The organism is Glycomyces paridis, assembly GCF_004912155.1.
GTDB lineage: Bacteria > Actinomycetota > Actinomycetes > Mycobacteriales > Micromonosporaceae > Glycomyces > Glycomyces paridis.
Window position 1 is genome coordinate 35091 of sequence record NZ_STGX01000002.1, and the last position, 57391, is coordinate 92481.

The 57391-nt window shown below is 71.2% G+C and carries 54 protein-coding genes (1 of these 54 running past the window's edge); 22 read left to right on the forward strand and 32 right to left on the reverse strand.

The annotated features are described in order from the left end of the window. Together E9998_RS02270 and E9998_RS02275 are read left to right on the forward strand one after the other, a co-directional pair. The coding region (locus E9998_RS02270; protein WP_136528096.1) for a HelD family protein at window positions 1-1577 on the forward strand (1577 nt) is incomplete at its 5' end. 79 nt (window positions 1578-1656) lie between these two features. Then, window positions 1657-3456 (forward strand): Stk1 family PASTA domain-containing Ser/Thr kinase, encoded by a 1800-nt coding sequence (locus tag E9998_RS02275; RefSeq protein WP_136528097.1) that lies wholly within the window; start codon window positions 1657-1659, stop codon window positions 3454-3456. A gap of 53 nt (window positions 3457-3509) precedes the next feature. Here the strand turns inward: E9998_RS02275 and pyrE are convergent, their stop codons facing one another. The 6 genes from pyrE to E9998_RS02305 form a co-directional block, all read right to left on the reverse strand. Beyond that, window positions 3510-4052 carry an orotate phosphoribosyltransferase gene (gene pyrE, locus E9998_RS02280; protein ID WP_136528098.1) on the reverse strand — a complete coding sequence of 181 codons (543 nt, stop codon included), beginning with the start codon at window positions 4050-4052 and terminating at the stop codon, window positions 3510-3512. Window positions 4053-4078: 26 nt separating this feature from the next. Then, a complete protein-coding gene (locus tag E9998_RS02285) occupies window positions 4079-4957 on the reverse strand; it encodes a phytanoyl-CoA dioxygenase family protein (RefSeq protein ID WP_136528099.1) in 879 nt (292 codons plus the stop codon). A 216-nt stretch (window positions 4958-5173) separates the two neighbouring features. After that, window positions 5174-6826 carry a serine/threonine protein kinase gene (locus E9998_RS02290; RefSeq protein ID WP_136528100.1) on the reverse strand — a complete coding sequence of 551 codons (1653 nt, stop codon included), beginning with the start codon at window positions 6824-6826 and terminating at the stop codon, window positions 5174-5176. A 113-nt stretch (window positions 6827-6939) separates the two neighbouring features. Next, a complete protein-coding gene (locus E9998_RS02295; RefSeq protein ID WP_136528101.1) occupies window positions 6940-7392 on the reverse strand; it encodes a hypothetical protein in 453 nt (150 codons plus the stop codon). Between the two features lie 120 nt (window positions 7393-7512). Further along, window positions 7513-7983 (reverse strand): ribose-5-phosphate isomerase, encoded by a 471-nt coding sequence (locus tag E9998_RS02300; protein ID WP_136528102.1) that lies wholly within the window; start codon window positions 7981-7983, stop codon window positions 7513-7515. Between the two features lie 9 nt (window positions 7984-7992). After that, on the reverse strand, window positions 7993-9198 hold the full coding sequence (locus tag E9998_RS02305) for a DUF1015 family protein (protein WP_136528103.1): 1206 nt from the start codon (window positions 9196-9198) through the stop codon (window positions 7993-7995). Window positions 9199-9319: 121 nt separating this feature from the next. Here E9998_RS02305 and pepN point away from each other — a divergent pair, with 121 nt between their 5' ends. Next, window positions 9320-11860: an aminopeptidase N gene (pepN, locus tag E9998_RS02310; protein ID WP_136528104.1), complete on the forward strand. Its 2541-nt coding sequence runs from the start codon at window positions 9320-9322 to the stop codon at window positions 11858-11860. Window positions 11861-11995: 135 nt separating this feature from the next. Continuing rightward, on the forward strand, window positions 11996-12916 hold the full coding sequence (locus E9998_RS02315; protein ID WP_136528105.1) for a hypothetical protein: 921 nt from the start codon (window positions 11996-11998) through the stop codon (window positions 12914-12916). A 61-nt stretch (window positions 12917-12977) separates the two neighbouring features. Here the strand turns inward: E9998_RS02315 and E9998_RS02320 are convergent, their stop codons facing one another. From E9998_RS02320 to E9998_RS02330, 3 genes are all read right to left on the reverse strand, one after another. Continuing rightward, a complete protein-coding gene (locus tag E9998_RS02320) occupies window positions 12978-13412 on the reverse strand; it encodes a DUF5130 family protein (protein WP_136528106.1) in 435 nt (144 codons plus the stop codon). Then, entirely contained in the window at window positions 13399-13653 is a 255-nt protein-coding gene (gene ctaJ / locus E9998_RS02325) for an aa3-type cytochrome oxidase subunit CtaJ (protein ID WP_136528107.1), read from the reverse strand. Before ctaJ ends, E9998_RS02320 begins: the two co-directional genes overlap by 14 nt. 254 nt (window positions 13654-13907) lie before the next feature. Next, entirely contained in the window at window positions 13908-14429 is a 522-nt protein-coding gene (locus E9998_RS02330) for an HNH endonuclease (protein ID WP_136528437.1), read from the reverse strand. Window positions 14430-14731: 302 nt separating this feature from the next. Here E9998_RS02330 and E9998_RS02335 point away from each other — a divergent pair, with 302 nt between their 5' ends. Both E9998_RS02335 and E9998_RS02340 read left to right on the forward strand, forming a co-directional pair. Continuing rightward, window positions 14732-15754 carry a mechanosensitive ion channel family protein gene (locus E9998_RS02335; protein ID WP_136528108.1) on the forward strand — a complete coding sequence of 341 codons (1023 nt, stop codon included), beginning with the start codon at window positions 14732-14734 and terminating at the stop codon, window positions 15752-15754. Window positions 15755-15830: 76 nt separating this feature from the next. Further along, on the forward strand, window positions 15831-16259 hold the full coding sequence (locus tag E9998_RS02340; RefSeq protein WP_136528109.1) for a globin: 429 nt from the start codon (window positions 15831-15833) through the stop codon (window positions 16257-16259). 215 nt (window positions 16260-16474) lie between these two features. Here the strand turns inward: E9998_RS02340 and E9998_RS02345 are convergent, their stop codons facing one another. The 5 genes from E9998_RS02345 to ettA form a co-directional block, all read right to left on the reverse strand. Continuing rightward, window positions 16475-17239, reverse strand: coding sequence for a hypothetical protein (locus tag E9998_RS02345; RefSeq protein ID WP_136528110.1), 765 nt, complete (start codon window positions 17237-17239; stop codon window positions 16475-16477). Between the two features lie 135 nt (window positions 17240-17374). Then, window positions 17375-18166, reverse strand: coding sequence for a type III secretion system chaperone family protein (locus tag E9998_RS02350; protein WP_136528111.1), 792 nt, complete (start codon window positions 18164-18166; stop codon window positions 17375-17377). A gap of 342 nt (window positions 18167-18508) precedes the next feature. After that, window positions 18509-19081, reverse strand: a complete 573-nt coding sequence (locus E9998_RS02355) for a DUF8185 domain-containing protein (protein WP_136528112.1) — start codon at window positions 19079-19081, stop codon at window positions 18509-18511. After that, on the reverse strand, window positions 19069-19470 hold the full coding sequence (locus E9998_RS02360) for an acyl-CoA thioesterase (RefSeq protein WP_240037467.1): 402 nt from the start codon (window positions 19468-19470) through the stop codon (window positions 19069-19071). Before E9998_RS02360 ends, E9998_RS02355 begins: the two co-directional genes overlap by 13 nt. Before the next feature lie 2 nt (window positions 19471-19472). Continuing rightward, window positions 19473-21152: an energy-dependent translational throttle protein EttA gene (gene ettA, locus E9998_RS02365; protein ID WP_136528113.1), complete on the reverse strand. Its 1680-nt coding sequence runs from the start codon at window positions 21150-21152 to the stop codon at window positions 19473-19475. Window positions 21153-21344: 192 nt separating this feature from the next. Here ettA and E9998_RS02370 point away from each other — a divergent pair, with 192 nt between their 5' ends. The 3 genes from E9998_RS02370 to E9998_RS02380 all read left to right on the forward strand — a co-directional run bounded on the left by E9998_RS02370 (window position 21345) and on the right by E9998_RS02380 (window position 27356). After that, a complete protein-coding gene (locus E9998_RS02370) occupies window positions 21345-22775 on the forward strand; it encodes an alpha,alpha-trehalose-phosphate synthase (UDP-forming) (RefSeq protein ID WP_136528114.1) in 1431 nt (476 codons plus the stop codon). A 62-nt stretch (window positions 22776-22837) separates the two neighbouring features. Next, window positions 22838-25429, forward strand: coding sequence for a trehalose-phosphatase (gene otsB / locus E9998_RS02375; RefSeq protein ID WP_136528115.1), 2592 nt, complete (start codon window positions 22838-22840; stop codon window positions 25427-25429). A 91-nt stretch (window positions 25430-25520) separates the two neighbouring features. Continuing rightward, complete coding sequence (locus tag E9998_RS02380) at window positions 25521-27356, forward strand: protein kinase domain-containing protein (protein WP_136528116.1); 1836 nt, start codon at window positions 25521-25523, stop codon at window positions 27354-27356. 173 nt (window positions 27357-27529) lie between these two features. Here E9998_RS02380 and E9998_RS02385 read toward each other — a convergent pair whose 3' ends face one another. After that, a complete protein-coding gene (locus E9998_RS02385; protein ID WP_136528117.1) occupies window positions 27530-27877 on the reverse strand; it encodes a hypothetical protein in 348 nt (115 codons plus the stop codon). Window positions 27878-28271: 394 nt separating this feature from the next. Between E9998_RS02385 and E9998_RS02390 the strand changes: the two genes are divergently transcribed. Next, window positions 28272-28769 (forward strand): DUF3145 domain-containing protein, encoded by a 498-nt coding sequence (locus E9998_RS02390; RefSeq protein ID WP_136528118.1) that lies wholly within the window; start codon window positions 28272-28274, stop codon window positions 28767-28769. A 63-nt stretch (window positions 28770-28832) separates the two neighbouring features. Here E9998_RS02390 and E9998_RS02395 read toward each other — a convergent pair whose 3' ends face one another. After that, the gene (locus E9998_RS02395) at window positions 28833-29477 is read right to left on the reverse strand and encodes a mycothiol-dependent nitroreductase Rv2466c family protein (RefSeq protein WP_136528119.1); all 645 of its coding nucleotides are present in this window, start codon (window positions 29475-29477) and stop codon (window positions 28833-28835) included. 112 nt (window positions 29478-29589) lie between these two features. On the opposite strand from E9998_RS02395, the gene E9998_RS02400 reads away from it, so the two are divergent. Then, window positions 29590-30492: an AraC family transcriptional regulator gene (locus E9998_RS02400; RefSeq protein WP_136528120.1), complete on the forward strand. Its 903-nt coding sequence runs from the start codon at window positions 29590-29592 to the stop codon at window positions 30490-30492. Window positions 30493-30729: 237 nt separating this feature from the next. On the opposite strand, the gene truB is transcribed toward E9998_RS02400, so the two are convergent. The 4 genes from truB to E9998_RS02420 form a co-directional block, all read right to left on the reverse strand. Further along, complete coding sequence (gene truB, locus E9998_RS02405; protein WP_136528121.1) at window positions 30730-31698, reverse strand: tRNA pseudouridine(55) synthase TruB; 969 nt, start codon at window positions 31696-31698, stop codon at window positions 30730-30732. Window positions 31699-31927: 229 nt separating this feature from the next. Next, window positions 31928-33253, reverse strand: a complete 1326-nt coding sequence (locus E9998_RS02410) for an MATE family efflux transporter (protein ID WP_136528122.1) — start codon at window positions 33251-33253, stop codon at window positions 31928-31930. Continuing rightward, window positions 33250-33699, reverse strand: coding sequence for a 30S ribosome-binding factor RbfA (rbfA, locus tag E9998_RS02415; RefSeq protein ID WP_136528123.1), 450 nt, complete (start codon window positions 33697-33699; stop codon window positions 33250-33252). Before rbfA ends, E9998_RS02410 begins: the two co-directional genes overlap by 4 nt. 154 nt (window positions 33700-33853) lie before the next feature. Next, on the reverse strand, window positions 33854-34150 hold the full coding sequence (locus E9998_RS02420; protein WP_136528124.1) for a DUF503 domain-containing protein: 297 nt from the start codon (window positions 34148-34150) through the stop codon (window positions 33854-33856). A 190-nt stretch (window positions 34151-34340) separates the two neighbouring features. Here E9998_RS02420 and E9998_RS02425 point away from each other — a divergent pair, with 190 nt between their 5' ends. The 6 genes from E9998_RS02425 to E9998_RS02450 all read left to right on the forward strand — a co-directional run bounded on the left by E9998_RS02425 (window position 34341) and on the right by E9998_RS02450 (window position 38840). Continuing rightward, complete coding sequence (locus E9998_RS02425; RefSeq protein ID WP_136528125.1) at window positions 34341-34865, forward strand: DUF6069 family protein; 525 nt, start codon at window positions 34341-34343, stop codon at window positions 34863-34865. 70 nt (window positions 34866-34935) lie between these two features. After that, window positions 34936-36198 carry a sensor histidine kinase gene (locus E9998_RS02430; RefSeq protein ID WP_136528126.1) on the forward strand — a complete coding sequence of 421 codons (1263 nt, stop codon included), beginning with the start codon at window positions 34936-34938 and terminating at the stop codon, window positions 36196-36198. Then, a complete protein-coding gene (locus E9998_RS02435; RefSeq protein WP_136528127.1) occupies window positions 36189-36836 on the forward strand; it encodes a response regulator in 648 nt (215 codons plus the stop codon). Before E9998_RS02430 ends, E9998_RS02435 begins: the two co-directional genes overlap by 10 nt. Window positions 36837-36920: 84 nt before the next feature. Next, window positions 36921-38114: a sulfotransferase family protein gene (locus tag E9998_RS02440; protein WP_136528128.1), complete on the forward strand. Its 1194-nt coding sequence runs from the start codon at window positions 36921-36923 to the stop codon at window positions 38112-38114. Window positions 38115-38170: 56 nt separating this feature from the next. Further along, window positions 38171-38380, forward strand: coding sequence for a helix-turn-helix domain-containing protein (locus E9998_RS02445; protein WP_136528129.1), 210 nt, complete (start codon window positions 38171-38173; stop codon window positions 38378-38380). Between the two features lies 1 nt (window position 38381). Then, complete coding sequence (locus E9998_RS02450) at window positions 38382-38840, forward strand: Clp protease N-terminal domain-containing protein (RefSeq protein WP_136528130.1); 459 nt, start codon at window positions 38382-38384, stop codon at window positions 38838-38840. On the opposite strand, the gene E9998_RS02455 is transcribed toward E9998_RS02450, so the two are convergent. The 5 genes from E9998_RS02455 to rimP form a co-directional block, all read right to left on the reverse strand. After that, window positions 38837-40267, reverse strand: coding sequence for a DUF7782 domain-containing protein (locus tag E9998_RS02455; RefSeq protein ID WP_136528131.1), 1431 nt, complete (start codon window positions 40265-40267; stop codon window positions 38837-38839). The two genes, E9998_RS02450 and E9998_RS02455, sit on opposite strands and share 4 nt — an antisense overlap. Beyond that, complete coding sequence (gene infB, locus E9998_RS02460) at window positions 40268-43186, reverse strand: translation initiation factor IF-2 (RefSeq protein ID WP_136528132.1); 2919 nt, start codon at window positions 43184-43186, stop codon at window positions 40268-40270. It lies immediately after the preceding gene. Window positions 43187-43267: 81 nt separating this feature from the next. Then, entirely contained in the window at window positions 43268-43642 is a 375-nt protein-coding gene (locus E9998_RS26980; RefSeq protein WP_420842402.1) for a YlxR family protein, read from the reverse strand. After that, a complete protein-coding gene (gene nusA / locus E9998_RS02470) occupies window positions 43617-44651 on the reverse strand; it encodes a transcription termination factor NusA (protein WP_136528133.1) in 1035 nt (344 codons plus the stop codon). The genes E9998_RS26980 and nusA overlap by 26 nt, the downstream gene beginning before the upstream one ends. Before the next feature lie 74 nt (window positions 44652-44725). Continuing rightward, on the reverse strand, window positions 44726-45202 hold the full coding sequence (gene rimP, locus E9998_RS02475) for a ribosome maturation factor RimP (protein ID WP_136528134.1): 477 nt from the start codon (window positions 45200-45202) through the stop codon (window positions 44726-44728). Window positions 45203-45281: 79 nt separating this feature from the next. On the opposite strand from rimP, the gene E9998_RS25115 reads away from it, so the two are divergent. The 5 genes from E9998_RS25115 (at window position 45282) to E9998_RS02495 (ending at window position 50357) form a co-directional block, all read left to right on the forward strand. Beyond that, a complete protein-coding gene (locus tag E9998_RS25115) occupies window positions 45282-45677 on the forward strand; it encodes a hypothetical protein (RefSeq protein ID WP_158299669.1) in 396 nt (131 codons plus the stop codon). Next, window positions 45674-46087, forward strand: coding sequence for a DUF4439 domain-containing protein (locus tag E9998_RS25120; RefSeq protein WP_158299670.1), 414 nt, complete (start codon window positions 45674-45676; stop codon window positions 46085-46087). Before E9998_RS25115 ends, E9998_RS25120 begins: the two co-directional genes overlap by 4 nt. Window positions 46088-46210: 123 nt before the next feature. Then, complete coding sequence (locus tag E9998_RS02485) at window positions 46211-46810, forward strand: PadR family transcriptional regulator (RefSeq protein WP_136528136.1); 600 nt, start codon at window positions 46211-46213, stop codon at window positions 46808-46810. 8 nt (window positions 46811-46818) lie between these two features. Beyond that, window positions 46819-47538: an ABC transporter ATP-binding protein gene (locus tag E9998_RS02490; protein WP_136528440.1), complete on the forward strand. Its 720-nt coding sequence runs from the start codon at window positions 46819-46821 to the stop codon at window positions 47536-47538. Then, on the forward strand, window positions 47538-50357 hold the full coding sequence (locus E9998_RS02495; protein WP_136528137.1) for an FtsX-like permease family protein: 2820 nt from the start codon (window positions 47538-47540) through the stop codon (window positions 50355-50357). Before E9998_RS02490 ends, E9998_RS02495 begins: the two co-directional genes overlap by 1 nt. Before the next feature lie 56 nt (window positions 50358-50413). Here the strand turns inward: E9998_RS02495 and map are convergent, their stop codons facing one another. The 7 genes from map to E9998_RS02530 all read right to left on the reverse strand — a co-directional run. Further along, entirely contained in the window at window positions 50414-51310 is an 897-nt protein-coding gene (gene map / locus E9998_RS02500) for a type I methionyl aminopeptidase (protein WP_136528138.1), read from the reverse strand. A gap of 438 nt (window positions 51311-51748) precedes the next feature. Further along, complete coding sequence (locus E9998_RS02505) at window positions 51749-52279, reverse strand: hypothetical protein (RefSeq protein WP_136528139.1); 531 nt, start codon at window positions 52277-52279, stop codon at window positions 51749-51751. Window positions 52280-52507: 228 nt separating this feature from the next. Further along, a complete protein-coding gene (gene ispG, locus E9998_RS02510) occupies window positions 52508-53689 on the reverse strand; it encodes a flavodoxin-dependent (E)-4-hydroxy-3-methylbut-2-enyl-diphosphate synthase (protein WP_136528140.1) in 1182 nt (393 codons plus the stop codon). 28 nt (window positions 53690-53717) lie between these two features. After that, the gene (locus E9998_RS02515; RefSeq protein WP_136528441.1) at window positions 53718-54980 is read right to left on the reverse strand and encodes a M50 family metallopeptidase; all 1263 of its coding nucleotides are present in this window, start codon (window positions 54978-54980) and stop codon (window positions 53718-53720) included. A gap of 15 nt (window positions 54981-54995) precedes the next feature. Beyond that, window positions 54996-56195: a 1-deoxy-D-xylulose-5-phosphate reductoisomerase gene (gene dxr / locus E9998_RS02520; RefSeq protein ID WP_136528442.1), complete on the reverse strand. Its 1200-nt coding sequence runs from the start codon at window positions 56193-56195 to the stop codon at window positions 54996-54998. A gap of 35 nt (window positions 56196-56230) precedes the next feature. Then, entirely contained in the window at window positions 56231-57100 is an 870-nt protein-coding gene (gene purU, locus E9998_RS02525; RefSeq protein WP_136528141.1) for a formyltetrahydrofolate deformylase, read from the reverse strand. Between the two features lie 193 nt (window positions 57101-57293). After that, window positions 57294-57391: the 3' end of an ABC transporter substrate-binding protein gene (locus tag E9998_RS02530; RefSeq protein WP_136528142.1), read on the reverse strand. The gene runs 1204 nt beyond the window's last position; the window shows 98 of its 1302 coding nt (coding positions 1205-1302); the start codon falls outside the window, past its right edge; the stop codon is at window positions 57294-57296.

The following is a 57391-nucleotide window of genomic DNA, read 5'->3' on the forward strand; positions in this document are numbered from 1 at the left end:
ACCTGCTGTACGAGCACCGCGAGCGCCTCCAGCGCCGCGGCGTGCTCATCATCGGCCCCGGCAAGCAGTTCCTGCGATACATCTCCGAGGTGCTGCCGGGCCTGGCCGAGACCGACGTGCTCCTGCGCACCCCCGCGCAGCTGTTCCCCGGCGTGCTCGCCGACCGGCCCGAGACCGAGGCCGTCGCCGCCGTCAAGGGCCGCGCCGTCATGGCCGGGGTCATCGCCAGCGCCGTCGCCGACCGCCAGGTCGTCCCCCGCGACCCGGCCCCGGTCGACTACGAGGGCCACGAGCTGTGGCTGCGGCCCGAGAAGATCACCGCCGCGCGCGACGCCGCCCGCGAGACCGGCCTGCCGCACAACGAGGCCCGCGAGACCTTCCACAAGCGCGTCATCGCCGACCTCGCGACGCAGTACGCGGACATCATCGGCGAGGACCCGCTCGGCGAGGAGAACCTGCTGGGCCTGGAGGACCGCGCGAAGCTCGCCGTCGAGATCGCGACCGACCCGGTGATCCGCGGCCAGATCGAGGCGCTGTGGCCCGAGCTGACGGCGCAGGAGCTGTTGGAGGAGCTGTTCGCCTCGCCCGAGCGGCTCGCCTCGGCGGCGGCGGTGCTGCGCAAGGGCGAGCGGGCGCTGCTGGCGCGCGCGCCCGGCGGGTGGAGCGAGGCCGACGTGGCGCTGCTTGACGAGGCCGCCGAGCACCTGGGCGAGACCGAGTCGCGGCCGGGCACCGGGGGGCCGACGGCCGAGCAGATCGCCTACGCGCAGGACGTGCTGACGATCGCGGCCGGTTCGGCCTCGTTCGACTTCGAGGACGAGGAGTCGGAGATCCTCCAGGCCACCGACGTCATCGACGAGTTCTGGCTCGGCGAGCGGCAGGTGGACGAGGTGTTCGTGTCGGTCGCCGAGCGCGCCGCGGTCGACCGGCGGTGGATCTTCGGGCACGTCATCGTCGACGAGGCGCAGGAGCTGTCGCCGATGGAGTGGCGGGCGCTGCTGCGCCGGTGCGTGACGCGGTCGTTCACCGTCGCCGGGGACCTCGCGCAGGCCGCGGGCCCGGCCGCGCAGGTCGGCGAGGCGCCCGCGAGCTGGTCGGCGGTGTTCGGAGACGTGGACCTGGCGTGGCGCGCCGAGCGACTGACCGTGTCCTACCGGACCCCGGCGGAGATCATGGAGGTCGCCGTGCGGGTGCTCGACGCGATCGGCGTCGAGTCGGAGCGGCCGCGCTCGGTGCGGGCCTCGGGGCACCGGCCGTGGCTGGAGATCGCCGCCGAGGACTTCGACGCGCGCGTCGAGGCGCTCATGGCCGAGGAGGCGCGGCTGGTGGAGGGCGGTTCGGTCGCGGTCGTGACCACCGCCGAGCGGGCCGCGGGCCTGGCGGGGATCGAGGGCGCCTCGGTCCTGACGGTCAAGCAGGCCAAGGGGCTCGAATTCGACTCGGTCATCGTCGCCGACCCCGACGCGATCGCGGCTTCGGGGCTGCGGAACCTGTACGTCGCGCTCACCAGGGCCACCAAGCGACTCGGCGTGGTCGCCCCGGACAAGCCGGTGTTCCCCGGGGCCGAGATCCTGTAAGCCGCGCCCCGCCCGGCCGAGCTGGCCAGCCGGGATCGCGCCCGGCTCCTAGACTGTCACCAGGTGTAGGAGGTGCGGGTTGACAACGACGACAGGGGACCTGACCGGCGCGCGCGTCGACGGGCGCTACCGCCTGGAGCGGCTGATCGCCCGGGGCGGCATGGCCGACGTCTACGAGGCGCGCGACGAGCGCCTGGACCGGACCGTCGCTGTGAAGATGATCACCGCGGCCGGCACCGACGCCTTCGACCTCAAGGCGTTCGCGCATGAGGCCCGCACCATCGCCCGGCTCTCGCACCCGAACGTGGTGGCCGTGTTCGACCAGGGCGTCCACGAGGGACTGCCGTACGTGGTCATGGAGTACGTGCCGGGGACGACGCTGCGCGACCTGCTCAACCGGCGCCGCCGCCTGCGCATCGAGGAGGCCGTGGAGCTGTGCGCCCAGGTCCTCGACGGGCTCCAGGCCGCCCATGACGCCGGGCTCGTCCACCGCGACGTCAAGCCCGAGAACATCCTCCTCAAGAACGGCGGGCGCGGCGACCGCGTCAAGGTCGTGGACTTCGGGCTGGCCGAGGCCGTGCACGGCGACCGCGACACCGGCGGCCCTCTCGTCGCCACGGCCGCCTACGTGGCGCCCGAGCTCGTCAGCGGCGAGCCCGCGCAGGCCTCCAGCGACGTCTACTCGACCGCGATCCTGCTGTACGAGCTGCTCACCGGCGAGGTGCCCTTCGACGGGCCCGACGCCGGGGCGGTCGCGCGCCGCCATGTCGAGGAGGACGTCCCGTCCCCGCGCGACAAGGCGCCCGACGTGCCCGAGGGCCTCGCCGAGCTCGTCCAGGCCGCCGCGTCCCGGCGGCCCGGCTCGCGGCCGGTCGACGCCGGGGCGTTCCTGCGGCGCCTCCAGGCGATCGACGTCCGGCCCGCGCCCGGCACCACCGGGCAGGTGCCGCGCCCCACCCGCGCCGTCCAGACCACGATGGTCGTCGAGCACGAGCGGACGAAGCGGTCGTGGAAGGCCCTGGTCACGCTCGGGCTCATCGCCGCCGTGCTCGTAGCCGTCGCCGCCGCCGGGTGGTGGATCGGCGTCGGCCGCTACACCGCGGCGCCGTCACTGCTCGACCAGACCCGCGACTCGGTCGGCGCCTACGCCGAAGACGCGGGCTTCGAGGTCGACCTGGTGGACGCCTACAGCGAGAGCGTGCCCGTCGGCGAGGTCGTCTCGCAGGACCCCGGCGTCGGCGAACGCATCCGCAAGGGCGCCACCATCACCGTCGTCGTCTCGCTGGGCCCCGAGCGCTACCGGGTGCCCGACGTGCTCGGCATGACCGAGGAGGAGGCCCGCACCGCGCTCGCCCCGTTCACCGACGAGGTCGACGTGGTCCGCGACTACAGCACCGAGTACAAGGCCGGGGAGGTCATGGCCACCGACCCGCCCGTGAACGAGGAGGTCAAGGCCGGCACCGCCGTGACGCTGACCGTCTCGGACGGGCACCCGCCGCTGCGCGTCCCCGACACCGTCGGCATGACCGAGGAGGACGCCGTCGCGGCCCTCGACGAGGCCGGGCTGGAGGTCGGCGAGGTCACCGAGCGCACCAGCGACACCATCGACGAGGGCCTGGTCATCGAGCAGGACCCCGTCCCCGACACGCCCGTCGGCCCCGACGACCCGGTGAACCTCGTCGTCAGCTCCGGGCCCGAGCTCGTCCTCGTGCCCGACGTCGTCGGCCTCGACATCAAGGAGGCGACCGAGGAGCTCGAAGCGCTCGGGTTCGAGGTGAAGACCGCGCAGATCTGGTTCACCGGCACCGTGTTCGACCAGTCGGTGAACGGCGGCGAACGCGCCGAGAAGGGCGCCGAGATCTGGCTGTGGGCCAGGTAGGACACGACTGAGGGGCCGGACGTCCGTCCGGCCCCTCGATGTCGCCTTCGGTGCTACTTCGCCCCGGCGGCCTTCAGCTCCGTCATCGTGAACAGCGGCCGGATCGCGACGCCGATCCCGGCGAGGTTCTCCAGCCCGCCCGACTCGCGGTCGATCACGCACAGGCCCTGCTCGACGGTCCCGCCCCGCTCGCGCAGGGCCGCGACCGCGTCCAGGACCGCGCCGCCGGAGGTGATCACGTCCTCCACGATGAACAGCCGCCTGCCCTCGACGTCGCCGCCCTCGGCCAGGCGGCACGTGCCGTACGCCTTGGCCTCCTTGCGGACGAACAGGGCCGGCAGGCCCGTCACCTGCGAGAGCGCGGTGACGATCGGGATGCCGCCCAGCTCCAGGCCCGCCAGTGCGTCCACGCCGTGCGCGGGCACCAGCGGTGCGAGCGCCTCGGCGATGCGCCGCAGCAGGACCGGGTCGGACTCGAACAGGTACTTGTCGAAGTACTCGTTCGCGACCACACCCGAGCGGAGCGTGAACTCCCCGGTCAGGTGCGAGCGGTTGAAGATGTCGCGCGCGAGGTCGGCGGCGTTCGAGGTGCTCATGGGCTCAGCCTGCCATCGCGGGCCCGTTACGGGCGCAGCGGCGGGTAGTCCGGGTCGAGGAGGTCACGCTCGGCCAGCCAGTTGTAGAGCGGCGTCTCCTTCGGCCAGTGGCCCCAGCCGTGGTCGCCGGTGGCCGCGTGCCCGCCGAGCATCTGCTGCTGGACCGGGTCGAGGTCGTTCCACCAGGACTGCTCCGGCAGGTGCTCGACGATGTCGCGGGCGCGGATCCAGCGCGGCGTGAACCCGAAGAACGCGACCTTGCGGGTCAGGTCCGAGTAGTTGTCGCTGCGGGCGTGCCAGATGCGGCGGTCGAAGAACATGACGTCGCCGGCGTTGCCGGTGACCTCGATGGCGCCTTCGGGGTCGGGCCACTCCATGTCCCGGCGCGGCGGGCCGTCGATCCGGTTCCACTTGTGGGAGCCGGGGATGATCTTGGTGTTGCCGCGGCCCTCCTCGGAGAGGTCGGTGAAGAAGTACGCGAGCTTGACCGACAGGCGCGGGCGCGGCTCGGTCTCGGTCTCGCGGTTCTGGCGCCCGCCGTCCTGGTGCCACTCGAACCTGAAGGGGCGCTTGCCCTCGATCGGCGGGTGCTTGTCCACGTGGGAGTGGTACACGTGGAAGTTCCAGCCCATGATCGACCACACGTAGTGGAAGGTCCGGGGGTGGTTCAGGAGGAACGCCAGCTCCGGGCAGGAGGTCACCGCGTCGAGGCGGTGCATGGCCCCCTCGGGGCTGAGCCTGCCGGCCTCCCGCTCGATCTCGTACACGCGGTCCAGAGCGTCCGAGCAGCGCTGTATCTCGTCGGCGTCGAGCGCGCCGCGGATCATCAGGAAACCGTCGCGATCGAAGGCTTCTCGCTGCTCAGGGGTGAGAGCTGCGGCACCGACCGATGTCAATGCGGTCATCTCAATGCCTTTCCTGTATCCAGGGGGATCGTTGTCGTCCACTAGACGCCGCGCCCGCCCTTGTCGGTTGCACCGCGGGCCTTGGAAAGATCAGGCAAGTGCGCCGCGGCGCGCATTACGTGAAAGCGTAGTTCGCGACGCTTCGCGCCCGCTGGCGATCCCCTCGAAGTCCGTTGAGAAGTCCCCCGGGACCGCTTGAGCAGGGGCGGCGCGGCGCTACCCGAAGAGGCCCGTGATCCAGTCGAACCAGGAGAAGTCGAGGTCGAGCCAGCTCCATTCGAGCTGTTCGAGGTAGCTGAGCCCGACCATGAACAGGAAGATCCCGGTGCCGAGGTGGGCCAGGCGCGCGGTCTTGCGCTTCGCGCCGAGCCAGCGGCCCCAGAGCATCCCGCCGGCGAGGCGGATGAGGAAGAACAGGCCGATGGCGACGGCGATGACGAACAGGTAGCTGAACACCTGGCCGCGCAGCGTCTCCATGCCCTGCTCGACGGCCCACAGGAGCCACATGATGAGGGAGAACAGGCCGCCGATCACGGAGAACTCGAAGCCCTTGGCGAGCGAGCCGGGCGGGCCGAGCAGCGGGGCGCGGTCCTCCTTGGCGTGGTCGTGGTGGGCCTCCTCGGGGTCGCCGGCGAGGCGCAGGCGCGGCAGCGCGCCGCGGTTGGCGGGCGAGGGGTCGGCGGAGCCGGCCGAGCGGCCCGGGGAGTACGCGCCCTCCTGGCGCGGGTCCTGCTCGGGGACGTGGACGCGGCCGCTGATCGGCTTGTCGCGCACGGCGTTCGAGGCCGGGCCGGTCAGGGGGACGCCGCCGGGCTTCATGACGCGGGTGCCGGTCGGGCCGGGGACGGCGGCGGCCGGGGTGACGACGGTCGGCGGCACGCCGGGGCGGTCGAGGCGGCGGGTCGGGGCGTCGGCGGGCGACAGGCCCGAGGGGGCCCAGTCGACGCCGAGGTCGGGGAGCTTGGAGTGCGACACGACGGTGGCGAGCTCGTCGATCCAGCGGGGCAGCTCGTCGGTGCGCGGGCGGTTGGCCGGGTCGTCGTCCAGCGGCGCGGTCAGCAGCTCGCGGAGGCGGTCGTTGGTCTCCAGGACGGGGTGGCGGCGCAGGCGGGCCCACGGCACGCTCTGCTCGTGGCCGGGCGAGTCGGTGCGGGCGCTCGCGCCGGTGACGAGGTAGAACGCGATCGAGCCGAAGCCGTGCACGTCGTAGGCCGGGCCGACGGTGCCCTGGTGGGCCTCGGGGCCGGCGGTCTCGCGCGTGTAGGCGATCGTGGTCAGGTGCGCGGGGGTGTGGTAGCGGGCGCCGGTGAAGTCGATGACCTTCGCCGAGCCGTCCGGGCCGATGATCACGTTGGCGGGCTTGAGGTCCATGTGCAGCACCGGGTGCGCGCCGGTGGGCGGGCGGTGCATCGCCGACATGACCTCGGCGACCGAGCGGAGGGTGCGGGCGGCGTCGACGCGGCCGAGGCGGCGCTGGAGGAGCTGGCGCAGGTCGTGGCCGGGCAGGTATTCGAGCACCTGGAAGGGCACGGGGTCGCCGTGGGGGGCGCTGCCGGGCCGGTGCGGGACGCGGCCGTAGAACGCGTCGATGCGGCGGCAGATCGATCCGACGCCGCGGCTGTGGAGGTCCATGAGGACCGCGTCGCCCTTGTCCCAGGAGCCGTACTGGTGCTCGCGGGTGTCGTTGGGGTTGAAGCGGAACACCTTGACCGTCAGGGGCGCGGAGGAGATGCCCGCCGACACGCGGACGGCCTGGTACACGTCGGCCTGGCCGCCCGATCCGAGCAGACCGGTCAGCCGGTAGCTCTGCTCCGAGCCCGGGAGCGGATCTGCCGGGCCGCAGACGAGGTCAACGGTGGCGTTCGACATGAGGTGGTCCTTCGCGATTCAGGCTGAGCCCACAGCCTAACGCCTGAATTCAACCCTCAAGGACCCCCGGAGCCGGTGCTGTACGCATCGTCTCAGCGGGCAACCGAGCGCGGTCAGCGGCCCGAGCCCCAGGGACTGTCGGTCTGGGCGGGCGAGGGGGAGCCGGGGGGCGGGCCGCCGTAGCCGCCCGCGGAGGGCTGGGAGGGCTGGCCGTAGGAGCTGGCGGGCGGTGCGGGCATCCGGTCGGCGCTCATGGGTTCGAAGACCCCGCCGGGCTGCGCGGGCTGCTGCTGCGGGACGGCGGGGGGCGCGACCCGCTCGAAGCCGCCCGCGGGCTGGGCGGCCGCGGGGGCGGCGCCGCCGCGCCCGAGCGACCACAGGGCCGGCGAGAAGGCGATGGCGAGGACGCCGGCGATGAGCGCCCACTGCTCGCGGGGCACGTCGCTGCCGAACAGGAACGTGACGTCGGCCCGCTCGACCGTGACCGACTCGACCAGGAGCAGTACCGCAAGGAGCAGGAAGATCACCTGGAAGAGGTGCAACAGGACGCGAAGACCTTTATTCATGTGTCGACGCTACCAACGCGTGTCCAATAACTCCATACGTCCGGTTCCGAATTCTCCCGGTGTTCGGGGAACGGCGAAGGCCCGGGCCGCGGCCCGGGCCTCGAACGTTCACTTCCGTTGCTACTGGGGCAGTTCGGGAAGCTCGTGGGTGGACTCCCACTCGGTCAGCATGTCGATGCGGCGCTGGTGGCGCTCGGCCCCGGAGAAGGGCTCGGCGACGAACGCGTCGGCGAAGGCGGCGGCCTCGTCGAGCGTGTGCATCCGCCCGCCGATCGCGACCACGTTCGCGTCGTTGTGCTGGCGCCCGAGCTTGGCGGTCTCCACGCTCCAGGCGAGCGCGGCGCGGCAGCCGGGGACCTTGTTCGCGGCGATCTGCTCGCCGTTGCCGGAGCCGCCGACGACGATGCCGAGGCTGCCGGGGTCGGCCACGACCTGTGCGGCCGCGTTCAGGCAGAACGGCGGGTAGTCGTCCTCGGCGTCGTAGGCGTGCGGGCCCACGTCGACGATCTCGTGCCCGCGGCCGGACAGGTGCTCGACCAGGTGGTCCTTGAGCTCGAGACCGGCGTGGTCGGAGGCGAGGTAGATGCGCACGATGGGACCTCAGGCTTTCGGCAGCTCGACGATGGCGAGACCGGCGCGCGCCTTGGGCACGAACCAGGTCGACTTGCGCGGCATCTTCAGCCGCTGGAGGTTCACGTCGATGAAGTCGGGGACGGTGACCGGGGCGATGAGGACCGCGAGGTCGGCCTTGCCCGCGTCGACCTGCGCGGCGAGCCAGGAGGCCGGGTAGTCGCCGCCGACGTAGGTGATGCGCTTGTCCCCCGCGTCCCAGCCCAGGAGCGCGGTGAACACCTCGTTCTCGACGCGCGCATGGTCGAGCCGGTCGACCACCGAGCCCTCGACCTCGGCGAAGGCGATCTCCCAGGTGCGGCCGCGGCCGTAGACGACGACGGTGCCGCCGGTCGCGGGGGTCTCGGGCGGGCCCTCGATCTCGGTCACCGTCGCGCCGATCTGGGCGATCTGCTCCACCAGCTGCGACGCGGAGCCGGGCAGGCCCTTGACGAGGCGGTGGTAGGGGCGGATGACGACCGAGGCGGGGGTGGTGACGACCGCGAGGAAGCGGTCCAGCTCGCCGACCTGCGCCGCGAGCGAGCGGTGGTTGCCGTCGGCGACGATGAGGTCGCCGTCGCCTGCCAGCGCGGTGAGGGCCTCACCGGCCGCGCCGCCGATGGCCCAGATCTCGTGGGAGCGCCCGGCCTCGTCGACGTCGACGGCCACGGGCTCGCCGGCGTCGGCGATAGCGGCGGCGATGGCCTCGTGGAGCTCCTCGCCGCGGGTGGACTGGAGCAGCAGGACGGGGCTGAGGAGGTGGCGCAGGCGCTGGTTGAGCTCGTTGCGCTGCTTGACCTTCTCGATGAAGACGTCCTCGTTGCGGATGACCTTGCCGGGCTCCTCTGCGGAGGAGGAGATCTCGGCGGTGTCGACGAGGCAGAAGACGCCGTAGGCGACGGGCTCCTCGCCGCCGGAGATGCGGTAGGCCACGGCGACGTCGCCGAACGCGGCGAACCGGCCGGCCTCCTTGAGGGCCGCGAGGCGCTCGGCGGCGGCGGGGAGGGCCTGTTCGAAGGTCAGGTCGGCGGCCACCGCCTCGGGGGTGTGCGCGGGCATCTCGACGCCCAGCATGCTCGCGGGGTTCGCCTCGATGATCCGGGTGATCTCGGTTTCGTCGGGGAACTCGTCGTAGTTCTTCGCGCCGGTGCTCCCAGTGGAAAGCCAGGCCTGGTCGATCGGGTGTGCAGCAGTCACGCGACGAGCGTAATCGACCCCCTCCGGCATCGACGTGGCCACCGAGTGAACTCCCGAGATATGACACACTTCTTTCATATCCGAACCCTTGAGGCTGGACCTCTGAACGACAGGAGGCACTGTGGCGGCAACGCACATTCTGACCCGGGACGAGGCGCGGCGAAGGGCCGAGCTGCTGTCCGTCGACTCCTACACCGTGGAGCTCGACCTGACCGGACACGAGCGGGGCGACACCTTCGGCTCCCGCACGGCCGTCGTCTTCGCGTGCACCGAACCGGGTGCCGAGACCTTCATCGAGATCGCCGCGGAGCGGATCGAGGACGCCTACCTCAACGGCGAACCGGTCGACCTGACGGCCTTCGACCCGAAGGCGGGGCTGCGGCTGGTGAACCTGGCCGCGGAGAACGAGCTGGTCGTCAACGCCGTGTGCCAGTACTCCAGCGACGGCCAGGGCCTGCACCGCATGACCGACCCGGTCGACAAGGAGACCTACCTCTACTCGCAGTTCGAGGTCGCCGACGCGCAGCGCGTCTTCGCCTGCTTCGACCAGCCGGACCTCAAGGCGACCTTCACGTTCCAGGTGCGCACTCCTGAGCACTGGACCGTGATCTCGAACATGCCCGCGGCCTCGGAGACGGTGGTCGAGGCGGTCCAGCTGAAGGTCACGCTGTTCGAGACCTCGGTGCGGATGAGCCCGTACATCACCGCGATCTGCGCGGGCCCGTACGTCGGGGTGCACGAGACCCACGACGGGATCGACCTGGGCCTGTACTGCCGCAAGTCGATGCAGGAGCACCTCGACCCCGAAGGGGTGTTCGAGGTCACCCGCCAGGGCTTCGACCACTTCCACTCGCAGTTCGGCGTGCGCTACCCGCTGCCGAAGTACGACCAGATCTTCGCGCCCGAGTACAACTTCGGCGCGATGGAGAACTTCGGCTGCATCACGATCGCCGAGGCCTCGTTCCTGTTCCGCGGCCAGGTCACCGACTTCGAGCTGGAGCAGCGCGCGAACGTGATCCTGCACGAGATGGCCCACATGTGGTTCGGCGACCTCGTGACGATGCGCTGGTGGGACGACCTGTGGCTGAACGAGTCGTTCGCGGAGTGGGCGAGCCACTGGGCGAACGTGGAGGCCACCCGCTTCGACGGGGCGTGGACGACGTTCCTGTCGGCCCGCAAGAACTGGGGCTACGGCGCCGACCAGCAGCCGACCACGCACCCGGTGTACACCGACGCGGCCGACACCGAGGAGATCCAGGCCAACTTCGACGGCATCACCTACTCCAAGGGCGCCTCGATCCTCAAGCAGCTGGTTGCGTACGTCGGCATCGACCCGTTCCTGGCGGGGCTGCGCGCGTACTTCGAGAAGCACCAGTTCGGCAACGCGGTCTTCCAGGACCTGCTCGGCGAGCTGGAGGCCGCGTCCGGCAAGGCGCTCAAGGACTTCGCCGACACCTGGCTGCGCACCGCAGGCGTCTCGACGCTGCGGCCCGAGGTGACCGTGGACGCGGACGGGAACTACACGGCGGTCACGGTCCTCCAGGAGGTCCCGGCGGACCACCCGACCCACCGGACCCACCGCATCGCGATCGGCCTGTACGACCTGGAGGGCGGCGCCCTGGTGCGCCGCGACCGGATCGAAGTGGACGTCGCGGGCGCCGCGACGGCGATCCCGGCGCTCACGGGGGTCCGCCAGCCGGACCTGCTGCTGCTCAACGACGACGACCTGACATACGCGAAGCTGCGCCTCGACGAGCGGAGCCTCGCGACGGCGGTCGCGCACACCTCGGCGCTGGAGGACTCCCTGGCGCGGGCGCTCATCTGGGCGGCCGCGTGGGACATGCTCCGCGACGCCGAACTGGCGGCGACGCAGTTCGTGGAGCTGGGCTGCTCCAGCCTGACCACCGAGACCGACATCAACATCGTCACCGTCGCGCAGCGGCAGGTCGCCGGGGCGCTCGCCTACGCCGACCCCGCGAAGCGTGCGGCGCTGCGCGAGCAGTGGGCGCAGGCGGCGAAGTCGGCGATGGAGGCGGCGGCGCCGGGCTCGGACCCGCAGCGCACGTGGGCGAAGGCCTACGCGTCCGCGTCGCGTTCGGCGGCCGACCTGGCGCGCATCGGCGGCTGGCTGGAGGACCGCGAGGTCCCCGCGGGCCTCACCGTCGACGCCGACCTGCGCTGGTCGCTGCTGACGGGCCTGGTCGCCTCCGGCGCCCTGGGCGAGGACGCGATCGACGCCGAACTCGACCGCGACTCGACCGCCGACGGCAAGCGCCTGGCGATCATCGCCCGCGCCGTGGTGCCCACGGCCGAGGCGAAGGAGCGCGCCTGGGAGCGGATCGTGGACCCGAACTCGGAGAACTGGGTCCGCCGGTCCTCCATGCTCGGCTTCGCGCCGCTCGACCAGGCCGATCTGGTCCGCCCGTACCTGCGCCCGTACCTGGACGCGGTGCCGGAGCTGTGGGAGAAGTTGGGCGCCCAGCAGGCCGTCGAGTTCTCCAAGCTCGCGTTCCCGTCGAACCTCATCGAGCCCGAGACGCTCGAAGTACTCGACGCGTGGCTCGCCGAGGACCGGCCCGCGCCGGTCAAGCGCGGCGTGGCCGAGGGCCGCGCCGACATCGCGCGGGCCCTCGCGGGCCGCGCGCTCGACGCGTCGGCGTAGGACCGCTCGAACCTCAGGGGCTCCGGGACCGCCGCGCAGGCGGTCCCGGAGCCCCGAGTCCTTTTCACAGCGTTGATAGGCTCGCCCTTGTCCGTGTTCCGGTGGCCGCCCGGCCCGTGAATGGAGAGAGCCGTCTTGTCCGCGCTTTTGCCGGTGGTCGTCCTCAGCGCCACCCTGGTCGCGTTGTTCGGGATCGTCCTGCCGCTGCTGCTGCTGGGGCCCGTGCTCGCCTCGCGCAGCCGGCCGCAGCCCCAGCAGCTGCTGTTCGCCGTCATCCTGCTCATCCCCACCGTCGCGATCGGCTCGGTGTTCCTGTCCTGGTGGGCGGTGGAGTGGCTCGAACGGTACGACGTGCCCGCCTCCGAGCTCGTCGGCATCGCCCTGGTCGTGTCGGCCGTGATCGGCCTGATGGCCCCGCTGCGTCTGCCCGGCGGGTCGGGCCCGTTCTGGCTCAAGCCGCTCCTGGGCCTGTCCGCGGGCGTGCTCGTGCCGATGTCGATCATCTGGAGCGTCCAGGCGGGCCTCCACGAGGTCGCCGCGGCCGGGATCGGCCTGCTCGTCCTCGCGGTCCTCGTCGTGGTCTTCCGGATCATCGCCAAGCCGCTCGCCGTGCGGCGCCAGGCCAAGCAGGTGCGCACCTCGGTGCGGCGCTTCCAGGGCCAGCTCGTGGACGTGGCCGACGAGGCGTGGCGCCTCGCGGGCGCACGCGGCGACGCCAACCGGATCGTGCTGACCTACAGCGGCGAGGCCGACGGCAAGCAGATCGGCGCGGCCCTCATGCTCAAGCGCGACATGGAGTGGGTGCCCAAGGCCGAGGAGAACGAGTCGGCGGTGTTCGAGCTCGCCCGCGGCCTCAACGGCCAGCCGACCGAGGCGGTCCTGGCGCAGAAGCAGATCGGCACCCCCGCGACGCTGACCATGCGCATCCCCGGGACGACGATCCTGTCGATCCGCGAGACCGTGGCCGACTCGCTGTCGTGGGTGGAGTTCATCGGGAAGCTGGAGCTCACCGACGCCGACGCGCTCATCGAGCACAACTACCCGAGCGAGAACTGAGCGAGACGGAACGGCGGCCGGGAGACGAGGTCTCCCGGCCGCCGTTCGGCGTTTCGTAGCGCTATCGCGATTGCGCGGTCTCGGCGAGCATCCGCAGGCCGGTGATGATGCCCCCGGCGAGCTGGCCGGCGCCGAAGGCGGCCTCCATCGAGAAGACCACGAGGGCCGCGGAGCGGTCCGGGATCTTCTCCTGCGCGGCCGAGCCGGTCACGATCTCCAGCTGCCGCTGCTCGGGCGAGACGGCGATGAGGACGGAGCGGTCGGGGTCGGCGAGCCGCTCGTGGAGCGATTCGGCCGCGCCCCGCACCGGGTCGTGCAGCGGGCCGACGAAGACGCTGTAGTGCAGGCCGCCGCCGTCGCGCTCGGCCACGGAGAGGGCCTCGTCGATGTGCAGCAGCTCCTTGACGTCGAAGGGGCCTTCGAGGACGGCCGGCTTGACCTCCTCGGGGCTGCGGTCGACACCTTCGACGATCGCGACGTCGTTACCACTTGCCATGCGAGCCTCCCTTGGGTCCACTGGCGACCGCCTCGCCGGATTCGATCGCGGCGTGCGACTGACCGGAGGCCTCGGCGACCGCGCCGTTGCGCGCCACGAACCAGACCGGCTTGAAGTTGTAGGGCTCGCCCGCGCGGTAGCGGGACTGCGGCCTCGGGTGCCGCAGGAAGATCACGGTGAAGACCGCGACCACGACCAGGATCGGGGCGCCGAAGAGAATCAGCCAGTCCTGGAATGCCATTGTTGCTCCCCCAGTTGCAGAGACAGGGCGACGCTGCCCGAATGCGGTTTGCAGACGGGCGCCGTGACCGGCCCTCAGACTAATCCAAATACGCCCCTCGACTGCCCGCAGGTGGTGAGAAGGTGCGACCCGGCGCACGGTCGGCCGATCCCGTGCACCGCATCGGGGCGCGGCCGAAAGGGGACCGGGGACGCGGACGGGGCCCGTCGACCGGCGTTGACGCTCGGTCGGCGGGCCCCGGTGTCCGTGGGCGTTCAGGAGAGGCGGGCGCGCTCCCTGCCGTGACGGGGAAGCCAGGCCTCCCAGGCGGGGTCGGGGCGTCGCTGCCCGCGGAAGCCGCGCAGCTGCCAGCCCGACGGGGGCCTGGGGGCCCGGGGCAGGCGCCAGCCGAGTTCGGCGAGGGTCTTGTCGCTCTTGCGGTGGTTGCAGGGGGCGCACGCCGCCACGACGTTGTCCCAGGTGTGCGTCCCGCCGCGCGAGCGGGGCACCACGTGGTCGATGGTCTCGGCGGCGGCGTTGCAGTAGACGCAGCGCCAGTCGTCGCGGGTGAACACCCCGCGCCGGGAGGGACTCGCACCGACCTGCCTGGGGATGGGCACGTAGCGGTTGAGGCGGACCACCGAGGGGACGGGGATGTGCATGGATTCGGAGCGCAGAAAACCGTCACCAGGAGTGACGGTTTCGGCTTTGCGAGTGAGCAGCAGCACTGCGGCCCGTTTCACCGGTATCACGCACAGCGGCTCGTAGCTCTGGTTCAGGACGAGGGCCGAACCCAGCGTGCTCGCGTGCGGCGTGAACAGTTGCGGTTGCCCCCCTGGGGCAGGGTCATCGCTGTCGAGCGTGCTCCTATGTCGAGGACCTATCACGGTGGTGTACCTCCAAGCCAACGGTCCTGTCAAGTTTGACCTAAATCTCAGAAAATTGCACCCTGGTTCTGTGGGATCTTCGATGACGAGCGAATATCGTCTGTGCGAACCCGGAGCGACACCGGACCGACGGATCCCGCCGGGCGCTCCAGGCGGAGCGCGCGGACCCTGGAACGGCGCGGCCCGGGCCGCCGACCCTGTGAAGGACGAACGTGGAACTGCTTGCCGCCACCGAGGAGGCCTCCCCCTGCGAGCCGGGCTTCAACGCCTGCACGCTGCTGTGGAACGTCACCGACAGCCGGGAATTCGCCGTCGACGCCGGCCAGGTCCTCGACAAGATCGGCCAGGTCGCGCTCATCATCATCGCGGCGCTCGTGCTCCGCTGGCTGGTCAACCGCGCGATCGCCCGGATCATCAGGCAGGTCACCTCCATCAAGGGGCCGCAGTCCATCGCGGACCTCGCCGACAAGCTCGGTTCGGGCAACGCCCGCCGCGACGAGCTGCTGGGCGACCGCAGCGAGAAACGCGCCGAGACGCTCACAGGCGTGCTCCAGCACGTCAGCGGGATCGTCATCCTCACCGTCGGCTTCATGCTGGTGCTCAGCGCCTTCAACGTGAACCTCGCACCGATCCTCGCCAGCGCGGGCATCGCGGGCATCGCGATCGGCTTCGGCGCGCAGAACCTGGTGCAGGACTACCTGGCGGGGATCTTCATCCTCATCGAGGACCAGTACGGGGTGGGCGACAGCGTCGACGTGGGCGACGCCTCGGGCACGGTGGTCGACATGGGCCTGCGGGTCACCACGCTCCGGTCCCTGGACGGGACGCTGTGGTACGTGCGCAACGGGCAGATCCTGCGCGTGGGCAACTCCAGCCAGAGCTGGGCGTACGTCGTGGTGGACACGCCGCTGCCGCCGACGGCGGACATCGACCGGGCCGGGGAGATCATCGCCGAGGTCGCGAAGGGCTTCGTCGAGGACGAGGAGTGGCACGAGCACATCCTCAAGGAGCCGGAGTACCTCGGGCCGGTGGAGATGACGATCGACGAGATCAAGGTGCGCCTGGGCGTGCGCACGACCTCCGACCAGCAGTGGGCGGCGGGCCGCGAGCTGCGCCGCCGGGTGACCGAGGCGCTGCGCGAGGCGGGCGTCATCGACCCGTCCGGGGGCGGGCGGATCTACGTGCCCCGTTCGGCGGCGGGCGGCGCCGCGGGCGCGGCGGGCACGACCGCTTAGGTGATGTTCGGCCCAATCGGTGTGACGCGTGCCGGTTCGGCTTCACAGCGGGGTCCGCGGTTGGCACGATTGGGAGATGCCTAGTGACAGCCCGCGGGCCGTTGTCCCCCTGACTCCGACGGGACAGCCCGCTCCCACGCAGTCCTTCTACGAGGCCGTGGGCGGCGAGGAGACCTTCGACCGCCTCGTGACCGCGTTCTACGCGCAGGTGGCCGACGACCCGATCATGCGGCCGATGTACCCCGAAGAGGACCTCGCCCCCGCGGCGCGGCGGTTCAAGATGTTCCTGGAGCAGTACTGGGGCGGACCGCACACGTATTCGGAGGAGCGGGGCCACCCGCGCCTGCGGATGCGCCACGCCCCGTTCACGATCGGCGAGCGCGAGCGCGACGCCTGGCTGCGGTGCATGCGCCACGCGATGGACGAGGTCGCCTTGGCGCCCGAGTACGACAAGGCCATGTGGGAGTACATGGAGCGCGCCGCGGACTTCATGCGGAACGCATGAACAAGAAACGCAGTATGCGGAACGCGTGAACCAAGAGTGCAGCATGCGGAACGCATGAGCCGTGGACGCGGTCCACGGCACGCGTGAACCGACATTAGAAACGACGGCCGGGGCCGGGACGCTGAGCGTCCCGGCCCCGGCCGCTTCCTGCTCTTGCGGCCCTCGCCGTCGGGCACGGCGCGGGTCGGTGGGTGCAGGCCGGTGTCAGGCCCGGGTCAGGCGAGGCACTGGCGCTGGACCTCCATGTAGAGGTCCTCGTCCTCGGAGGCCCAGTCCTGGTACTCGTCGCTGAGGAGGTCCTCGACGGAGTCGAGGTTGCCCTCGTACTCGTGGTCGAGCCAGACGTCGAAGGCCTCGGAGCAGGCCTGGCGGGCGTCGGACTCCTCTTGGAGGTTGTCACGTTCCAATTGGACCTCGACCAGCTCGTCCTCGAGCTCGGCGCGCTTGGCGTCGAGGTCGTCGCGCTCGGTCTCGACGGCGGCGAGCGCGTCGGCCTGGTCGTCGTAGTCCTTCGACTTCTCGGAGAGCAGGATGCCGAGGGCGGCGGCCGCGACGGCGAGCACGATCGCGACGACGCCGAGGGCGATGGCGGGCTTGTTGCGGGGCCTGCGGGGCGGCGGCATGAGGGGCATGGTCTGGAGCGGGCCGGTGGGCGGTCCGACCGGCGGCGGCGTGACCGTGTAGCCGGGGACCGGAACCGGGGACGGTGCCGAGGCCTGCGGGATCAGGGCCGGGGCGGGCGCCGCGGGGGCCTGCGGGGCCGGGTACTGGAGCGGCGCTTCGGGTGCGGCGGGCTGCTGCGCGGGGGCGGGCGCGGGCGGCTCGTCATGGGCGGAGGGGGCGGCGGGGGGCTCGATCGGCTGGGGCGCTTGGGGTTCGACCGGTGCCGGTGCGGTGTCGCCGGTTTCCGGGGCGGCGGGGAGCGGGGCCTGCTCGGGGGTCGAGTCCTGGGGGTGGTCGCCATGGGGTTCGGGGGTCATGGGGCTCCTGTTCAATTTGGAATTGTTCTTGCATGATGATCCTACACATTCACGGCGGTGAAGGCCGTGCGTAAAGGCGGCCCCGGACTCCACAGGAGTCCGGGGCCGACAAATAGGACGGTAATGCGCCGGGGGTCAGAGCAGCTCGCCTTCGAGCCATTCGACGAACGTTCCCGATATCGCAGTGCCGCAGTCGATGAGCTCTTCGAGCAGGGCGGTGGTGACGCCGGGGCGGACGGGGACCTGGATCTCGCCGAAGACCGGGAGCGCGCCCGATTCGGTCGGCTCGCCGAGGTAGGCCTTGAGGAAGCGGCGGGTGCGGTTCCATTCGTTCATGGCCGCGTAGCCGCGCTCGGCCCATTCGCGGGGGACGGTCTGGTAGGCGCGGGCGCGCAGCACCAGGATGTCGGCGTCGGGGCCTTCGGCGCGGACCTGGACGATGTGGCGCTCCCACAGGGCGACGATGCCGCCGTTCTCGTCCACGAGGTAGCGGATGTCGAGGTTCTTGAGGGCCGCGACGATGCGGTCGGCCTCCAGGGGAGCGGCCTCGTCGCGCGCGTCGGCGGCGATCTGCTCGAGGTCGGTGAGGAACTCGGGGTCGATCTCGGCGAGGTCCTGCTTGATGAGGTGCCAGCGCTCGACCTCGGAGATCTGCTCTTCCTCGGGGCCGAGGAGGAGCTGTTCCGCGGTCAGCTCGTGGCGCAGCTCTCGGGAGGCGAGTTCGATCTCCACCTCGTGCTCGCCGGTGCCGCCGTCGAGGCCGGCGGCGGCCTGCCGCTCGGCCCGCGGGTTCGGGACCGCGCTGGGTTGGCTGCCGCGCGCCTGGGCGCGCTCGGCCGATCCGCCGATCTCGCTGTCGGTCTCCGCGATCGCCTCTGCGACCGCCTCGTCGTTCGCGTCGCGCTTTCTGCTGCGCCACCATGCCATGGTGTTGTCCGCCTTCCCACCCAAAATGCGAATCACTGGCAATGCTTGGGTAATAATTTGGCATTCCTGCTTGGCTGAGCCATTGGTTGCGATTGGTTGTGCTTCGCCGGGCAGTGCCAAGTTACGTCGCGTTGCAGTGAGCAGACTAGGGCTCGACGCCGACATGGCACAACCGTCAGCCAATCCTGTCCAAAAGTATGAACCGTCGCGCGTTTGTTCGCAGGCATGCGCGGGGTACTGTCACCGGTTTCATATGTATCGGTCCGGCAAGTGCCGTCCCATCCCCCGGACGTCGGATTCTTGTCAGAAGCGTAGTCCCCCGCGGCCTCCCGCGGGGTGCGGTCACAGCAGCGGCAGGCCGCGGTCGCGGTCCCAGACCGATCCGAAGGTCGCGGCGAGGCCGACCCGGCGGCCGGCCCGCAGGACGCGGACGGGGTCCTCGCCGAGGAAACCCATGCGGCACAAGGCGGCCACGAGCCGGAACTCGACGGCGCTCTCCTCGCCGCCGTGCTCGACGCGCAGGGCGACGTGGTCGAGCATCGCGTCGCGCAGGCGACGGTCGCCGACGCCCTGGCCGCGCCGCTCGCGCAGGGCCGCGGCGGCCTTGCGGTCGAGGTCGGCGATCGTGGCGGCGGGCACGGTCTCGACGGCGGTCCACCGGCCCTGCGGGAGGCGGCCGCGCCAGGCGGCGGCCGGCATGTCGGAGGGCGTCCCGGCGGCGAGGTCGCCGGCGCGGTGGACGCCCTCGGGCGGGGCCCCCGCGGCGTCGCGGACGGCGAGCACGCCGATGGGCAGGGCGGCCCAGAGCCGCCCCTCGCGGACGAGGACGAGCGCGTCGGGGTCGAGGCGGGCGACGCGGGCGGCGAAGGCCGCCGCGTCGCCGGTGGCGGTCGCGGCCACGGTCAGTCGGTCCACTGCTGGAGGAACTCGCGCTCCTCGGCGGTGATGCGCCGGGGCCGCTGCGTCTCGGTGTCGAAGGGCACCATGACCGATTTGGCGCGCAGTGCGAGCTTGTCGTCCGCGCTGAGCTCGTACGCGAAGGTGAAGGAGGCGTTCCCGATCCGCTCGATCCACAGCTCGACGCGGATCGCGGCGGGCACGACCACCGGCAGCAGGTAGTCGACCTCGTGGCGGGCGACGACCACGCCGTCGCGGAAGCCGGTGAGCCCGGCCTCCGCGGCGGTCGTGAACATCATCGAGACGCGGGCCTCTTCGAGCAGGACCATGAACTGGTTGTTGTTCACGTGCCCGAAGGCGTCCATGTCCGACCAGCGCAGGGCCACGTCGACGGCGAAGCGTGCCACGGCTAGTCCCGGGTGAGCTTCCGGTGGGTGACGCGGTGCGGCTTGGCGGCCTCGGCGCCGAGCCGTTCGACCTTGTTCTTCTCGTAGGACTCGAAGTTGCCCTCGAACCAGAACCAGGCGGGGTCGCCGGTGGCCGGGTCGCCCTCCCACGCGAGGATGTGGGTGGCGACCTTGTCGAGGAAGGCCCGGTCGTGGGAGATGACCACGGCGCAGCCGGGGAACTCCAGGAGCGCGTTCTCCAGGCTCGAGAGCGTCTCGACGTCGAGGTCGTTGGTGGGCTCGTCGAGGAGGAGCACGTTGCCGCCCTCCTTGAGGGTGAGCGCGAGGTTGAGGCGGTTGCGCTCGCCGCCGGAGAGGACCTTGGTGGGCTTCTGCTGGTCGGGGCCCTTGAAGCCGAACGCGGCGATGTAGGCGCGCGAGGGCATCTCGACCTTGCCGACCATGAGGTAGTCGAGGCCGTCGGAGACGACCTGCCACACCGACTTGTCGCCGTCGAGGCCCTGCCGGTTCTGGTCCACGTAGGACAGCTGGACGGTGCCGCCGATCTTGACCTCGCCCGAGTCGGGCTTCTCCAGGCCGACGATGGTCTTGAACAGCGTGGTCTTGCCGACGCCGTTGGGGCCGATGATGCCCACGATCCCGTTGCGCGGCAGGTCGAAGCTGAGGCCGTTGATGAGCGTGTTGCCGTCGAAGCCCTTGTACAGGTCCTTGACCTCGATCACCGAGGAGCCCAGGCGCGGCCCCGGCGGGATCTGGATCTCCTCGAAGTCGAGCTTGCGGGTCTTGTCGGCCTCGGCGGCCATCTCCTCGTACCGGCCCAGGCGGGCCTTGGACTTGGTCTGGCGGGCCTTGGCGTTGGAGCGGACCCACTCCAGCTCGTCCTTGAGGCGCTTCTGGAGCTTGGAGTCCTTGCGGCCCTCCACCTTCATGCGCTCGGCCTTCTTCTCCAGGTAGGTGGAGTAGTTGCCCTCGTAGGGGTAGGTGCGGCCGCGATCGAGTTCGAGGATCCACTCCGCGACGTTGTCGAGGAAGTACCGGTCGTGGGTGATGGCGATGACGGCGCCGGGGTAGGAGGCGAGGTGGCGCTCCAGCCACAGGACCGACTCGGCGTCGAGGTGGTTGGTGGGCTCGTCGAGGAGCAGCAGGTCGGGCTCTTCGAGCAGGAGCTTGCACAGCGCCACGCGGCGGCGCTCGCCGCCGGAGAGGTGGTCGACGACCTCGTCGCCGGGCGGGCAGCGGAGGGCGTCCATCGCCTGCTCCAGCCGGGAGTCGAGCTCCCAGGCGTTGGCGGCGTCGAGCTCCTCCTGGAGGCGGCCCATCTCGTTCATGAGTTCGTCGGTGTAGTCGGTGGCCATCTCCATGGCGACCTCGTTGAACCGGTCGAGCTTCGCCTGGATCGGCGCGACGGCCCCCTGGACGTTCTCCATGACGGTCTTGCCCTCGGTCAGCGGCGGCTCCTGCGCGAGCAGGCCGACCGTGGCGCCCGCGGCGAGCTTCGCCTCGCCGTTGGAGACCTGGTCGAGGCCCGCCATGATCTTGAGCAGGCTCGACTTGCCGGCGCCGTTGGGGCCGACCACGCCGATCTTCGCCCCCGGGTTGAACCACAGGTTGACGTCATCGAGGATGACCTTGTCACCGTGCGCCTTGCGCGCCTTTTCCAGGGAGAAGATGAACTGCGCCACGCTGATCCTTCGCTTTGCGACGAGTACGGAACTGACCGGTACCCATGATGTCAAGCCCCTCGGGCGGGCGCCGTGCGGGCCGTCGCGGGCGCGGGTGCGTCACCGCAGGCGACCCCGGCATGACCGCCCGCACGCTTCGGCGCGGGCCCGGCCCCGCCCACCGCTAGGCTTGTGCAAAGGAGGGAATACGAATTGAGCAACGCATCCTTCATTGTCGTAGCCAACCGTCTCCCCGTCGACTCCGTGGTCGACGACGAGGGAAATCGAACCTGGCGCCGATCCCCTGGCGGCCTCGTCGCCGCCCTCGAACCGGTGCTCCAGGCGAACCGGGGCACGTGGATCGGCTGGGCCGGCGCCGCCGGCGCGGCCCCCGAGCCCTTCGAGGCCGACGGCGTCACCCTGCTGCCGGTCGAGCTCAGCGAGACCGAGGTCCTGCGCTACTACGAGGGCTTCTCCAACGCCTCGCTGTGGCCGCTCTACCACGACGCGGTCGAACCGCGCGTCTTCCGCCGCTCCTGGTGGAAGTCCTACTACGAGGTCAACGCCCGGTTCGCCGAGGTCTGCGCCCGCGAGGCCGCCCCCGGGGCGACCGTGTGGGTCCAGGACTACCAGCTCCAACTGGTCCCCGGGATGCTCCGCGAGAAGCGCCCGGACCTGCGCATCGGGTTCTTCCTGCACATCCCGTTCCCGCCCGTCGAACTGTTCATGCAGCTGCCGCACCGCATGGAGATCCTCCAGGGCCTCCTCGGCGCCGACCTCGTCGGCTTCCAGCGGCCCCTGGCGGCCCAGAACTTCCTGGCGCTCACCCGGCACCTCCTCGGCTACCGCCCGAGGGGGCACTACGTCACCGTCGACGACCGGCTCGTCAGGGCCGACGCCTTCCCCATCTCCATCGACACCGCGGCCAACGAGGAGATCGCCACCACCGAACGGGTCCGCCAGCGCGCCAAGGAGATCCGCGACGAGCTCGGCGAGCCCGAGACGATCATCCTCGGCGTCGACCGCCTCGACTACACCAAGGGCATCGAGCAGCGCCTCAAGGCCTTCCGGGAACTGCTGGAGGACGGCCGGCTCAAGGTCCCCAAGGCCGTCATGGTGCAGGTCGCGACCCCCAGCCGCGAACGCGTCGAGCAGTACCGGACGCTGCGGGACCGCGTCGAGCGCGAGGTCGGGCGCATCAACGGCGAGTACGGGCAGGTCGGCCTCCCGGCCGTGCACTACCTGCACCAGTCCTTCGACCGGTACGAGCTCGCCGCCCTGTACCAGGCCGCCGACATCATGGCCGTCACGCCGCTGCGCGACGGTATGAACCTCGTCGCGAAGGAGTACGTGGCGAGCCAGATCGACAACCGCGGCGCGCTCGTTCTGAGCGAGTTCGCCGGTGCCGCAGGCGATCTGCGGCAAGCGTTCCTGGTGAATCCGCATGATTTGACCGATTTGAAAGACGGATTTGTGACAGCCGCGAACGCGACGCTCGACGATAAGATGAAAAGAATGCGCGCGATGCGGCGGTATCTGCGCAAGCACGACGTGAGCCGATGGGCTCGAAGCTTCCTGACGGCGCTCGGCGTTCCGGAACGCGGCGCCGCGTACAATCCGGGCAGCCAGCCAGCCGCCGACTGAAAAGCGGCACAGGGCCGGAAGGCACACACAATTAACAACGACGGTGTTGGAGATACGCCACGATGACCGCACCACGCCCAGAGGGCCGCGAAGAGAGCTCGAACCCCTCCGGGGACCTGCGCTCGGCCCTCACGCTGCTCGCGCGCGTTCCGCAACTGCTGATCGCGTGCGACTACGACGGCACGCTCGCCCCGATCGTCACCGGCCCCTCGCAGGCCACGCCGGTCCCCGAGTCCGTCTCGGCACTGCGGACGCTCGCGAACCTTCCGCAGACGAAGGTCGCGGTCATCTCCGGTCGCGCGCTGCGCGACCTGGCGGCGCTCTCCCGCCTTCCCTCAGAGATCCACCTCGTCGGATCACACGGATCCGAGTTCGACATCGGCTTCACCCGGGCGCTCTCCAGCGAAGACCAGCGACTGCGCGACAAGCTCGTCGCCGAGCTGTCGGCGATCGCCGAACGCTACGAGGGCGCCCGGGTCGAGCCCAAGCCCGCCGGATGCGCGCTCCACGTCCGCGAAGCCTCCGAGAAGGACGCGCTCCAGGCCGTCGAGGACGTCCGCGAGGGCCCCTCCACCTGGAACGGCGTCCAGACCACGGAGGGGAAGGCGGTCATCGACCTCTCCGTGGTCGCCACCCACAAGGGCGACGCGCTCGACCGGCTCCGCCACCAGCTGGGGGCCTCCGCGGTCCTGTTCCTGGGCGACGACGTCACCGACGAGAATGCGTTTGCGCACCTCCACGGTCCCGACGTCGGCGTCCGCGTCGGCCCCGGGCCCACCCGCGCGGCCTACCGCATCGGCGACCCCGAGGACGTCGCCAAGCTCCTCGCCAGCCTCGTCGACACCCGCCGCGCCTGGCTCCAGGGCGAATCCGCCCAGCTCATCGAGCGCCACACCATGATCGCCGACGGCGCCAACCACGCACTCCTGACGCCCGACGGCCGCGTCACCTGGATGTGCCACCCCAAGCCCGACTCCGGCTCGGTCTTCGCCGACCTCCTCGGCGGCGACCACGCCGGCCACTTCACCGTCCAGCCCGTCAACGCCGGCATCCCGCTCGGCCAGCGCTACGTGTCCGGCACCATGACCGTCGAGACCCGCTGGCCGGGCCTGACCATCACCAACTGGCTCGACTCCACCCCCAGGCGCCGCGGCGACCTCAACGCCACCGTCCTCGTCCGCGAGATCACCGGCGAGATCCCCGTCAAGATCACCTTCGCCCCGCGCCCCGAGTTCGGCCAGCTGCCCGTGCAGCTCCAGCCCGTCGGCGGCGACGGCCTCAAGGTCCTCGGCGGCCGCGAGCCCATCAGCCTGCGCTCCCCCGGCGTCGAATGGCACATCGAGTACGACGGCCAGCACTCGCTCGCCGTCGCCGAAGTCGACCTCGCCGCCGTCGGCGGCTCGCTCGTCCTGGAGATGCGCGCCGGCATCGACGACCTCGGCGACTGGCGCCCGCCCGTCCACGTGCGCCGCCGCACCACCGAGGCCGGCTGGCGCAACTGGTCGGACTCGCTCAAACTCCCCCGCATCGAGTCCGAGATGGTCTCGCGCTCCGCGCTGACCCTCAAGGCCCTGTGCTACCAGCCGACCGGCGCGATCCTCGCCGCGGGCACCACCTCGCTCCCCGAGGAGCTCGGCGGCGTCCGCAACTGGGACTACCGGTTCTGCTGGATCCGCGACGCCGCCATGACCGCGAACGCGCTCGTCGACCTCGGCTCCCTCCAGGAGGCCGAGTCGTACTTCGCGTGGATCGCAGGGATTCTCGAACGCACCGCCGGGCACCCCGAGCGGCTCGCGCCGCTCTACGACATCGAGGGCATGGCGCCCTCCCCCGAAGCCATCATCGACACGCTGCCCGGATACGCCGGGGCGCGCCCGGTGCGCATCAACAACGCCGCCTCGAACCAGGTCCAACTGGACGTGTTCGGGCCCGTCGCGATGCTCATCGAAGCGGTCGCGCAGCGCCGCGGGCACCTCTCGGAGTTCGAGGAGCGCGTCATGGCGAGCATGGTCGAGGCCGTCGCCAAGCGCTGGCACGAGCCCGACCACGGCATCTGGGAGGCCCGCCAGGCCCCGCGCCACCACGTGTACTCGAAGGTCATGTGCTGGGTCACCGTCGACCGCGCCCTCAAGGTCGCCGAGCAGTTCGGCATGGAGTACAAGCCCGACTGGCCCGAACTGCGCGACCAGATCGCCAAGAACGTGCTCGAACTGGGCTGGCACGAGGAGGCCGGGGCCTACACCGCGGCCTACGGCCACGAGGACCTCGACGCCGCGTCGCTGTGGGTCGGCCTCTCGGGGCTGCTCCCGCCGAACGACCCGCGCTACCTCAAGACCGTCCTCAAGATCGAGGCCGGCCTGCGCTCGGGCCCCACCGTCTACCGCTACCACCGCGACGACGGCCTGCCCGGCACCGAGGGCGGGTTCATCATCTGCGCCGCCTGGCTCGCCGAGGCGTACCTCCAGGTGGGCCGCCGCACCGACGCCGAAGAGCTGTTCGAGCAGATCATCGCGTGCGCGGGCCCGACCGGCCTGCTCCCCGAACAGTGGGACCCCATCGCCGAACGCGGCCTCGGCAACCACCCGCAGGCATACTCGCACCTGGGCCTGATCCGGGTCGCGAACCTCCTCAACGGCACGGGCGGACACATCTGAGGATGATTCGAAGCGGGGGCTAACCTGTCAGAGAAGCGCCCGGAGCCCGCGAGCCCCGGTCCGCACAGTCCGACGACAGGAAGCCCCCGCCTTGAGCTCCCCCACTCCTGCCATCCCCGGCTACAGCGACCTCACGATGGTCGCCCACGGATCGACCGCGTTCGTCTACCGCGCCGTCCAGGAAAGGCTCGACCGGACCGTCGCGATCAAGGTCCTGCTCGTCGACGACGACATGACGACCGCCGACTCCGTCGAGAAGGAGCTCGAAGCCACCGTCGCCGTCTCCAACCACCCGCACATCGTCTCCATCATCGACACCGGGCACACCGAGACCGGCCAGCCCTACATCGTCATGGAGTACTGCGAGGGCGGCTCCTACTCGGCGATCCTCAAGGCCGGCGGGCCGCTCCCGTGGGAGGACGTCGTCGACGTCGGCGTCAAGATCGGGCAGGCCCTCCAGGCCGCCCACCACGCCGACATCCTCCACCGGGACGTCAAGCCGCAGAACATCCTCCGCGGCCAATACGGGCCCGCCCTGGCGGACTTCGGCATCGCGCGGACCCCGGCGGCGCTGGCGGCGACGGCCGCGATCGACAAGCTCACGCCGCTGCACGCCTCGCCGGAGGCGCTGCTGCGCCAGGCGCAGACGCCCGCGAGCGACCTGTTCAGCCTCGCGTCGAGCATGTGGCACCTCCTCGCGGGCTTCGCGCCGTTCGCGAACCCCGAGGGCGGCACCGACCCCGACACGCACCGCCAGCGGGTCACCTCCGACGCCCCGCCGCCGAAGATCCCCCGCGAGGACGTCCCGGAGTGGCTGGAGGGCCTCATCGTGCAGGGCCTCTCGCGGGACCCGGCGCGGCGCCAGGCCTCGTGCCAGGCGTTCGCCGACGAGCTCCAGCGCGGCATGTACGGCGGCGGCGTCGGCAAGGCCGCCGCGCCGCAGGTGGGGGACATCAGCAACGAGGAGACGGTCTACCGGCCCGAGGTCGCCTCGCGCGGCACGCGGGTGCCGCTGGACCCGTTCGCGCCGGTGGGCCCGGTGCCGAACCCCGAGCGCGGCGGCACCATCGGGTCGGGCCTGACCGGCGGCGGGACCGGCGGTTACGGTGCCCAGCTGGGCAACTCGGTCGACCCGCGGTACGCGCAGCAGCTCGACGGGTCCGCGCCGCCGGTGTCGGCGACGCCGTTCTCCGGCGCGCCGATGAGCGCCCAGCCGTTCTCGGGCGTGCCGCACTCGGCCGCGCCCATGAGCGCCGCCCCGATGAGCGCGGCGCCGAACCTCGCCCCGTACTCGGCGCCGCCGCAGTCGCCGGTGAGCATGCAGCCGCCGCCCTCGCCGTGGAACCCGCAGGCCGCCCAGGCGTCGCCGCCGATGTCGGCGCAGCCGCAGTCGGCCGTGCCCGAGCAGCAGGTGTTCGCGCCGCCGGTGATCGGCCGCGACGGGGCGAAGCAGCGCAAGACGAAGGCGTACAAGGCGCCCAAGCAGATCCAGCCCCGCCAGAAGGACGAGCGGAGCCTGCGGTCGTACGTGTACCTGGGGCTGGCGATCACCGTGCTCCTCGGCGGCGTCATGACGGTGTGGCTGTGGCTCCTGGCGGACACGACGAGCCCCGAGGACCTGGACCAGGCCGAGACGACGGGAAGCGAGGCCCCGCAGGAGGTCGCGATCGAGTCGTGGGCGAACGGCGAGGTGACGCTGACGTGGACGGCGCCCTCGGAGGACGCGCAGCTGTCGTACCTCGTGTTCGCGCAGCGGGTCGGCGAGGACGAGGCCGAACTGCTGAACCCCCAGGGCACCACCGACACCGCGTTCACCGCGAGCGGGTTCATCCCCACCGAGGACTACTGCTTCAATGTGGCCTCGCTCGTCGCGGTGGACAAGACGCCGACTTCCGAACCGGTGTGCACTGCGGATCTCGGCGAATAGCCGCTCGCCCGAATGGGGATCGTCCGATCGGGTGAGTGAGACCGGTCGCGGGCCCCATTCGGGCGCACTCCGAATAGTCGTTCGAACAAATGATCGACTAATGCGTTCGACCGGAAAAGCAAAGCGCCCCACGCCCTGTCGGGCATGGAGCGCGAATGTCGCGGGTGCGAAACCTAGGCGGCGACGGCCTCGGCGGCGAACACGTCCGCCTCTTCGAGGGTCTTGAGGGTGGTGTCCCAGCCCTGCTCCGCGGGGAGCTTGGCGGCCAGGCCCTCCAGCTCGGCCTTGATCTTGGCGCCGTGGCCGGCGGCCGCGAGGGCCTTGACGGCCTCGGTGAACGCCTCGGACCCGGTGGCCAGGTGCAGGGTCTTGCCGTCGGTCAGGTTGCGCAGGTACACGTGCTTCCCGTTGTTGAGCGGGATCAGGTACTTGAACTCGCCGAGGACGTTGAGTCCCGCACCGCCCTTGGCCTGCCCGGCCTTGACGGACGCGCGTGCTGTCTTCGAAGTGTTGGCTGCCACGCCGGTCTCCTCACCTTGTCGTGTAAGACGGATCTTCGGCCTGACGCAGGAAGAGCAGCCCGAAAGGCGGGCACTGAACCTGGGTTGGACCACAAAAGAAAACCGACAGTCTGCCGGTCATGCGCAAGTGTAGCTCAGGCGCACCCTGCGATGACTAGCACATACACCTGGTGTGACGCATCGAATGATCGAAAAAGTGAGCGCCCGGAGCGGTTTAAGCCTAGCGCGATGCTTTCGAAGCTGTCAGTATGTAACTGAGCGGAATAGCGCCCTGGGTTCGAGTTCACCCCCCTCTCGGCCAGGTCGATACCCGTTGGGCGACTTCAAGTCGTAATGAAATGACCACAAGGAGTGAGCCAGTACTCAGATACGCCGATTCCCAAGGAGGTGCGCGATGCAGACACGCGGCGTGATCTACATCCACTCCAGCCCGTCGGCCGTGTGCCCACACGTCGAGTGGGCGATCGGCCGCGTCCTGGACGGCTCCGTGACGGTGAAACTGGGCTGGAACCCGCAGTCCGCCGAGCGCGGCACCATGCGCGCCGAGCGCGCCTGGACCGGCTACGCCGGCATGGGCGCCGAGTTCGCGAAGGCGTTGGCGCAGTGGCCGATGCTGCGCTTCGAGGTCACCGAGGACCCGAGCGCCGGCGTCGACGGCGAGCGGATCATGCACGTCCCCGGCCGCGGCGTCTACCGCGCCGCCACGAGCGCGGGCGGCGACATCATGATCGCCGAGGACCGCATCCGGGCGCTCCTGGCGACCACGACCAGCGCCGAGGCGCTCCGCGGCGGGCTCGACCAGCTGCTGGGCCTGGACTGGGACCGGGAGCTGGAGCCGTACCGGCAGGCCGCCGGCGGCGCCGAGCAGTCCTGGCTGTCCCAGGTGGGCTGAGGCCCGAACGAGACGAAGGAACGGGCCCCGCGCATCGCGCGGGGCCCGGTTCGCTCGCGCCGTTTAGAGGTCGGCGGTGAGGTTGTCGAAGTTCGGACCGTTGGTGCGGCTGCGCTTGAGCTCGTAGAAGCCCGGCGTCGTGGTCACGGCGTAGACGCCGTCCCACAGCTTCCCGGCGGCCTCGCCCTGCGGGGCGGGGGTGACGACGGGGCCGAAGAGGCCGACCTGCACGCCCTCGTCGTTCTCGACGGCGACCACCGGGGTGCCGACGTCGGTGCCGACGAGGCCGATGCCGCGCTGGTGCGAGGCCCGCAGCGCCTCGTCCCACTCCTCGCTCTTGCCGGCGGCGGCCAGCTCGGCGGGGAGGCCGACGGCCGCGAGCGCCGCCGGGATGTAGACCTCGGGGTCCTTCTCGCCGCCGAGGTGGATGCGGTTGCCGAGGGCGGTGTAGAGGCGCCCGAGGGTCTCGTTGTCGTACTGCTCGGCGACGGCGGTCGCCACGCGGACGGCCGGGAGGGTGCGCGGCATGAGCTCGCGGTACTTCTCGGGGAGCTCGTCGAGGTTGGGCTCGTTGAGGACGAAGAGGCTCATGACGTTCCAGCGGACGTCGAGCTCGCGGACCTGGGAGGCCTCGATGATCCAGCGGGAGGTCATCCACGCCCACGGGCAGGCCGGGTCGAACCAGAAATCTACGGTCTTGTTTGACATGGGCCCCAGACTACTTCAGTTTTGAACTAGTCGACAGTCGGCGCGTGCCCGTTCCGGCGGCATGTTCGAAAGCCACGATGGAATCACGTCAAAACGGATAAACTCGCCGTTGATGCTGGTGAATACGCGACAAGATGACATAACGGGCCGCCGTTTCGGCGAGAGCGCCGCGCCCGAGCCGGGTCCCTTCGCGGACGCCGCGGGTCCCGCGGTCGAGATCCTCACGCTCGCACGGCTCCGCGCCGACGCCGCCGACCCGGCGCGCCCGTCCCGGCTCGACCGGCACTGCCTGCTCACGCTCACCTCGGGCGCGCTCGAGCACCGCGTGGACTTCACCGACCACCCGCTCAGACCGGGCCGGTGGCTGTGGGCCAGGCCCGGGCAGGTGCAGCAGTGGGGCGACCTCGCGGGCGCCGAGGGCACCGTCGTCCGGTTCACGACCGGGTTCCTCGACCCCGACACCGCGATCGGCGTGTGCGCCGACGACCCGCACGGCCCGGTCCTGCGCGTCCCGCAGGCCGAGGACCACGCGCTGCTGCGGGCCGCGACCACGCAGCTCCAATGGGAGCACTCGGCCGACCGGCTCCCGCTCGACACACGGCTGCAGGTGGTGCGGCACCTCCTCGCGGTGCTCGTGCTCCGGGTCGCGAGCCTCCCGGGGACGGACCCGGGCGGCGCCCCGAGCGAGGTCTACCTGGCGTTCCGCGACGCGGTCGAACGCGACTTCGCGAACACCCGGCGCCTCGGCGACTACGCCGACGCCCTCGCCTACTCCCCCAGGACCTTGTCGCGGGCGACCCTCGCGGCGGCGGGGGTCCCCGCGAAGGAGTTCATCGACCGCCGGGTGGTCCTGGAGGCCAAGCGAATGCTCGCCTGCTCGACCGTCCCGGCCGCACGCATCGGCGAACGCCTCGGCTTCACGAGCGCCACCAACTTCAACAAGTACTTCGCCCAGCGCACGGGAACCACCCCGATCGCCTTCCGAGAGGACGCCCGAACCCCGAAACTCGGCTGAACCCCGAAGGGCACCACAACGATCCACAGGGCCCTCGGGGTTGGGCTCCCGGTTCGCAATGGTGCCCGGCGGGTCCGACACTGCCGCCGGAGGGAGGCCGCGGGGCGGCGGTGAACTCGCGCACACCGAAAGCCCAAGGAGGCCTTGGGGTTGGCCCCCGGGTTTCAAAGGTGCCCGCGGGGTGCGACAGTTCGGCCGCGGTGGCGGTGACCCTTTCGGGTCGAGGCTGCTCGCGTTTCAGGAGGCGGCGGCGAAGACCGTTTCGGGCTTGGCCGTGTCGCCGTGCTCGGTCATGACCGCGAGGAGTTCACCGCCCGCGTCGAGCACCGCGTAGCGGCCTTCGATCCCTGCCGCGTCGAGCGGCTTGCCGTAGGAGAGGGCCTTCGCCTCGGACTCGGTGGCCGTGCGCACCGGCATGAGCCGCGCCGCGGCCTCGCCCATCGTGAGCGCGCCCAGGGGCTCGCCCGCCTCAGACCGCTCCGCGAGCGTTTCGAGCGTCGCCGCCGCGCCGAGGTCGAACCCGCCGATCCTGGTGCGGCGCAGCGCGGTTAGGTGCCCGCCGACGCCGAGCGCCTTGCCGAGGTCGCGCGCGATCGCGCGGATGTAGGTGCCTGAGGAACAGGACACCTCGACGTCGACGTCGACGACCGCGAACCCCTCGGGGTCGCTCGCCTTCCGAATCTCGCGGACCTCGATCGCGGCGATGGTGATCCGGCGGGCCTTCAGTTCGACCGCCTCGCCCTCGCGCACCCGCTTGTACGCGCGCTTCCCGTCGACCTTCACCGCGCTCACGGCGCTGGGGACCTGGTCGATCTCGCCGACCATCGCGGCGAGCCCGTCGCGGACGGCGGACTCGGTCAAGGCGGCCACGGCCTCGAGGTCCGCATGATCGGTCACGGTGCCTTCGGCGTCGTCGGTGACCGTGGCCTGGCCGAGCCGGATCGTCGCGGCGTAGGACTTGTCGAGGCCCGACACGTAGGTGAGCAGCTTCGTGGCCTTGCCTACCGCCACGATGAGCACGCCCGTCGCCATCGGGTCGAGGGTGCCGCCGTGGCCGACCTTGCGCGTCCCGCAGATGCGGCGCATCCGGGACACCACGCCGTGCGAGGTGATGCCCTGGGGCTTGTCGACGACGATGAGGCCCGGAACGGGCGTCTGCGGTGTGCTCACGGTCCTAGAGGCTAATCGGGGCCCGACCGCGCTCATGCGCGCGGGTCGGCCCCGAATCCCTTGGATCCGGCCGGGCCGGTGGCGGCTACTGGTGTCGGTCGAGCGACTCCTGGAGTGCTCGCAGGGCCTCCGCCTTCTCCTCGTCCCATTTATTGGGACGGGCGCGGCGCTTCCGTCGAGTCGAGGCATCAGTCTTCATGCTGGAGACCTTAACGAAGGTTCAGGAGAATTTCGAGGCGCAATCCACATGTTGAGAAGGAAAGATTCAGGACCGCTCGGCCCCGGTCACGGCCCAGTCACCGGATCGCAAGCGCCACAGGATGAGTCCGAGCCGCACGAGCATGAAGACCGCGATGCCCGACCAGATGCCCGCCAGGCCCCAGCCGAAGACGAGCGTGAGCCACGTGAACGGCAGGCCGCTCGCGATCGCGACCACCGTCATGTTCCGCATGAACTTGAGGTCCCCGGCGCCGATGAGCACGCCGTCGAGCGCGAAGACCACGCCCGCGATCGGCAGCAGGAGCACCAGCCACGGCCAGATCGCCCCGAGCTGCTCGCGCACGCCCTCGTCGGTCGTGAACAGGCCCGGCAGGACCGGCAGCGAGACGAGCACCGCCACCAGGAACGCCGTGCCGTAGCCGAGTCCCACGATCGTCAGCCGCTTCGCCGAGGCCTTCGCGACCTCCGGGCGCCCGGCCCCGAGGTCGGCGCCGATGAGCGCCTGCGCCGCGATCGCCACCGCGTCCAATGCGAGGAACGCGAACGTCCACAGCTGCATGCCGATCTGGTGCGCGCCCAGCGCCGTCGTGCCGACCCGCGCGGCGACTGCCGCGGCCGAGAACGTGCTCACCTGGAACGCGACCCCGCGCACCACGAGGTCCCCGTTCGCGACCAGCTGCTTGGACATGAGCGGCCAGTCCACGCCGAGGCTCACCCGCTCGCGGCGCAGCGCGAGGAGGAACAACGCGCCGGAGATCGCCTGCGCGACCGCGTTGGCCCACGCCGAGCCCACGAGCCCGAGGCCGACGGGGTAGACGAGGACCGGTGCGAGGATCGCCGAGAGCAGGAACGAGACCGATACGAACCACATGGGGCGCTTGGTGTCCTGGACGGCGCGCATCCAGCCCTGGCCGGCGCCGGCGATGAGAAGGAAGGGCGCGCCGAGGACGGCGACCCGCAGCCACTCGGCCGCGGCGGCCTCCACCGCCGGGTCGTCGCCCATGAGGCCCGCGACCGGTCCGGCGAGGAACTGCGCGGCGGCCACGAGGACCAGGCCCGCGGCGAGCGCGAGCCATGTTCCCTGGACGCCTTCGGCGACCGCGCCGGCCCGGTCGCCCGCGCCGAAGCGGCGGGCGGCGCGGGCGGTGGTGCCGTAGGCGAGGACGGCGCCGATGAGCGGGGCGACGCCCATGATGACGCCGCCGAGCGCGAGCCCGGCGAGGGGCACCGCGCCGAGGTGGCCGACGACGGCCGTGTCGATGAGGAGGTAGATCGGCTCCGCCGCGAGCACCACCAGGGCGGGGAGCGCCAGCGCGGCGATGCGCCGGTAGGAGGCCGGCCGCGGCGGGGCTCCGGGGACGGCCGGGTTCACCGGGTCGTGTCTTCCACCGGCTCCTCTTCGTCCTCGTCGACGAGGTACGGGTTGGGGTCGCCGGCGTAGGCGGCGCCCTCGGCGATCTTGTGGACCTCGGCGTCGGCCGCGGCGGCCTTGGCGAGGAGTTCCTCGATCCGGTTGGCCTGGTCGGGGACGGTGTCGGCGACGAAGGCCAGGGACGGGGTGTGGCGCATCCCGAGGGCGCGCCCGACGGTGGTGCGAAGGTGGCCGGTGGCCCGTTCGAGTCCGGCCGCCGAGGCCTTGACCTGGTCGTCGTCGCCGAGGACGGTGTAGAAGACCGTGGCCTCGCGCAGGTCGGGGGTCATGCGGGCGTCGGTGATGGTGACCATGCCGACCCGGGGGTCCTTGAGTTTGCGCACCGCCTGGGCGGTCAGCTCCATGACCCGCTTGGACACCTGGGCCCGCTTCGCCGCGTCTGCCATCGCTCTCCTGCCTTCCACGTTCCGCGCACCTCGGTTCGGGTGCGCCTTGTTCTTCGCCGGTCCGCGGGCGCCGTTGCGCGGTGCGGGCCGCTGCCGCCGCACCGCCTCGGGTGCGGGGGCGCCGGCCGCCGCGGGGGCGGCCGGTCGACGGCGGTCATTCGTCCTCGGGGCCGAAGATCCGCCGTCTGACGCTGAGCAGTTCCACTTCGGGGCGCCCGGCGACGTGGTGCTCGCACGTGTCGAGGATCTCCTGCACGTGGTGCAGGTCCCCGGCGACGGCGGCGACGCCGATCGTAGTGCGTCCGTGAAGTTTCTGGCCGCCGACCTCCGAGACCGCGACCTCGTACTTTCGCAGCGAGGCGCAGATCGGGCGCACGTAGGAGCGCTTGGCCTTCAGGGAGCGGGAGTCGGACGGGAGGAGCAGGTCGAATTCGACGCAACCGGTGAACACCGCTCAAGGTTACGCGGCGGCGCCGACTTCACCCAATGCCTTTTCGGGGGGCGCAGCCGTTTGCGGCGGGTTCGCGGCGATGCTCCCCGAACTCCGGTTTCGCGAGCTGCGTCACGGGTACTGTCACGGTGGGTCGGCTCGCCTGACCGGCCAGGTGGGCCGCGGGCGGGGCCGAGGGGATGGAGGAGCCATGTCGGCACCGCAGGGCGGATGGGACCGGAACTACGAGGACCCGACGCGGCGGTACCCGGCCGCGTCCGATCCGGAGGCCGCGCCGCGGCCGTCGGTGGACGCCGGGAAGCTGTGGGCGGGCGGGTTCGGCACGGCGGTGGTGGCGGCCTTGGTGGCGCTGGTGGGGATTCTGCTGGTGCGCGGGGTCCTGGGCGTCCACATCCTCTCCCCTTCGGACGCGGGCGCGTACGGGGACGTGACGACGACGACCTACGCGTTCGGGGCGTTCGCGGCGGCGATCCTCGCCACAGGGGTGCTGCACCTGCTCCTGCTGCTGATGCCGCGGCCGATGAGCTTCTTCAACTGGATCATGCTGCTGGTGATCGCGGTGGGCGTGCTGATCCCGTTCACGGCGGTCGCGGAGGTCGAGTCGCAGATCGCCACGGCCGCGCTCAATCTGGTCATCGGCATCTGCATCATGAGCCTGCTCAACTCGGTGGGGGCGATCGCGACGCGGGCGGCCCGCGGGGCGGTCGGCAGGTAGGGCTGTCCCTACCTCGAAGACTCAGGACGGCCGGGTCGCGGCGACGCCCCGGCCTTTCTAGTGTTGACGCATGCGTACAACCCTGCGGCAATTGGGCGTCGACACCGGCTACCTGCTCTCGATGTTCTTCATCGCCTTGCCCTCCTTCATCATCGGCCTCGTGGGCACGCTGCTCGGGGTCGGCACGGCCGTCATCTGGATCGGCGTGCCCATCGCCGCCGCGACGCTGTTCGCCATGCGCGGCATGGCGGCCGCGGGCCGGTCGATGCTCCCGGCGGTCCTGCGCCGCGAGCTGCCGCGTCCCAGGTACAAGCGCGCGGCGGAGGACGCCTCGGCGCTGCGCCGGTTCCTGACGGTGCTCACCGACGGGCAGTCGTGGCTGAACGTGCTGTGGGCGATCGCGGTGCTGCCGGTCGCCATCGCGGGCTTCGCGATCACGATCGCCTGGTGGTCGGTGACCGTGGCGGCGCTGCTGTACCCGACGTACACGTGGATCATCGAGGCGGCGACCGGCGACAGCGACGACGGCCTGCACTACGCGACGGTGTGGCTGGGCTGGGGCGACTCGTACCTGGCCCGTTCGATCCTGGCGGTGATCGGCGGTCTCATCATGGCGTTGACGCTGATCCCGGTCCTGCGCGGCATGGCGTTGGCGCAGGGCTACATCGGCAAGGGGATGCTGACTTCCATCAGCGGCTTCCACGAGCGGATCGACCAGTTGGAGGAGTCTCGGAACGCGGCCACTTCGGCGGAGGCGGACGCGCTGCGGCGCATCGAGCGCGACATCCACGACGGCCCGCAGCAACGGCTGGTGGGGCTGGGCATGGAGCTGGCCCGCGTCAAGCGCCAGCTGGCGACCAATCCCGAGGCGGCGCAGGAGACGCTGGAGGCGGCGATCTCGCAGACGCGGGAGACCATCGACGAGCTGCGGTCGCTCTCGCGCGGCATCGCGCCGCCGATCCTGACCGACCGGGGCCTGGACGCGGCGATGGCGGCGCTCGCGGCGCGCTCGCTGGTGCCGGTGGAGTTGGAGACGGACCTGAACGGGCGCTACCGGGCGTCGGTCGAGAGCACCGTGTACTTCGTGACGGCCGAGTGCCTGACGAACATCGCGAAGCACTCGCAGGCGACCAAAGCGACGGTGTCGGTCGAAGACTGGGGGGATAGGCTGGTGCTCTCGGTCGGCGACAACGGGATCGGGGGCGCGCACGTCTCGAAGGGGCACGGGCTCTCGGGTCTCACCGACCGGGTCAAGGCCGTCGAGGGCCAGTGGACGATCGACTCCCCCGACGGCGGTCCGACAGTGATCGTCGTGGAGGTTCCGTGCGCGTAGTCGTCGCCGATGACGCGGTGCTCATCCGGTCCGGCCTGGTCAGGCTGCTGGAGGAGTTCGGTTGCGAGGTGGTCGCCGAGGTCGGTGACGGGGACGCCCTCGTGGAGGCCGTCGCCGAACACCGGCCCGACGTGTCGGTGGTGGACGTGCGGATGCCGCCCTCGTTCACCGACGAGGGCCTCAAGGCCGCCACCCGCGCCCGGGCCCTGGTCCCGGGCGCTCCGGTGCTCATCCTGAGCCAGTACGTGGAGGTGTCCTACGCGGACGACCTCCTGGCGGACGCGAGGGGCGCGGTCGGGTACCTGCTCAAGGAGCGGGTGATCGACGTGGACGACTTCATGGACTCCCTCAAGCGCGTCGCCGGCGGCGGCACGGTCTTCGACCCCGAGGTGGTGAGCCAGCTGATGGTCAGGCGGCGCAAGAACGACCCGGTCGCGACCCTCACCCCGCGTGAGCGGGAGGTGCTGGGGCTCATGGCCGAAGGGCACTCGAACAAGGCGATCGGCAAGAAGCTCTTCATCTCCGACGGCGCCGTCGAGAAGCACATCCGCAACATCTTCACGAAGCTCGCGCTCAGCAGCGAGGACGGAGACCACCACCGGCGGGTGAAGGCGGTCCTCGCGTACCTCCGGTCCTGACCCTCCTCGCGCACGGGTACCTTGGGGGCCATTCGATCCCATCCTCATCGTCCGGCCCTCACCACCCCGTCTAGCGAGGACGACATGCAACGAATCTCGACCACCGCCAAAGTGTTCAACGGCCTGCTCGCCGTCACCGGCGGCCGCCGCGACCCCGACCGGGCCTGGGACAGGCTCGTGAACCAGGCCCTGGAGGCGACCGGCGGCGACGCCGCGGGCAGCGAGGCCTACATCGCCGACTACCGGGTCCTCTTCGACTGCTTCATCGATTCGGGCCTGTCGGCCCTGGGCTGGATGTCGATCATCGGCGAGTCGCGCGGGCGCCTGGAGAACCGCTTCCGCATCCTCAAGCTCATCGCCGAGCGCCCCGAGATCGCCGCGGAGCGCGTCGAGGCCCCGATCTTCGTCACCGGCCTGCCGCGCACCGCGACCACGTTGACGCACAACATCATCGCGAGTTCAGAGGGCCATCGCGGGCCGCTGCTGTGGGAGCTGCACTACACCGACCTCGAAGTGGACGACGCGACGCGCGCCAAGCGCATCGCGAAGGTCGCCCAGCAGACGAACGGGCTGCTCAAGTTCTCCCCGATCTACGAGCTCATCCACCCGCTGTACCCCGAGAAGCCCGAGGAGTGCATCTACATCCTGCCGCACGGGGTGCACCAGCAGACCCGGGCGATCATGCCCCGCTACCGCGAATGGCTGGCGCAGCACGACTTCACGGCCGACTACGCGTTCCTCAAGCAGGCGCTCCAAGTGCTCCAGCACGGCCGGCCGAAGGCCAGGTGGATCCTCAAGACCCCCGAGCACCTCAACCACCTCGACCTGCTCGTGCGGACCTTCCCGGGCGCGAGGATCGTGTGGACCCACCGCGACCCGGTCACCGTCATGGGCTCGGTGTGCAGCCTCGTGGAGACCACGAGCATGCTCGCGATGAAGCGCGTCGACCCGCACGAGATCGGTCCGATGTGGCTCGACATCCTGTCCTCGGCCACCGAGCGGGGCCGCGCGACGCTGCCCCAGCTGCCGCCTGGCGCGGTCGTCAACCTGCCGTACCACGCGGTCGCCTCCGACCCGTGGACGCACCTGCCCGGCGTCTACGAGCGCCTCGGCGCGACGTGGTCCGAGGCCGACGCCGCGCGGCTCGACAAGGTCATGGAACGCCCGATCCGCGACCGCCGCCACGAGTACACGCTCTCGCGCTACGGCCTCGACCCCGACCAGGTCCACCGCGCGTTCGGCGACTACCTCAACCTGGTGACCGGGCTGACCCGCTGACCGGACGCCGTCAGTCCAGGTTGACAACTCCCGCGTTGTCAATCTAGACTGACGGCATGACCGATGACGACCTGTCGACCCTCATCGGGTCCGACGACCCTGCCGTGGGCCTGCGGGCGGTCGGTGCGCTGCACCGGCTCGCCGAGCAGGTCGAGGCCGCCCACATCGCGCTCGCGCGCCGTGAGGGCTGGTCCTGGGAGCAGATCGGCGACGCCCTCGGCGTCTCGCGGCAGTCCGTCCACGCCAAGCACGGAAAGGCCCGCTGACATGTTCGAACGCTTCTCCCCCGCCTCGCGCGCCGCGGTGACCGGCGCCGTGGGCGACGCCCGCGACCGCGGCGACCGCCGCGTCGGCACCGAGCATCTCCTCCTCGCGGTCCTCCGCGAAGGCGAGGCCGAAGTCCTCCTCGGCGCCACCGCCGCACAGGCCCGCGAGGCCGCCGCCGACCTCGACCGCCGCGCCCTCACGGCCGTCGGCGTCGACACCGCCGGCTTCACCCAGAAGGGCCCTGCGGCGAAGCGCAAGAGCCCCGCCTTCGGGTCCGGCGCGAAAGCGGCCCTGTCGCGCTCCCTCGCCATCGCCGTGGCCGCCAAGGACAAGCGCATCGAACCGCGCCACCTCCTCCTGGCCCTCCTCGAACGCGACCGCCCCGACCCCGTTGCCGAGCTGTTCGCAGCCCTCGGCATCGATCCGACCGAGGCCCGCGCGAGGTTCCTCCCCCGCTAGAAGACGAGGAAACCGCGTTCGAGGAGACGGCGGATCACCGGGTAGAGCTGGGCGTAGAGCATGGCCGGTTCGGCGCCGTAGGTGTCGGCGAGGAGCTGGACCTGAAGGCGCACTTCGGCTTCACCGTCGCAGGCGCCCAGGAGGGCCACCACGAGCGGGTCGACCTCCTCGGCGTATCGCATCCGGTGCGCCTGCTGGAGCCACTGGCGGTCGACGTCCCATCCCTCGGCGCCGAGCGCGGCGCTCTGCCGGAGCGCGACGCCGTCGGCAACGCGCAGCCGCGCCGTCCACAGGGTCTGCGGTTCGAGGTCCTTCTCGCGCAAGGAGAACCAGTCCACGACGCGGTCGGCCCAAGGGGTCTGGACCGCGTGGCGGACCTCCTCGCAGACGACCTCGGTGGGGTCCTCGACGCGCCGGACGCTGACGAAGCCGAAGCCGACGCCCGTGACGCGTTCGGCGTCGAACCAGTCGAGCCACGCGGCGGCCTGGTCGGCGTCGTGGTCCTCGCCGGAGTCGCGCTGCCAGGTGCGCACGTAGTCGAGCGGGTCGAGGACCTCGCGCTCGACCGCCCACACCCGAGCGCCCTCCTCGGGGAACCAGCCCGCGACCCGTTCGGCCCACGGTTCGCCCTCGCGGTGGAGCCAGTTCGCGAGGAACTGCATCGTCCCGCCCGGGTGCAGCAGGCTTGTGGAGGCGGCGGCGAGTTCGGCGGCGATGCCGTCGGCCTCGCGGCCGCCGTCGCGGTAGGTCCAGCCCGAACCCGGCGTGGCGATCACGAACGGCGGGTTCGCGACCACGAGGTCGAAGCGGCGGCCCGCTACGGGCGCGAGCAGGTCCCCTTGCAGCAGTTCGAGTTCGCGCCCGTCGAGCTGCGCGTTGAGGGCCGCGAACGCCAGGGCGCGCTCGCTCAAGTCGGTGGCGGTGACCCGGTCGGCGTTCAGGGCCAGGGCCTGCACCCCGCAGCCCGTGCCGAGGTCCAGGGCCGAGCCGACCCGGTCGGTGAGGGTCGCGTCGCGCAGGAGCTTCGAGGCGCCGCCGACGCCGAGCACGTGATCGCGCCCGCGACCGCCGGTCGTGTTGGGGCGCTGGTCGGAGAACAGGAGGCGGTCGCCGTCGAACTGGAGGCCCCAACCGGCTATGACCTCGTAGCCGCCGGAGACGAGCAGGCCGCATCGGATCGCCTCGTCGAGACCGAAGGGCGCCAAGGCGTTCGCCGCCGCCTCCGCGTCCACGGTGACTCCGGCGACGAACAGGCGCGCCCACACGCCGATCCGGTCCTCGCCGCAGCGGGCGAGCAGGGCCCGGTAGTCGCCGCGGTCGGCCGCCGCGAGGCCCTCCGGGCCGCAGACGCGCCGCAGCGCGGCCCGGTCGAAGCCCCGGAGGGCCTCGCCGAGCCGCGCTGCGGCCTCAGCTTCGAGCAGTCGCACTTACGCGCGCGGCTTCTCGCGCATCTCGAAGGCTTCGATGACGTCGCCCTCTTCGATGTTGTTGTAGTTCTTCAAGGTGAAACCGCACTCGAAGCCCTCTCGGACCTCGGTCGCGTCGTCCTTGAACCGGCGCAGCGTGGCGATGGTCGTCTCGATGACGATGTTGCCGTCCCGCATGAGGCGGACCTTCGCGTTGCGCTTGATGGAGCCGCTGGTGACCAGCGCACCGGCGATGTTGCCCAGCTTGGAGGAGCGGAAGACCTCGCGGATCTCGGCGGAACCGAGCGCCGCCTCCTCGAACTCGGGCTTGAGCATCCCCTTGAGCGCGGTCTCGATCTCCTCGATCGCCTGGTAGATGACCGTGTAGTACCGGACGTCCACGCCTTCGCGCTCGGCCATGTCCCGCACCCGGCCCTCGGCCCGGACGTTGAAGGCGATGATCGTCGCCGACTCGCCGTCGCCGGCCGCGGCCAGGTTGACGTCGCTCTCGGTGACGGGACCGACGCCGCGGTGGATGACCTGGAGGTGCACTTCCTCGGGGATGTCCAGCGCGACCAGGGCCTCTTCGAGTGCCTCGACCGAACCGGCGCCGTCGCCCTTGATGATGAGCGAGAGCGTGGTGCGCTCGCCCTCGGCGATCTTGTCCATGAGGTTCTCGAGCGTGGTGCGCGAGACGCGGGCCGCCTGCTGGGCCGCGCGGCGCCGTGCCTGGCGCTGCTCGGCGATCTGGCGGACCGTGCGGTCGTCGTCGGCGGCGAGGAACACGTCCCCCGCCATCGGGACGGACGCGAGGCCCTGCACCTGCACCGGGAACGACGGGGTCGCCTCGGTGACGCGGTTGCCGTCGGCGTCGAGCATCGCCCGGACGCGGCCGTGGGCCCCACCTGCGACGATCGAGTCGCCGACCCGCAGCGTGCCCTTCTGGACCAGGACGCTCGCGACCGGGCCGCGGCCCTTGTCGAGGTGCGCCTCGATCGCGATGCCCTGCGCGTTGCCCGTCTCCGACGCTTCGAGTTCGAGCGAGGCGTCGGCGGTCAGGAGCACCGCTTCGAGCAGTTCGGCGATGCCGATGCGCGGCTTGGCGGCCACGTCGACGAACATGGTCTGCCCGCCGTACTCCTCGGCGACCAGGCCGTACTCGGTCAGCTGCTGGCGGACCTTGCCCGGGTTGGCGTCCGGCAGGTCGGTCTTGTTGACCGCCACCACGACCGGGGCGCCCGCGGCGCTGGCGTGGTTGAGGGCCTCGACCGTCTGCGGCATGACGCCGTCGTCGGCCGCGACCACGAGCACGACGATGTCGGTGACGTTCGCACCGCGGGCGCGCATGGCGGTGAACGCCTCGTGGCCCGGGGTGTCGATGAAGGTGATCGCGCGGTCTTCGCCCTCGTGCTCGACGTGCACCTGGTACGCGCCGATGTGCTGGGTGATGCCGCCCGCCTCGCCGGCGACGACGTTCGACGACCGGATGGCGTCGAGCAGCTTCGTCTTACCGTGGTCGACGTGGCCCATGACGGTGACGACCGGGGGACGCGCGACGAACGTGTCCTTGTCCTCGGCGTCGAGGTCGATGCCGAACTGCGACAGCAGCTCGCGGTCCTCCTCCTCGGGCGAGACGATCTTGATGTCCCAGTCGAGGTGGGCGCCCAGGAGCTCGAAGGTCTCCTCGGACACCGACTGCGTCGCGGTCACCATCTCGCCCAGGCCGAACAGCTCCTGGACGAGGGTGCCCGGCAGGGTGCCGATCTTGTCGGCGAAGTCCGACAGCGACGCGCCGCGGGCCAGGCGAATGGTCTCGCCGTTGCCACGGGGAGCGCCCGACTGCATCCTCGGCGCTGCGAGGTTGTCGAACTCCTGGCGACGCTGACGACGCGACTTGCGGCTCTTGCCTCGGGGACCGCCGCGGCCGAACGCGCCCGCGGCACCGCCGCCGCGCGCCTTGCCGCCGCCGCCCGCGCGACCGCCGCCGCCCCGGTACGGGGCCGGCGCGCCGGTCGAGGGACCGGAACCGCCGGTGCCGCCGGCACCGCCCGCGGCACCGCCGCCGGCGCCGCCGAACGTGCCGCGGTAGTTACCGCCGCCGCCACCGGGACGACCGCCGCCACCAGGGCGACCGCCGCCGCCACCGGGACCGCCGCGACCGCCGCCGCGGGCCCCTCGGGCACCGCCGGGGCCGCCGGCCGGACGACCGGGCATCATGCCCGGGTTCGGACGAGGCGGCATCATGCGCGGGCTCGGGCGGGGACCGCCCGGGCGCTCGGCGCCGCCGTCGGCGGCTGCCGGGCGCGGCTTCGCGCCCCCGACGCCGAACGGGTTCTTGGGTCCGGGCTTCGGAGCGCCGGGGCGGGCGGCCGGGGCGGGCTTGGGGCCCGGCTTCGGCGCCGCGGCGGCGTTCCTGGCGGCCTCGGCCTGCTCCTGCTGACGCTTGAGCAGTTCCTCGGCGCGCTTCTGCTCGGCGGCGACCTCGATGTCTCGGGCGCTCGCCGGCTTGATCTCGGGCTGCGGCGGGACCGGGGCGGGCTTGGGGCCCGGCTTCGGCGCACCGGAGGCCGCACCCGGCTTGGGCGCGGCCTTCTTCGCGGCCTTCTTGGCTTCGGCCTCGGCCTTCGCCTCGGACTTGGCGTCCTTGGCGTCGACCTTGGCCTGCATGATCTTGGACGGGCTGGGAGCCGCCGGTCGGGGGCCCTTGGGGGCCGCCGCCTTCGCGGGCTCGGGCGTCGGGGACTCGTTGTTCCCGGCCGACGCTGCCGGGGCGCCCTGTCCGTCGGCGTATTCCTGCCGCAGCCGACGCGCCACCGGCGCTTCGACCGTGCTCGACGCTGACTTCACGAACTCGCCCATGTTGCCGAGCTTGGCGAGCAGTTCCTTGCTCGTCGTGCCCAGTTCCTTGGCAAGTTCATGTACGCGGGGCTTTGCTGCCACTGCACTCCTCACATTCGAGGTCGTACGGGCAGCGCCCGCCGACCTCAGCTTTCCACTAGCAACCAGTTCATCGGGAGAACTTCATCGCGTGGTCTTCATTCGGTCCATACCTGCTTCGTGTGCGGGAGTCGGCCTTTCGGCCGACTCCGACTCGACAAGGGCTCGCACCGCGGCGACGTCCACGGTTCCTTCGATCCTGAGGGCCCTGGTGAACGCACGCTTGCGAACTGCCTGGTCAAGGCAGTTCGTGTCGTGGTGCACATGGGCTCCGCGGCCGCTGAGGCGGCGCTGCGGGTCCGGAACCAGGCGGTTCTGGGAGCCCTCAGAGCGTTGAACGACGACGCGCAGCAGCTGAGAAGCAGATGCGCGCCTGCGGCAGCCCACACAGGTGCGGACGACCGCTGCGTCACGTTGCGATCCGATGTTCAGTCTACCTCCCGGATCGGCGGCCGCCACCGGCCGGGCCGGTCTCCTCCTTCGCGGCGCCCGAGACGTGCGCGTCGGACTTGATGTCGATGCGCCATCCCGTGAGCCTCGCCGCGAGCCGGGCGTTCTGCCCTTCACGGCCGATCGCGAGCGACAGCTGGTAGTCGGGGACGACGACCTCGGTCGAGCGCGTGGCCTCGTCGACGACCCGCACGGACAGGGTCTTCGCCGGGGAGAGGGCGTTGGCGACGAAGCGCGCGGGGTCGGCGTCCCAGTCGACGATGTCGATCTTCTCGCCGCCGAGTTCGCTCATGACGGCGCGCACGCGCGAGCCCATCGGGCCGATGCACGCGCCCTTGGCGTTGACGTCCTTCGTTGTGGCGCGCACCGCGATCTTGGAACGGTGACCGGCCTCACGTGCGATGGCCGGGATCTCCACCGCGCCCTCGTCGATCTCGGGCACCTCGAAGGCGAAGAGCTTCTTCACCAGGGCGGGGTGCGTGCGCGAGAGGGTGATCTGGGGGCCGCGGGCGGTGCGGTTCACCTGGATGACGATGGCGCGCAGTCGTTTCCCGTGCTCGTAGTTCTCGCCGGGGACCTGCTCGTTGAGCGGCAGGGTGGCCTCGATCTTGCCGAGGTCGACGGTGACGATGCCGCGCTCGTTGCGCTCGCCGTGGGCCTGGACGACACCGGTGACGATGTCGCCCTCCTTGCCGGAGTACTCGCCGTAGTTGACCTCGTCGGCGGCCTCGCGCAGACGCTGGAGGATGACCTGCTTGGCGGTCTGGGCGGCGATGCGGCCGAAGCCCTCGGGGGTGTCGTCCCGCTCGGAGACGACCTCTTCCTCTTCGTTCAACACTGGTACCAGGACATTGGCGATGCCGTTGTCCCGGTTGACCACCACGCGCGCGCGTTCATCGGCCCCGGGGGTGTGCTTGTAGGCGGTCAGCAGCGCGGTCTCGATGGCGCCGAGGATGGTCTCGAAAGGGATGTCGCGCTCGCGTTCCAGCGACCGCAGCGCGGCCAGGTCGATATGCACCCGTTCTCCTTAAGTCTTGAGTTGTCCTCACCGCGGCCGTTCAAGGCGTGCGAGCTGCGTCTGCCCTCGGGCGCTCATCTCAGCTCGATCTGCACCTTGCCGGGCCCCAGCTCGGCATAGGTAGCCGAGCGGCGCACGCCGTCGGCTTCTAGTTCAATCCCCCGTTTGTCGGCGGCCGTGACACGCCCGATGACGGGCTCCTCCCCGAATTGCACGGCCACCAAGCGCCCAATATTACGCCGCCAGTGCCGGGGCTCGGTAAGCGGACGGTCGACGCCCGGCGAGGACACCTCCAGTGTGTACGCGGCGTCGGCGAAGGGCCCACCGGCCGTGTCGGACTCGTCCAGCGCTTTCGAGCACGCCTTGGAGACCACCGCCACATCGTCGAGACTGATCCCGCCGTCCTTGTCCACAAGGACCCGTACGAGCAGCCGCCGACCGGCCTTGGTGACCTTGAGCCCCTCGAGATCGAAACCGATCTTGGAGACGGCCGGGGCGAGGATCGCCTCCACCGCCGCCGAAAGCTCCCCGGCTTGCCTGTCAGCACCCATGCACGCTCCTCCTGTCGCTGTTTCGCCGAGATTAACCGCCCGGAGTCAGAATGGAAAGGCAGCCTGCGAAACTTGGTGGGTGTTCACCACCCGACGCGGACTCCTGGTCGGGGCGGCCGTTCTCGCGGCCGCCGGATGCACCCGGGAGACGGCGACCATCATCACCTCCGACGCGGACCTGACCGCCGCGCTCCGCACCGCCCGGGCGCTCGCCGCCGGGGCGGAGTCCTTGGGCTACGGCGACATCGCGCAGGACCACCTGACGCACGCGGCCACTCTGGAGCGGCTGCTGCGGCCGAACACCGTGGGCGAGGAGGCGGCCCCGTCCTACGCGGACGCCGCGGCGCTCGCCGAGGCCGAGACCGAGGGGGGCCGCGAGGCCGCCGACGCGTGCCTGGGCACCGACTCCGACTACGCGGTGGTCCTCGGCGAGATCGCGGCCTGCCGCGCGGCCCACGCGGCGGTGCTCGCGTGACGGCGCTGGACACCGGCCTCGCGGCCGAGTACGCGGCGATCTACGCCTACGGCGCCGCCGCGGTGCACCTCGACGGCGACCAGCGCGACCTCGCGGAGGAGCTCGACGCCGAGCACCGCGCGCGGCGCGACGCGCTCCTGGACTTCTACGAGGCGCACGGCCTCGACGCCGCGCCCGCCGCCCCGGCCTACGAGGTCGGCCCGGTCACCGACGCCGAAGGGGCTCAGCAGGTCCTGCTCGCCGTCGAGCAGGACGTGGCGACCGCCTGGCGCGCGGGCCTGGCCCCCGGCGACCTCGGCGAGCGCGAGATCTGCCTCGACATGTACACCGAGGCCGCCGTGTCCTTGGCGCGCTGGAGGATCGCGATCGGCGTCACCGCCGCCGACCCGTGGCCGGGCCGGCCGCAGTAGCCTCCGGGCCCGGTCGTCCGACCCGGTTCACCTGATCGACTCCCGCAGTACCGACCCCGTATCCACTCGGTGCATACCTGTTATGCCATACTCGGTATCTCCTGACGAGATGCGAGGTTGCACATGAGTGTCAAGCACAGCCTCCTGGCCCTGCTCGAACGCGGACCCGCCTACGGCTACCAGCTGCGGGCCGCCTTCGAGAGCGCCACCGGCAACACGTGGCCGCTCAACATAGGCCAGGTCTACACCACCTTGAACCGGCTCGAACGCGACGAACTCGTCGAGGCGCTGCCGGAGAACGACTCCGGCCAGCGCCCCTACCGGATCACCGAGGCGGGCCGCCGCCAGGTCGCGGGCTGGTTCGCCTCCCCCGTCCAGGCCGCCGACCGCCCGCGCGACGAGCTGACGATCAAACTCGCCCTCGCCGTGACCACCCCCGGCGTCGACGTCGCCGACGTCGTCCAGCGCCAGCGCTCGGCGACGCTGCGCCTGCTCCAGGAGTTCACGCGGCTCAAGGCCGCCGAGGACGAGGCCGAGCTCGCCTGGCGCCTGGTCCTGGAGTCGATGATCTTCCGCGCAGAGGCGGAGATCCGCTGGCTCGACCACACCGAAGCCGTCGTGGCCAGGGCCGGCCTCCCGAAATCCCCCGTGTTCGAGTTCGGCGGCGACGCGCCGGCGGACGCTGAACCGGGCCTGAACGAGATCCTCGAAGAGAAGCGGTGACCCCCACCATGACCGTCCTGCACCTGCGCGGCGTCGGCCGCGTCCACGGCACCGGCGACAACGCCGTCCACGCCCTCGTCGACGCCGACCTCACCATCGCCGCCGGCGAGCTCGTGGCCATCATGGGCCCCTCCGGCTCCGGCAAGTCCACCCTGCTCAACCTCGCCGGCGGGCTCGACGCCCCCACCTCGGGCGAGGTCCTCGTGGAGGGCACCGTCCTCGCCTCCCTGAACAAGAAGCGGCTCGCCGCGCTGCGCCGCCGCAGCGTCGGGTACGTCTTCCAGGACTACAACCTCATCCCGAGCCTGACGGCGGCCGAGAACGCGTCGCTGCCGCTGGAGCTCGACGGGACCTCCGCGGGCAAGGCCCGCAGGACCGCGCTCGCCGCGCTCGAAGAGGTCGGGCTCGACGTGAAGCAGGCCGACCGGTTCCCCGACGAGCTGTCGGGCGGCCAGGCCCAGCGGGTCGCGATCGCCCGCGCGCTCATCGGCGAGCGCCGCCTCGTGCTCGCCGACGAGCCGACCGGCGCGCTCGACTCGACCACCGGTGAGGAGGTGCTCAAGCTGCTGCGGCGCCGCTGCGACGCGGGGGCCGCGGGCCTGCTGGTGACGCACGACGCCCGGCACGCGGGCTGGGCCGACCGGGTGGTGTTCCTGCGCGACGGGCGCATCGTGGACTCGTCCGCGCCGCTGGCCGACGCCGAGACGCTGCTCGAAGGGGCCCAGTGATGTTCGCGGGCCTTCGCCTGTCGCTGCGCATCGCCAGGCGCGAAGCGCTGCGCTACAAGGGCCGGTCGGCCCTGTCGATCGCGCTGCTGGGGCTGCCGCTCCTCGGCGTGTCCATCGGCGCGACCGCCTACGACACGATCACGCTCTCCGAGGAGGAGACCGCCCGCCAGCACCTGGGCGAGAACGACGCGTTCGTCGAGTCGGTCCTGCCGGGTGAGTCGCTGGAGCAGTTGACCTGGTACGACCAGTGGCCCATGTACGACGCGCCGGACGACTTCGCCGTCGAGGAGGGCGAGGCGATACCGGAGCCGCCCGGGAAGGAGGCGGTCCTGGCTGCTCTTCCCGAGGGCTCCCGGATCGCTCCGTTCACCCTGTACCCGGACGGGGTCGAGGGGATCAAGATCGAAACCCCCAGCGGCGTCGGCGAGATCGGCGCGCTCGGGTACGACCTGGACGACGAGCTGTACGAGCGGGCCGGGCTCGAGTATGTCGAGGGCTCGGCCCCGCAGGACGGCGAGGTGGCCTTGAGCTCCGCCGCCGCCGAGTACCTCGAGCTGGGAGTCGGCGACGAGCTGGCGGTGCAGGGCGAGGAGGGCGAGCGGAGCCTCACCGTCGGCGCCGTCGTGGAGCTGCCGTGGTTCCTCAACGGGCGCTATGCGATCGGCGAGGACTTCGCCGCGCCGTACGGCGGCTGGCTGGTCGACGTGCCGGGCGAGTTCACCTACGAGCAGGCGCTGCCGCTCAACGAGATGGGCATGACGGCCTGGGCGACCTCGCTGGTGCTCGATCCTCCCCCCTCCGCGGTGGACCCGGCGGCCTACACGATGCAGATGGACGAGGCGATGTTCACCGTCTACGGTCTCATCGTGGTCGTGGTGGTCATGGAGGTCGTGCTCCTGGCCGGTCCCGCCTTCGCGATCAGCGCGCGGCGACGCACCCGCGAGTTCGCGCTCATGAGCGCCAACGGCGCCTCCCCGGCCCAGATCCGCAACACCGTCCTGGCCGGCGGGGTCCTGTTCGGACTGATCGCCGCGGCCGCCGCGGTGGTCCTCGGGATCCTCGCGGTCCTGGTCGGGACGCCGCTGTTGGAGGGCATGTACGGCCACCGCAGCGCTGGCCTGCGGTTCCTGCCGCTCCTCCAGACCGGACTGGTGGCCCTCGCGATCGTCACCGGGCTGCTCTCGGCCCTGGCGGCGGCGCTGAGCGCCTCGCGCGTGAACGTCATCGCCGCGCTCATGGGCCGTACCCCGGGTCGCAAGGGATCGAAGAAACTGCTGTTCCTGGGCCTGGGCCTGGTAGCGGTCGCGGTCGCCGCCGGGATCGGCGGCGTCGTGCTCTGGAGCCTGCCGCTGATGGCGCTGGCGATCGTGGCCGGGCAGCTCGGCCTGGTCGCGTGCACGCCGGCGATCCTGTCGGGCATGGCGGCGCTGGGGCGCTGGCTGCCGCTGGCGCCGCGCATGGCGCTGCGGGAGGCCGGGCGCAACCGCGGGTCGGCGGCGCCGGCGATCGCGGCGGTCCTCGGCGTGGTCGCCGCGGGCACCGCCTTCGCCATGGTGGTCACCGCCGACAGCGTCCGGAGCGAGCAGTCGACGTCGCATGAGCTCGCGCAGGGCTCGCTGTCGCTGTCGCTGTACGCCGCCTCGGACGAGATGACGGCGGCGCAGTGGGAGGCGGCGCGGGCCGAGGCCGACCCGGTGCTGCACCGCCACCTGGAGGACCTGGAGGTGGTGGAACTGCCGCTGTACACCGGCTGGCAGGCCTGCGGCGTCAAGGAGGAGGATCCCGGCCAGGACGCCGAGTGCACGTGGACGGTGACCCGTCCGGAGGAGCACCGGTGCCCGTACTGGGAGGCGATCGGCGACGGCAGCGACGAGGCGACGGTGCGCGCGGCCGTGGAGGACGCCCGGAAGGACCCCGTCTGCAATGAGGGGCAGGAGGACACCGGCCAGTACACCGACGGCGTCCCCGCCACGACGGACCGGCAGATCGTGGCGAACTACACCGAGCTCGAAGGCGAGGAGCTCGACGACGCGGTGGCGCTGCTGAAGGCGGGCGGCGTGCTCGTCTCCGATCCGCTGGCGATCACCGACGAGGGCACCGTGGTGCTCGAGCGTTCGCTGACGGTCTGGGACGAGTCCGGCAGCGAGGTGACGTCGGAACCGGTGACCCTGGAACTGCCCGCCATGGCGGTGGCCGGCCACCTCCTCGGCACCAGCGAGCTGTTCCTGAGCCCGGCCGCGGCCGAGCAGATGGAGCTGGTCTCCTCGCTCTGGCAGCGCGAGTACCTGCTGAAGACCTCGACCGAGGTCGACGCCTCGGTCGTCGAGGCGATCAAGGCCGAGCTCGGCGACGACGTGCTCGACGGGACGGTCTGGACCGACGTCTGGGTGACCGACTACACCGATCCGTTCACGCGCTACCTCGTGCTCGCGGTGACCGGGCTGTGCGCGCTCATCGCCTTGGGCGCCACCGCGGTGTCGACCGGGCTCATCATCGCCGAGCAGCGCCAGGACATGACGACCCTCGGCGCGGTCGGCGCGGCGCCGACGCTGCGCAAGCGGTTCGCGATGTGGCAGACGGTCATGATCGCGCTGTTCGGGGCGGGGCTGGGGACGCTCGCGGGGGTCGTGGGTTACGCGCTCCTGCGCGAGGCGCTCAACAACCCGCTGAAGTTCCGGTACCCGTTCGAGACGCTGTACGGCTGGGAGCTGCCGTGGGCGTCCATCGGGATCACGGTGCTCGCCGTGCCGGTGGTGGCCGCGATCGGGGCCCTGGTGTTCACCAGGGCGAGGCTGCCGAGCGAGCGTCGGATGACCTGACGGAAACCAGAGGGCGAAGGGCCCCGGCGCGACGCCGGGGCCCTTCGTCGTCCGCGCTACGCGAGGCCCTCGGGGGTGCCGGCCGGGACGCCGCCGGTGGGCATGGTGAGGATCTCGAAGCCGTCGTCGGTGACGAGCAGGGTGTGCTCGAACTGGGCGGTCCACCTGCGGTCGCGGGTGACGGCGGTCCAGTCGTCGTCCCACATCTCGTGCTCGGCGGTGCCGAGGTTGATCATCGGCTCGATGGTGAAGGTCATGCCGGTCTCGATCTCGGTCTCCAGGCCCGGGTTGTCGTAGTGGGGCACGTAGAGGCCGGAGTGGAAGGCGGTGCCGATGCCGTGGCCGGTGAACTGGCGGACGACGCCGTAGCCGAAGCGGTTCGCGTAGGCCTCGATGACCTTGCCGACGACGTTGAGCCGGCGCCCGGGCTTGACGGCCTTGATCCCGCGCCAGGTGGCGCGCCAGGTCCGTTCGACGAGGTCGCGGGCCTCCTGGGAGACGTCCCCGGCGAGGAACGTGGCGTTGCAGTCGCCGTGGACGCCGCCGATGAAGGCGGTGATGTCGACGTTGACGATGTCGCCGTCCTCGATGACGGTGGAGTCGGGGATGCCGTGGCAGACGACCTCGTTGAGCGAGGTGCAGCAGGACTTGGGGTAACCGCGGTAGCCGAGCGTCGAGGGGTAGGCGCCGAGGTCGCACAGGTACTCGTGGACGAGCCGGTCGATGTCGTCGGTGGTCGCGCCGGGGACGGCGGCGCGCCCGGCCTCCACGAGCGCGTCGGCGGCGATGCGCCCGGCGACGCGCATCCGCTCGATCGTCTCGGCGTCCTTGACCTCGCTGCCGCGGAACGGGGAGGGCGCGGGCCGGTCGACGTACTCGGGCCGCTCGATGGTGTCGGGGACGCTCCGGCGGGGACTGAGCCGGCCTGGGACCAGCGCGGGACGGGAATGCATCCGGCAAGCCTAACCGCAGCCGCGGTCGAGGCCGCTCCGGCGAGGCTCGCGGGCCGTCTTTGCGCAGTGGGGCGGCTGTGGCACCGTTACCGAGACGACGCCGAAAAACCGGCCTGTGGAGTGCGAAAACCTCTTGCGCTTCGGCGCCTCAACCACCATTCTGAGGTCACCGGCGCGCCGCACCGGGCCCTCGACGGGGCCTTCGGACGGCGGCGGGACCGGTACCCCGCGAACCCTCTCCTACCGAGCCGACGCGGGGCGCGGCTCCCGCGGTAGTGCCGCCGTTCCGGTTCCGACCGGGCCGGCGGTGTACGACACCTCCCGCGGTGGAGCGCCCCGCCTGTCCAACCCAGGCGGCGTGCAGTCGTCCCGCGTCGGCTCACCACACGCAGCGCGAAGGCCCGCGGCCCCGAGGGGTTCGCGGGCCCGGTACGGCGCTCAGGCCGCTTCGAGTTCCTTCGTGGGAGCTTCGGCCTCGGCTGCCGCTGCGGTCGCGGCGTCCTCGGAGGTCACCTCCTGCGCGAGCCGCTCCCACAGCATCCCGCCCGAGTGGGCGAGCGCGCCGATGATGGAGGGCACGAACGGCAGGACCCAGTCGGCGAGGAAGCCGGTGTGCGGCATGTTGAGCACGAGCATGGCCGAGCCGGCACACAGCAGGCCCTGGAGCGTGCCGCGCCAGGCGGCGCGGGTGCCGTCGATGACGGCCTCGCGGCGCTCGGTGGCCGGGTCGTGGAACGCGGAGAGCCCCGCGGCGTCGCGGCGGCCCAGGTAGGCGCCGACGACCGCTTGCACGGCGGTGCCCGCTATGACGGCGGCGAGGAGGCTGTTCTTGGTGACGACGAGGATGAGGGCGAACAGCAGGCCGCCGCCGAGGACCGTCAGGGCGCCCCTGATCCAGTCGACCTTCTCGCCGGGGTACCAGTAGTACTTGGTGACACCCTCGGATATCTGACGTTCGATCTTCCCCATGTCGGTGGCTCCCCTTTGCAGCAGGCGACCGGATCGTGCCTGGCGGACACGATTGTCATTATGCGCGGCCCCGTCATGCGGGCAGGCGGAATCCCCCGAGTCACGAATGTGGAATTTCGCACAAGACGAGCGTGATGTCCGATTCCACGGGTCGGGGGTGCGCGCTCAACTGGACCTGCGTTCCAGCCTAGGGAGTCGGTCCCCGACGCGGCGTCGGGGATCCGACAGTCAGTGGACCTGGACGACCGGTCCCGCGAGCCCGCGGAGCTCCTCGGGCAGTTCGGCGCCCATCTCCTCGGCGAGGCGCACGGCCTCCTCGATGAGCGTCTCCACAATCTGCGACTCCGGCACGGTGCGGATGACCTCGCCCTTGACGAAGATCTGGCCCCGGCCGTTGCCGCTGGCGACGCCGAGGTCGGCCTCGCGGGCCTCCCCGGGGCCGTTGACGACGCAGCCCATGACGGCGACGCGCAGCGGGACCGGCAGCCCTTCGAGCCCGGCCGTGACCTGCTCGGCGAGGGTGTAGACGTCGACCTGGGCGCGCCCGCACGAAGGACAGGAGACGATCTCCAGGCCGCGCTCGCGCAGGCCCAGGGACTCCAGGATCTGGTTGCCGACCTTGACCTCCTCGACCGGCGGGGCCGAGAGGGAGACGCGGATGGTGTCGCCGATGCCCTCGGACAGGAGCGCGCCGAACGCGACGGCGGACTTGATGGTGCCCTGGAAGGCGGGCCCGGCCTCGGTCACGCCCAGGTGCAGCGGGTAGTCGCAGGCCTGTGAGAGCTGCCGGTAGGCGTTGACCATGACGACCGGGTCGTTGTGCTTGACCGAGATCTTGATGTCGCGGAAGTCGTGCTCCTCGAACAGGGACGCCTCCCACAGCGCGGACTCGACCAGCGCCTCCGGGGTGGCCTTGCCGTACTTCTCGAGCAGGCGCTTGTCGAGCGAGCCGGCGTTGACGCCGATGCGGATGGGCGTGCCCGCGTCCTTGGCGGCCTTGGCGATCTCCCCCACCCGGTCGTCGAACTGCTTGATGTTGCCGGGGTTGACGCGCACGGCCGCGCAGCCGGCGTCGATCGCGGCGAAGACGTACTTGGGCTGGAAGTGGATGTCGGCGATCACCGGGATCTGCGACTTCTTGGCGATGACCTTGAGCGCGTCGGCGTCGTCCTGGGTCGGGCAGGCGACGCGCACGATCTGGCAGCCGGTCGCGGTGAGCTCGGCGATCTGCTGGAGCGTGGCGCCGATGTCCGAGGTCCTGGTGGTGGTCATCGACTGGACCGAGACGGGCGCCCCGCCGCCGACGAGCACGCCGCCGACGTTCAGCTGCCGGGTGATCCGGCGCGGGGCGAGCGGCTCGGCCTCGTGCTCGTGGCGCTTGGTGGGGATACCGAGGTTCACAGCGGTCATGGGTCTAGTTTTCACCTGGATTCGCGGATTAATTGAAGATGGTGATGGGATTGACGATGTCGGCGGTGATCGTCAGCAGCATGAAGCCGCCCAGGAGGACGATCACAGCGTAGGTCAGCGGCATCAGCTTGAGGTAGTCGACACGCCCCGGGTCGGGCCTGCCGCGCTTGGCGGCGACCCAGGACCGGAACCTCTCGTACCAGGCGATGGCGATGTGTCCGCCGTCCATCGGCAGCAGCGGCAGCAGGTTGAAGATGCCGATGAAGTAGTTGAGGACCACCAGCAGCATGAAGAACATGGCCCACTGCTCGTACTGGACCATCTCGCCGCCCAGGCGGGAGGCGCCGACGACGCTCACGGGGGTGTCGTCGCCCCGCTCGCCGCCCATGATCGCGTCCCACAGGGGCGGGATCTTCGAGGGCAGCTGGCCGAGTGCGATGAAGGTCTCCTTGAACATGTCGCCGGTGAAGGAGAACGTCTCGGGGATGCCGTCGATCGGCCCGACCGCCATCGCCGGCTCGATCGCGGGGTCGGTGTAGACGAAGACGCCGAGGCGCGCGACGGTCTCGACCTCGCCGTCCTCGTTCTCGACCTCGGCGGCGTAGGGGGTGAGCTCGACGGTGCGCTCGGCGCCGCCGTTCTCGACGACGACCTCCACCGGCTCGTTCGGGGTCAGGGCGCCCACGGCCGCGAGGAGCGAGTCCCAGTCGGTGACCGCGGTGCCGTCGACGGAGGTCACGGCGTCCCCGTCGGCGATCCCGGCCCCGTAGGCCGGGCCCTCGATCTGGCCTTCGGCGCAGTCGCCTTGGGGCGCATCGGATTCGACGGCGACCACACAGGGCGCGACGGTGACGCGGGCGTTCGCCTCGGACTCCTCGACGGCCTCGGCGTAGGCGGGGTTGGCGACGACGCCGACGAAGGAGACGAGGATCCACAGGGCGATGAAGCCGAGCAGGAAATGGGTGACCGAGCCGGCCGCGAGGACCACGGTGCGCTGCCACAGCGGCTTGCGCCAGAAGACGCGGTCCCGGTCCTTCTCGGTGACCTCCTCCTCTTCCTCTTCGAGGGGGGTCATGCCGACGATCTTGACGAAGCCGCCCAGCGGGATGCCCTTGACGCCGTATTCGGTCTCGCCCTTGCGGAAGGACCAGAGGGTCGGGCCGAAGCCGACGAAGTACCGGGTGACCTTCATGCCGAAGGCCTTCGCGGTGAGCATGTGCCCGAACTCGTGGAGGCTCACGGAGATGAGGATCGCCAGCGCGAACAGGATGATCCCGGTGGTGTAGGCCAGCAAGTCTGTCTCCTTCTAACGCTCGGACGCGTCCAACACTAGCTTCCGGGCGCTCGACCGCGCCCAGTTCTCCGCTTCGAGGACGTCTGCGACACCGGAGGGCCGCCCGCCGTGCCCCGCAAGGCCATCGGGGGCCGCGGCGAGGACGGCCTCGATCGCGTCGACGATGCCGAGGAAGGGGAGGCGCCCGTCGCGGAAGGCGGCGACGGCCTCCTCGTTGGCGGCGTTGTAGACCGCGGGCATGAGGCCGCCTGCGCGGCCGGCGTCCTTGGCGAGGGCGACGGCGGGGAAGGCGGTCTCGTCGAGCGGTTCGAAGTGCCAGTCGGCGGCCTGCGTCCAGTCGACGGGGCGGGCGGCGCCGGGGAGGCGGTCGGGCCAGGCGAGGGCGTGGCCGATTGGCAGGCGCATGTCGGGCGGGGAGGCCTGGGCGATGGTGGAGCCGTCGGTGAACTCGACCATGGAGTGGATGACCGACTGGGGGTGGACCACGACGTCGATGCGGTCGTAGGGGACGTCGAAGAGCTCGTGCGCCTCGATGACCTCCAGGGCCTTGTTGACCATGGTCGCGGAGTTGATGGTGACGACCGGTCCCATGGCCCAGGTGGGGTGGGCGAGGGCCTGTTCGACGGTGACGTCGGCGAGTTCGCCGCGGGTGCGGCCGCGGAAGGGGCCGCCGGAGGCGGTGAGGACGAGTTTGGCGACGCGTTCGGCGGTGCCCGAGCGCAGGCACTGGGCGAGCGCGGAGTGCTCGGAGTCGACGGGGACGAGCTGGCCGGGCGCGGCGAGGTCGCGGACGAGGGCGGCCCCGGCGATGAGGGACTCCTTGTTGGCGAGGGCCACTTGGCGTCCGGCTCGGAGTGCGGCGAGGGTCGGTCCGAGGCCGATGGACCCGGTGATGCCGTTGAGGACGGTGTGGCAGTCCCAGGCGGCGAGCTCGCTCATGGCCGAGGGCCCGGCGATGAGCTTGGGCATCCTGGCGTCGCCGGAGGTCCAGCCCTGTTTCGTGGCGGCCGCGAACAGGCGCAGCTGCACGTCCTCGACGGCCCTGGGGTCGGCGACGGCGACGACGTCGACGCCCAGTTCGACGGCCTGCTCCGCCAGGAGCGCCGGGTTGGCACCGCCCGCGCCGATGCCGACGACGCGGAAGCGGTCGGGATTGGCGCGGACGATGTCGATGGCCTGGGTGCCGATGGAGCCGGTGGACCCCAGGAGCACGATCTCGCGTTGGTCGGTCACGGGATCATTATCCGCTATCGGAAGACGACGGTTTTGTGGCCGTTGAGGAGGATGCGGTCGTCGAGGTGGGCGGCGAGGCCGCGGGCGAGGCAGGTCGACTCCAGGTCGCGTCCGGCGGCGACGAGCTCGTCGGGGCTGTGCGCGTGGTCGACGCGGGCGACCTCCTGGTCGATGATGGGGCCCTCGTCGAGGTCGGCGGTGACGTAGTGGCAGGTCGCGCCGATGAGCTTGACGCCGCGGGCGTGCGCCTGGTGGTAGGGCTTGGCGCCCTTGAAGCTGGGCAGGAACGAGTGGTGGATGTTGATGATGCGCCCGGGCAGTTTGGCGCAGAACTCCGAGGAGAGGATCTGCATATAGCGGGCGAGGACCACGACGTCGATGCGCTCGGCCTCGACCAGGTCGAGGACCTGTTGCTCCTGCGTGGCCTTGCCCTCCTTGCCGACGGGCAGGTAGTGGAAGGGGACGCCGGAGGAGGCGGCGAGGTCGGCCCAGTCGGGGTGGTTGGAGACGACGGCGGCGGCCTCGCCGTGGAGGGCGCCGATGCGGAAGCGGTAGAGCAGGTCGTTGAGGCAGTGGCCCTGCTTGGAGGCCATGATGAGCACGCGGGGCTTGACGGCGCGGTCGTGCAGGCGCCAGTCCATGTCGAATTCGCGGGCGATCTCGGCGAAGCCCACGGCCAGCTCGTCGCGCAGGGTCGCGCCCTCGCCCTGTCCGGCGCCGTCCGCGGAGAACTCGACGCGCATGAAGAAGCGGCCCGATCCGTGCTCGGAGAACTGCTGGGAGTCCTCGATGTTGGCGTTGCGGCGGGTCAGGAAGCCCGAGACCGCGTAGACGATGCCGAGGCGGTCGGGGCACGAGAGGGTGAGCACGAACTGGCTGGTCATCCTGGCAATGATACGGAGTGGTCGGCGCGGGCGGCCACGGCGTTCCGCCGCGACCCGAATGTCCGCGCGGCGGCCCGTTCGCGTCGGTGCGGCGGCCGTGCGCCGTTCACGTCCGCGGTCCGGTTCGCGCACGCCGCCGAGGGCGGGCCCGGACGGGCCCGCCCTCAAGCTATGCGGTTGTCAGGTGCGGTCGTCAGCCGATCGCGGCGCTGGCCTGCTCGATGAAGGCCGCGGCCGACTCCTGCGGGGTCGCCTGGTCGAACAGCAGCGACTCGTAGACGCCGAGCATGA

Bases quoted from the DNA above. Each gene is read 5' to 3' on its own strand.
- pyrE (WP_136528098.1), bottom strand. From the start codon at position 4,052: ATGAGCACCTCGAACGCCGCCGACCTCGCGCGCGACATCTTCAACCGC.
- E9998_RS02285 (WP_136528099.1), bottom strand. From the start codon at position 4,957: ATGACCGCATTGACATCGGTCGGTGCCGCAGCTCTCACCCCTGAGCAG.
- E9998_RS02290 (WP_136528100.1), bottom strand. From the start codon at position 6,826: ATGTCGAACGCCACCGTTGACCTCGTCTGCGGCCCGGCAGATCCGCTC.
- E9998_RS02295 (WP_136528101.1), bottom strand. From the start codon at position 7,392: ATGAATAAAGGTCTTCGCGTCCTGTTGCACCTCTTCCAGGTGATCTTC.
- E9998_RS02320 (WP_136528106.1), bottom strand. From the start codon at position 13,412: ATGGCAAGTGGTAACGACGTCGCGATCGTCGAAGGTGTCGACCGCAGC.
- ctaJ (WP_136528107.1), bottom strand. From the start codon at position 13,653: ATGGCATTCCAGGACTGGCTGATTCTCTTCGGCGCCCCGATCCTGGTC.
- E9998_RS02340 (WP_136528109.1), top strand. From the start codon at position 15,831: ATGCCTAGTGACAGCCCGCGGGCCGTTGTCCCCCTGACTCCGACGGGA.
- E9998_RS02345 (WP_136528110.1), bottom strand. From the start codon at position 17,239: ATGACCCCCGAACCCCATGGCGACCACCCCCAGGACTCGACCCCCGAG.
- E9998_RS02350 (WP_136528111.1), bottom strand. From the start codon at position 18,166: ATGGCATGGTGGCGCAGCAGAAAGCGCGACGCGAACGACGAGGCGGTC.
- otsB (WP_136528115.1), top strand. From the start codon at position 22,838: ATGACCGCACCACGCCCAGAGGGCCGCGAAGAGAGCTCGAACCCCTCC.
- E9998_RS02390 (WP_136528118.1), top strand. From the start codon at position 28,272: ATGCAGACACGCGGCGTGATCTACATCCACTCCAGCCCGTCGGCCGTG.
- E9998_RS02395 (WP_136528119.1), bottom strand. From the start codon at position 29,477: ATGTCAAACAAGACCGTAGATTTCTGGTTCGACCCGGCCTGCCCGTGG.
- E9998_RS02400 (WP_136528120.1), top strand. From the start codon at position 29,590: ATGCTGGTGAATACGCGACAAGATGACATAACGGGCCGCCGTTTCGGC.
- truB (WP_136528121.1), bottom strand. From the start codon at position 31,698: ATGAGCGCGGTCGGGCCCCGATTAGCCTCTAGGACCGTGAGCACACCG.
- rbfA (WP_136528123.1), bottom strand. From the start codon at position 33,699: ATGGCAGACGCGGCGAAGCGGGCCCAGGTGTCCAAGCGGGTCATGGAG.
- E9998_RS02425 (WP_136528125.1), top strand. From the start codon at position 34,341: ATGTCGGCACCGCAGGGCGGATGGGACCGGAACTACGAGGACCCGACG.
- E9998_RS02430 (WP_136528126.1), top strand. From the start codon at position 34,936: ATGCGTACAACCCTGCGGCAATTGGGCGTCGACACCGGCTACCTGCTC.
- E9998_RS02440 (WP_136528128.1), top strand. From the start codon at position 36,921: ATGCAACGAATCTCGACCACCGCCAAAGTGTTCAACGGCCTGCTCGCC.
- E9998_RS02445 (WP_136528129.1), top strand. From the start codon at position 38,171: ATGACCGATGACGACCTGTCGACCCTCATCGGGTCCGACGACCCTGCC.
- E9998_RS02450 (WP_136528130.1), top strand. From the start codon at position 38,382: ATGTTCGAACGCTTCTCCCCCGCCTCGCGCGCCGCGGTGACCGGCGCC.
- rimP (WP_136528134.1), bottom strand. From the start codon at position 45,202: ATGGGTGCTGACAGGCAAGCCGGGGAGCTTTCGGCGGCGGTGGAGGCG.
- E9998_RS02485 (WP_136528136.1), top strand. From the start codon at position 46,211: ATGAGTGTCAAGCACAGCCTCCTGGCCCTGCTCGAACGCGGACCCGCC.
- E9998_RS02490 (WP_136528440.1), top strand. From the start codon at position 46,819: ATGACCGTCCTGCACCTGCGCGGCGTCGGCCGCGTCCACGGCACCGGC.
- E9998_RS02495 (WP_136528137.1), top strand. From the start codon at position 47,538: ATGTTCGCGGGCCTTCGCCTGTCGCTGCGCATCGCCAGGCGCGAAGCG.
- map (WP_136528138.1), bottom strand. From the start codon at position 51,310: ATGCATTCCCGTCCCGCGCTGGTCCCAGGCCGGCTCAGTCCCCGCCGG.
- E9998_RS02505 (WP_136528139.1), bottom strand. From the start codon at position 52,279: ATGGGGAAGATCGAACGTCAGATATCCGAGGGTGTCACCAAGTACTAC.
- ispG (WP_136528140.1), bottom strand. From the start codon at position 53,689: ATGACCGCTGTGAACCTCGGTATCCCCACCAAGCGCCACGAGCACGAG.
- purU (WP_136528141.1), bottom strand. From the start codon at position 57,100: ATGACCAGCCAGTTCGTGCTCACCCTCTCGTGCCCCGACCGCCTCGGC.